Annotated in this window: 33 protein-coding genes and 1 riboswitch (1 of these 34 running past the window's edge); of the genes, 17 read left to right on the top strand and 16 right to left on the bottom strand. The window is 73.0% G+C overall.

What is annotated here, in order from left to right:
- Positions 1-834, top strand: partial view of a DUF8744 domain-containing protein gene (locus tag AR3_RS13875; RefSeq protein ID WP_067914128.1) — the 3' portion only. It extends 315 nt beyond the left edge of the window; the window shows 834 of its 1,149 coding nt (coding positions 316-1,149); the start codon falls outside the window, past its left edge; the stop codon is at positions 832-834.
- Positions 835-1,387: 553 nt separating this feature from the next.
- Here AR3_RS13875 and AR3_RS13870 read toward each other — a convergent pair.
- The 4 genes from AR3_RS13870 to AR3_RS31725 form a co-directional block, all read right to left on the bottom strand.
- Positions 1,388-1,912: a MarR family winged helix-turn-helix transcriptional regulator gene (locus AR3_RS13870; protein ID WP_227023091.1), complete on the bottom strand. Its 525-nt coding sequence runs from the start codon at positions 1,910-1,912 to the stop codon at positions 1,388-1,390.
- A 523-nt stretch (positions 1,913-2,435) separates the two neighbouring features.
- Positions 2,436-2,819 carry a VOC family protein gene (locus tag AR3_RS13865; protein ID WP_067914116.1) on the bottom strand — a complete coding sequence of 128 codons (384 nt, stop codon included), beginning with the start codon at positions 2,817-2,819 and terminating at the stop codon, positions 2,436-2,438.
- Positions 2,820-3,019: 200 nt separating this feature from the next.
- Positions 3,020-3,688: a shikimate kinase gene (locus AR3_RS13860; protein WP_067914114.1), complete on the bottom strand. Its 669-nt coding sequence runs from the start codon at positions 3,686-3,688 to the stop codon at positions 3,020-3,022.
- Between the two features lie 155 nt (positions 3,689-3,843).
- Complete coding sequence (locus AR3_RS31725; RefSeq protein WP_083951479.1) at positions 3,844-7,389, bottom strand: serine/threonine-protein kinase; 3,546 nt, start codon at positions 7,387-7,389, stop codon at positions 3,844-3,846.
- A 358-nt stretch (positions 7,390-7,747) separates the two neighbouring features.
- Between AR3_RS31725 and AR3_RS13850 the strand changes: the two genes are divergently transcribed.
- The 7 genes from AR3_RS13850 to AR3_RS13820 all read left to right on the top strand — a co-directional run bounded on the left by AR3_RS13850 (position 7,748) and on the right by AR3_RS13820 (position 13,431).
- The gene (locus tag AR3_RS13850; RefSeq protein WP_067914110.1) at positions 7,748-8,221 is read left to right on the top strand and encodes a carboxymuconolactone decarboxylase family protein; all 474 of its coding nucleotides are present in this window, start codon (positions 7,748-7,750) and stop codon (positions 8,219-8,221) included.
- A 221-nt stretch (positions 8,222-8,442) separates the two neighbouring features.
- Positions 8,443-8,889, top strand: coding sequence for a helix-turn-helix transcriptional regulator (locus AR3_RS13845; RefSeq protein ID WP_067914138.1), 447 nt, complete (start codon positions 8,443-8,445; stop codon positions 8,887-8,889).
- A 5-nt stretch (positions 8,890-8,894) separates the two neighbouring features.
- Complete coding sequence (locus tag AR3_RS13840) at positions 8,895-9,305, top strand: VOC family protein (protein WP_067914109.1); 411 nt, start codon at positions 8,895-8,897, stop codon at positions 9,303-9,305.
- Between the two features lie 100 nt (positions 9,306-9,405).
- Positions 9,406-9,858, top strand: coding sequence for a pyridoxamine 5'-phosphate oxidase family protein (locus tag AR3_RS13835; protein WP_067914108.1), 453 nt, complete (start codon positions 9,406-9,408; stop codon positions 9,856-9,858).
- Positions 9,859-9,993: 135 nt separating this feature from the next.
- The gene (locus AR3_RS13830) at positions 9,994-12,372 is read left to right on the top strand and encodes an ATP-binding cassette domain-containing protein (protein WP_067914107.1); all 2,379 of its coding nucleotides are present in this window, start codon (positions 9,994-9,996) and stop codon (positions 12,370-12,372) included.
- A gap of 84 nt (positions 12,373-12,456) precedes the next feature.
- The gene (locus AR3_RS13825; RefSeq protein ID WP_067914105.1) at positions 12,457-12,843 is read left to right on the top strand and encodes a hypothetical protein; all 387 of its coding nucleotides are present in this window, start codon (positions 12,457-12,459) and stop codon (positions 12,841-12,843) included.
- Between the two features lie 69 nt (positions 12,844-12,912).
- The gene (locus AR3_RS13820) at positions 12,913-13,431 is read left to right on the top strand and encodes a DUF4396 domain-containing protein (RefSeq protein WP_067914102.1); all 519 of its coding nucleotides are present in this window, start codon (positions 12,913-12,915) and stop codon (positions 13,429-13,431) included.
- 94 nt (positions 13,432-13,525) lie between these two features.
- On the opposite strand, the gene AR3_RS13815 is transcribed toward AR3_RS13820, so the two are convergent.
- Complete coding sequence (locus AR3_RS13815; protein ID WP_067914101.1) at positions 13,526-15,457, bottom strand: flavin-containing monooxygenase; 1,932 nt, start codon at positions 15,455-15,457, stop codon at positions 13,526-13,528.
- 233 nt (positions 15,458-15,690) lie between these two features.
- A complete protein-coding gene (locus tag AR3_RS13810) occupies positions 15,691-16,881 on the bottom strand; it encodes an ROK family transcriptional regulator (RefSeq protein WP_067914098.1) in 1,191 nt (396 codons plus the stop codon).
- Positions 16,882-17,050: 169 nt separating this feature from the next.
- Between AR3_RS13810 and AR3_RS13805 the strand changes: the two genes are divergently transcribed.
- From AR3_RS13805 to AR3_RS13770, 8 genes are all read left to right on the top strand, one after another.
- Positions 17,051-18,358 carry an ABC transporter substrate-binding protein gene (locus tag AR3_RS13805; protein ID WP_067914095.1) on the top strand — a complete coding sequence of 436 codons (1,308 nt, stop codon included), beginning with the start codon at positions 17,051-17,053 and terminating at the stop codon, positions 18,356-18,358.
- Positions 18,359-18,362: 4 nt separating this feature from the next.
- A complete protein-coding gene (locus AR3_RS13800) occupies positions 18,363-19,334 on the top strand; it encodes a carbohydrate ABC transporter permease (RefSeq protein WP_067914092.1) in 972 nt (323 codons plus the stop codon).
- The gene (locus AR3_RS13795) at positions 19,327-20,166 is read left to right on the top strand and encodes a carbohydrate ABC transporter permease (protein ID WP_067914090.1); all 840 of its coding nucleotides are present in this window, start codon (positions 19,327-19,329) and stop codon (positions 20,164-20,166) included. The genes AR3_RS13800 and AR3_RS13795 overlap by 8 nt, the downstream gene beginning before the upstream one ends.
- Before the next feature lie 36 nt (positions 20,167-20,202).
- On the top strand, positions 20,203-21,546 hold the full coding sequence (locus AR3_RS13790; RefSeq protein WP_067914089.1) for a GH1 family beta-glucosidase: 1,344 nt from the start codon (positions 20,203-20,205) through the stop codon (positions 21,544-21,546).
- The gene (locus tag AR3_RS13785; protein WP_067914088.1) at positions 21,543-23,696 is read left to right on the top strand and encodes a discoidin domain-containing protein; all 2,154 of its coding nucleotides are present in this window, start codon (positions 21,543-21,545) and stop codon (positions 23,694-23,696) included. Before AR3_RS13790 ends, AR3_RS13785 begins: the two co-directional genes overlap by 4 nt.
- 89 nt (positions 23,697-23,785) lie before the next feature.
- Positions 23,786-25,111: a beta-1,3-glucanase family protein gene (locus tag AR3_RS13780; protein ID WP_067914087.1), complete on the top strand. Its 1,326-nt coding sequence runs from the start codon at positions 23,786-23,788 to the stop codon at positions 25,109-25,111.
- A 16-nt stretch (positions 25,112-25,127) separates the two neighbouring features.
- Positions 25,128-26,507 carry a discoidin domain-containing protein gene (locus AR3_RS13775; protein WP_067914085.1) on the top strand — a complete coding sequence of 460 codons (1,380 nt, stop codon included), beginning with the start codon at positions 25,128-25,130 and terminating at the stop codon, positions 26,505-26,507.
- Entirely contained in the window at positions 26,399-27,463 is a 1,065-nt protein-coding gene (locus tag AR3_RS13770) for an ABC transporter permease (protein WP_067914083.1), read from the top strand. The genes AR3_RS13775 and AR3_RS13770 overlap by 109 nt, the downstream gene beginning before the upstream one ends.
- A 64-nt stretch (positions 27,464-27,527) precedes the next feature.
- Here AR3_RS13770 and AR3_RS13765 read toward each other — a convergent pair whose 3' ends face one another.
- From AR3_RS13765 to AR3_RS30550, 4 genes are all read right to left on the bottom strand, one after another.
- On the bottom strand, positions 27,528-27,812 hold the full coding sequence (locus AR3_RS13765; protein ID WP_067914081.1) for a hypothetical protein: 285 nt from the start codon (positions 27,810-27,812) through the stop codon (positions 27,528-27,530).
- Positions 27,813-27,876: 64 nt separating this feature from the next.
- On the bottom strand, positions 27,877-28,893 hold the full coding sequence (locus AR3_RS13760; RefSeq protein ID WP_067914078.1) for a cytochrome d ubiquinol oxidase subunit II: 1,017 nt from the start codon (positions 28,891-28,893) through the stop codon (positions 27,877-27,879).
- On the bottom strand, positions 28,890-30,242 hold the full coding sequence (locus AR3_RS13755; protein ID WP_067914075.1) for a cytochrome ubiquinol oxidase subunit I: 1,353 nt from the start codon (positions 30,240-30,242) through the stop codon (positions 28,890-28,892). Before AR3_RS13755 ends, AR3_RS13760 begins: the two co-directional genes overlap by 4 nt.
- 38 nt (positions 30,243-30,280) lie before the next feature.
- Complete coding sequence (locus tag AR3_RS30550; RefSeq protein ID WP_157406670.1) at positions 30,281-30,421, bottom strand: hypothetical protein; 141 nt, start codon at positions 30,419-30,421, stop codon at positions 30,281-30,283.
- Between the two features lie 203 nt (positions 30,422-30,624).
- A riboswitch (cyclic di-AMP (ydaO/yuaA leader) is annotated at positions 30,625-30,772 on the top strand.
- A gap of 350 nt (positions 30,773-31,122) precedes the next feature.
- On the opposite strand from AR3_RS30550, the gene AR3_RS13750 reads away from it, so the two are divergent.
- Positions 31,123-31,902, top strand: a complete 780-nt coding sequence (locus AR3_RS13750; protein WP_083951476.1) for a peptidoglycan recognition protein family protein — start codon at positions 31,123-31,125, stop codon at positions 31,900-31,902.
- A gap of 33 nt (positions 31,903-31,935) precedes the next feature.
- Here AR3_RS13750 and AR3_RS13745 read toward each other — a convergent pair whose 3' ends face one another.
- From AR3_RS13745 to AR3_RS13720, 6 genes are all read right to left on the bottom strand, one after another.
- Positions 31,936-32,718 carry a thioesterase II family protein gene (locus AR3_RS13745; protein ID WP_067914069.1) on the bottom strand — a complete coding sequence of 261 codons (783 nt, stop codon included), beginning with the start codon at positions 32,716-32,718 and terminating at the stop codon, positions 31,936-31,938.
- 127 nt (positions 32,719-32,845) lie between these two features.
- A complete protein-coding gene (locus AR3_RS13740; RefSeq protein ID WP_067914068.1) occupies positions 32,846-40,678 on the bottom strand; it encodes a non-ribosomal peptide synthetase in 7,833 nt (2,610 codons plus the stop codon).
- Positions 40,675-46,350 (bottom strand): type I polyketide synthase, encoded by a 5,676-nt coding sequence (locus AR3_RS13735; RefSeq protein ID WP_067914067.1) that lies wholly within the window; start codon positions 46,348-46,350, stop codon positions 40,675-40,677. The genes AR3_RS13740 and AR3_RS13735 overlap by 4 nt, the downstream gene beginning before the upstream one ends.
- Before the next feature lie 5 nt (positions 46,351-46,355).
- Entirely contained in the window at positions 46,356-49,697 is a 3,342-nt protein-coding gene (locus AR3_RS13730) for a non-ribosomal peptide synthetase (RefSeq protein WP_067914066.1), read from the bottom strand.
- Between the two features lie 23 nt (positions 49,698-49,720).
- Positions 49,721-54,535 (bottom strand): type I polyketide synthase, encoded by a 4,815-nt coding sequence (locus AR3_RS13725; RefSeq protein ID WP_067914065.1) that lies wholly within the window; start codon positions 54,533-54,535, stop codon positions 49,721-49,723.
- Between the two features lies 1 nt (position 54,536).
- Positions 54,537-57,671, bottom strand: a 3,135-nt coding sequence (locus tag AR3_RS13720; RefSeq protein WP_157406668.1) for an SDR family NAD(P)-dependent oxidoreductase, incomplete at its 5' end; no start/stop codon positions are given.

Genomic DNA, 57,671 nt, shown 5'->3' with positions numbered 1-57,671 from the left:
GGCCGTCCGCTGCTGACGGCGGCGGCCGGCTGGCTCGTCGGGGTCTACGTCGCCCTGTCCGGCCGACGGCGGGGTCGCCGCCCCGGTCGCGAGCTCCTCCTCCAGACGTCCGGCGCGGTCGCCTGGTACGTCGCGGGCACCCTGTGGATCCGAGACGCCCCGACCGGCGACCTGGTGCCCTGGCTGACGGCGTTCCTCGTGCTGACGATCGCCGGGGAACGGCTGGAGCTCGCGCACGTGGCGTTCCTGCGGCGCCGGGCCGGGGACGGCCTGATCGCGGCCTGCGCGCTGATCGGCGCCGGCGCCGCCGTGTCCGTCGCGGCACCGGAGGCGGGCTGGCGCCTGGCCGGCCTGGGCATGCTCGCGCTGGCCGCCTGGCTGGCCGTGTACGACATCGCCCGCCGGACCGTCCGCGGCACCGGCCTGCCGCGTTACGCCGCCGCGTGCCTGCTGACCGGATACGCCTGGCTCGCGGTGGCCGGGACGCTGTGGACCGTCGCCGGTCGCCCCGAGGACCAAGGGATGTACGACGCGGCCCTGCACGCGGTGTTCCTCGGGTTCGTCATATCCATGGTGTTCGGGCACGCTCCGGTGATCCTGCCCGCCGTCCTGCGCATCCGGCTCCCCTACCACCCGCTGCTGTACGGGCCGCTCGCCCTGCTGCACGCCGCGGTGCTGATCCGCGTCGCGGGCGACCTCGCCGACGCGGGACCCGTGCGCGCGGCGGGCGGCGTGCTCGGCGAGGTGGCGCTGATGGGTTTCGCCTGCTGCGCCGTTGCCGCCTCGCGCCTGTCCCGTTCCTCCCCAGCCGACCCCAGGACGGGGCCTGGGTGACATCGGTCGACGTGAAGGTCGAGCGCCACCGAAGCCGCCGCGCAGTCCGCGTGCCGGCCGGCACGCCGTCTCCAACGCGATGGTGCCGACCTGGCTCGCGGTGACCGTGAAGTTCGCGCGGGACCGTCTTCCCGGCGCCGACCAGGTGCCGGTGCGCATTCTCCTGCTGGGCGCGGTCACCAACGCCATCGTCACCTGGACCGAGCACTTCAGCACCGCGCTGCTGCGGCGGCCGTCGCCCGGGCGGTGTGGCAGGTGTTCCGGCCTCGCCGTGCTGGAAGTGGCCGTGCTGCACGGTTCCAGTGGCGGCGGCGCCGTACTGGGGACCGCAGGGGCCGTCCTGATCTGCGGCGACATCATCGTCCACGTCGGCACGCTGATCGCACGGTCGCGGCGATCGCCCGGCGGCCGGTCCGCCCACGTGGCCGCCCGTCCGGCGCGCTCAGACGCCCGAGGACAGCGGCAGCTCGCCTGTCACTCCCTCGTGCCGGTCGTGACCGGCCTCGTCGTCACCGGTCCATCGTCGACGGCGACGCGTCCAGAGGGCCTCGGCTCACAGGTCGCCCGGTGCGCGGGGCGCGTCCGCCTCGTCGCCGAGGCTGAGGAGCAGAGTGCGCAGGGCCGCGGCGAGGGCGTCCTGCTGGTCCCGGTCGAGCGCGGCGAGGATGCGTCGCTCGTTGTCGATGTGGGCGGCGACGGCGCGGTCGATGAGCTCGCGGCCGGCGGGTGTGAGCGCGACGACGACGGTGCGGCGGTCGGCGGGATCGACGTCGCGCGTGATGTAGCCCTTGGCGACGAGCCGGTCGAGCCGGTTGGTGACGGCGCCGGAGGTCACCATGGAGGAGCGGGCCAGCATGCCCGCGGTCATGCCGTCGGGGAGACCGGCGCGCCGGAGGGTGGCCAGGACGTCGAACTCGCCCTTCTCCAACCCGAACTCGTTGAACAGCGCCTTGAGCTCGCGCTCGATGAGCCGGGTCGCCCGAGAGAGACGGCCGAGCACTCGCATGGGGGACGCGTCGAGGTCAGGGCGGGCGCGGGCCCACTGCTCCACGATGAGGTCAACGGCGTCACGCTCCACGGCCACTCCTCAGCGTTGCACTGTCCGCCATCACGCTCACCGCCCCACCGGCGTCGGCGCTGAACGTTCAGCGTTGGAAGGTTATTCGCGGGCCGCCGCCTCCTGCCTGCCGCGCCGACGTTCCCCTTGAAGACCTTGTCCCCGACAGCCACAGAGAACGTGGCGGTCCAGCGGGCGCCCGGCGGGCAGGGCGGGAGGCGGCCGCGCCCAGCACGATCACGGCGAGCCGCACCAAATCGACCCCGGCGTCCAGCAGGCGCCGCAGCTGGACCGGTTCGGGCTCCATGACGCACAGGTCGGCGCGACGAACCACTCACTGTCGCGGGCCGCCGCGGTCAGGTTGGGGCACAGCCCGTAGCCGGTGAACAGCACCGGCTTCGCTAGGCGCGTGACGCAGAGGTCACGTTGGATGCAGCGTGGCAGCAGTGGTCGGGCGGTGTTCCGCTCTTCACGCCGAATCAGTGATCAACGAGAGCGATGTCGACGCCTCGGGCGACCAAGTCCCGGCCAGGACGCGCGTTGGTCACACGGGGTCGAGCCGGGCGCGCAGGAGGCAGAACTCGTTGCCCTCGGGGTCGGCCAGGACGTGCCAGCTTTCGTTGCCGGTCTGTCCGATGTCGACGGGCTTGGCACCGAGAGCGAGCAGCCGTTCCAGCTCGGCGTCCTGGTCGCGGTCGGTGGCGTTGACGTCGAAATGCATGCGGAGCTTCGCCGGCCGGGGGTCGGTGGTCGGGCTGAGGACGATGGTGGGCTGCGGTCCTCCGAAACCGGTGTCGGGCGGACCGATCTCGATGCTGCCGTCCTCCTCGCGACCGAGCTCGACGTAGCCGAGGACCTCGCTCCAGAACGCGGCCAGCCGCTCGGGGTCAACCGCGTCGATGACCAGTTCACTGATCCGGCATGCCATGGCCGCCACTATACGGACCCGACGGTTTCGGCCGCGGACGCCCAACAACTCGTTACGCACGCTTCATAACCGTGCTCGGACGCCGCGCGGCCGTCGCCCGGGCGTCGCACATCCATGCGAGCCTGCGGCGGCCCGCGCCGCACAACGGCGCGTTCCTTGTGAAGTACAGACCGGGAGCAGCAGGACGGGGCCCACGACAGCTAGTCAAGGCCGAACACCGCGGAGACGCGGCGCGTGAGTTCCTCCTCGGTCTCACCGAAATCCACACTGAGCCCGTGAAGGCCCAGTTCCCGGAGCTGCTCGGTCAGCCGGTCGGTGAACAAGGCGTCGCGCTGGAGAAGGTTGCGCAACGCACGCTGCGGGTCACTGGTCTTGGCGAGGAACGCCCATGCCGGGCCGCCGCGACGGTCGAACACTTCCCGGCGGAACCGGGGGGTCGGCAGCAGCCACACGGCATGACGCGCATCGGCGAGCAGCGGCCGGACGAGACCTGGCAGGAGTCGAAACCCTTCGGCGACCACCGGCCGATCTGAAGGGAGGGCGAGAAGGTCCTGGACGATCAAGTGGAATCCCTCGCCGTGGAACCAGTGGAAGGTGTCGAGCATCTCGCGCGGACTTCTCGACACCCACCGTTCGTCCAGGTCCATGGCGGCGAACTCGGCCAGGTAGGGGGCTGTGTCCGCGGGCATGCGGCGGGTGTGGTCGGGCATGGCCGCGTCGGTGTCGTACAGGCGCATTCCATACCGGTCGGCGATACGCCGGGCGATCGTGGATTTCCCGGCCCCGCTGCCGCCGCCGATCCAGTAGACGTGGCGCAGCCGCTCCCGCCGAAGGTCGGGAGAAGGCGTTTCGTGCAGCGCAGGGTGCATTACCGGCTCCTGTCGAGTGCCTACCGGCTTGCGCGACGGCGTTATCGGCAAGCGATGCGACTCCGTCCACAACTACATCGCAGCGCTGCTCAGCACGACAGCCGGTCGGTTCCGGCCGCACCGCAAGCGCCGCACCGGACCGTCCGCGCCTCGGCTCAGCGGCAGATGTTCTGGTAGGGCAGCTCGACCACGTGGTGCCGCCACTCGGCCTTCGTAAGAGGACCGGCGATGCCGCACAGATGCGCTACGGCCTCCTTGGGGTCGAGGACGTGTTCGCGGAGGGTGAGGTCCCGGCCGACGCTGAGGAGCCGGCGGCCGTCGGGAGTGAAGGCCAGCTCGTCCACGGCGTCGCCGTGGCCGGTCAGCGGTCGGCTGATCTCCCTGCGTGTGGACAGGTCCCACAGGCGGATGTTGCCGGGCCGTCGGGGAAACGCCCGTTCTCCGATGGCCAGGTACCGGCCGTCCGGGGAGAAGGCGGCGGCGCCGATCTTCAGGCCCTGCCCGAGCGGGGGCAAGGGGGCGCCCAGACGGCGCTGAGTCCGGACGTCCCACAGGGAGATCTCGCCATAGACGCTCTCGGTCACCGCCGTGCGGCCGTCGGGGCTCAGGGCCTTGATGGTCTTGGTCTCGGGATGGGGCTCGGCGAGCGGACGCCCCGACGGGAACGCATAGGCGCCGATGCCGCCGCCCACCACCACGGCCGAGCCGTCGGGCGTGAACTCCACGCCCGGTATCCCGCGGCCCGGCGGCGTGCCGGTGACCTTGCGGATCGGCTTGCCGGACACGTCGGCGTAGTACAGGGACATCGCCTCGCCGTGGACGAGGACCAGGGCGAGGCCCGTACCGTCGGGCGATATCGCCATGCTGATCAGGCCGCCGGGTCCGATCGGGTCGAACCGCACCGTGCTGATCTTCCGACGTCGCCTGGTGTCCCAGACGTCCACGGCCCGTATGGGCTTGACGTCGGTGACCGGTATGGCGAGGAGCCCGCCGTTCGGGGTCATCGCCATCGGAACCTCGTCGCCGGAGGACCTGCCGGGCGCGTACCTGATCGTCCAGTGCGCGGCGTTCCGGCGGCGGACGTCCCACACGCGGATCTCGCCGCCGTCCCGAACGGCCAGGGTGCCGCCGTCGTCGCTGATCGTGACGGGGTCCTGGTCCGAGGTCGCGAAGGTCGAGAGGCCGTCGGGACCTCCCGTGTCCAGGATCAGCCGCGGCCGGGTGTAGAAGCCGACGTCGAGGGACGTCACCGCGCCCAGGGAGTCGACGCACCGCAGCGTCCTGTCGTCCGGGCCGAACCGTACGTCCGTGCAGTCCCCCGCCTTCCGGTCGGTCCGCATGACCGGCGGGCCGGTCCTCCTCGGCTGGTCCAGCCGGTACAGGGCGAGTCCGGTGGCGATGTACCGGCCGTCGTCGCTGAAGGCGAGCTGGTCGGAGGAGACCCTGTCGAACGAGGCCCGCTCCAGCCCGGTGGCGACGTCCAGGACTTTGATGAGGTCCCCCACCTCGACCGCGAGGAGCGAGCCGTCCGGGCTGAACGTCGTGAACCGCGGCCGCTCCTTCTCCGACCCCGTGGGCAGCCACGGGGCGGACAGTTTCCGGCGGGTCGCGACGTCCCACATCTCCACCCGACCGCCGATGGCCACGACGGCCCGCCGGTCGCCCGCGGCGACGTCGAACCCCGAGGCCACGCCGTCCCAGCGCAGGATCCGGACTCCCTTGTAGGGGTCCCACAGTTCGGTGCCGTCGCCCGTGCCGGCCAAAAGCAGCCCTCCGCTGCGGCTGAACCGGATCAGGTTCAGCTTCTCCCCGAACTCGGGGCCGATCGGCCGCCCGCCGTCCACGCTCCAGAGCCGCACCTTGCCGTTGACGCCCAGGACGGCGAGGGTCTTGTTGTCGCGGCTGAGCGCCACATCGACGTACCCCTCCCCCACGCCGGAGATCACCCGGGTGCGCCGCCGGGTCTTCATGTCCCAGAACCGGACGCTCCCCTTGTCCGCCGTGAGGACGGTGCGGCCGTCCTCGCTGAGCCTGACGCGGGTGTCGCCGCGACTGACGTCCGGCGGGGTGAACAGGTCGTCCTCCCACTGGTGAACCGCGCTCAGCACGGCTCGGCGGGTCTCCTGGTTGTCGGCCAGGGCCGCCGCCGCGGCGGCCAGACGGCGCCCCGTGCGGGGATCCGTGCCGCGCAGGTGCTCGGAGGTGAGGGCGAGCCGGCGGGCGATGGCCTCGTCACGCTGGCGGATGACGGTCTGCCGCTGCTCGGCGACGGCGCCGAGGGCGCCCAGCGAGACCATGAGCAGCACCGCCAGGGCGGCGCTGACGAGGGCGCGGCGCCTGGTCCGCCGCCTGCCGAGGCCGGTGCCGGCGTCCAGGAAGGCGCGTTCGACGTCGTTCAACGTCAGATATCGCCGGCCGGTCGCCGCCCACTGCAGGGCGCGCTGCAACGGCGTGCCCTGGTAGAGGTCGCTGTTCTTGCGGCCGTGCGCGTCCCACAGCAGCGCGGCGTCGGCGAGGTCGTGGTGCACGGCCAGGCCGTCGCGTTCGCTGTCGATCCAGGCGCGCAGCCGCGGCCAGGCCCGCAGCAGCGCGACGTTCGCGATCGCCACGGTGTCGCCGTCGCGGACCAGCAGCCCGGCCGAGGCGAACCGTTCGACCACCTGCCGGGCCGCCGGGATGCCGGAGAACTCGGCGACCCCGGCCCGGCGCAGCGTGTCGTCCGCGCCGTCGCCCGGCAGCACCATCCGCAGCAGCACGTGCGGGACGGCCTCCTGCCCGGCTCGGTCCAGCCGCTCGAACACGGCTTCGGCGGCGTCGGCGAGCGAAGGGGCGGGCGACCACGACCGCGGCCGCACCGCCGCGGCGGCCCGGCCTCCCTCGGCGAGCAGCCGCCCGGTCTCGTCGGACCCGCCGACCAGGGCCAGCAGCACGTCGCGCGCGGCGGGCCGGGCGCCGGGGTCCTTGGCGAGCGCGGCGGCCGCCACCGACCGCAACCGGTCCGGAAGAACGCTCAGGTCGGGCGCCCCGTGCACGATCTCGTGCATCAGCTGCGGCAGGTCGCTCCCCTTGAACGGAGGCTCGCCGAGCGCCGCGAACAGCACCACCGCGCCCCACGCCCACACGTCCGAGGCGGTGCTCGCCCGCCCGCCCTGGAACAGCTCGGGGGCCATGTACCGCGGTGTGCCCTTGAGCCCGCCGACCGCGCTGCGCGTGCCCTCGGCCGTGCGGGCGATGCCGAAGTCGATGACCCGCGGTCCGTCCGGGCCGAGGAGGATGTTGGCGGGTTTCAGGTCGCGGTGCACCACCCCCGCCCCGTGGATGGCGGTCAGCGCCGTGGCGACTCCGATCGCGAGCCGGTGCAGCTCGTCGCCTCCGAACGGGCCGTTCGCCGCCACGGCGGCCTGCAGGTCCGGCCCGGACACGAACTCGCTCACCACGTACGCGGGCGTGGCGTCCAGGTCGGCGGCGAGGACCCGCGCGGTGCAGAACGAGGCCACCCGCCGCGCCGCGGCGACCTCCTTGGCGAGCATGTCCCGCTTCCCCTCGCCGACCAGCTCGCCGTGCAGCGCCTTGATCGCCACCCGGGTCCCGTCGGCCGCGTAGGCCTCGTAGACCACTCCCTGCCCTCCGGATCCCAGTCGGCCCGCCAGCCAGTACTCGCCGATCTGCCGAGGATCACCAGAGATCAGGGGCTCAGCCATGATCACCCTCCTTTCGCCTATAGAGACGGCGATCTCGTCGAGTCGGTTGGTCCCGTCCGATGTCGGTCACGCCGACCTGCCGGGATGGCCTTCGGCGGAGCGGCCGCGGCGGTCGTCGCTTTCCGGTGCGCATGCCTCGGAAAGGCGTCAGTGTGCGAGCGGGCGTAGCAGTGCGGAGGTTTTCCACTGCCTCGACGTTGGGCTTGGGATCTGGTCCCGGACGCGCCGTTCGCGGCGGTTCAGCGCGCTGCGGGCGCCGCTAGCACGAGGGCGGCGGCGGATTCGCCCGGGGGCGGTCACATCGTGCCGGGTCGATCCGTCAATGAGGTGCAACAGCCCCCTATGGCAGGGAGAACTCATGGAAGCCCGTCTCAACTTCTACGGCACCCCCGTCGGGGCCAAGTGCGTGAAGCACCTCCAGGCGGCGGCCAAGGTCATCATGGACTCGGCGCTGCCGGCCGCGACGCGGCACCTGGTGGAGATCCGCGCCAGCCAGATCAACGGCTGCGGTGTCTGCGTCGACATGCACACCAAGGACGCCGCGCACGCGGGGGAGAGCGCGACTCGCCTCAACCTGGTGGCGGTCTGGCGGGAGGCGACGGTTTTCACCGAGGCCGAGCGGGCCGCGCTGGAGCTCGTCGAGCAGGGCACTCGCATCGCCGACGCCGCCGGCGGTGTCAGCGACGACGCCTGGGCGAACGCGGCCAAGCACTACGACGAGGACCAGCTCGCCGCCCTGGTGGCCCTCATCGCACTCATCAACGCCTGGAACCGCCTGAACGTCATCACCCAGCAGCCCGCCGGCAACTACCAGCCCGGCCAGTGGGGATGACCGGCACCTCCTCGCGGGGCGGTCCGCAGACCGCCTCCCGGCCTCCCGCGAGCACCGCGAGGGGGTCGGCGTAGGGCGAGGATCGCCGCGAAACCCGCCCGATGACGCCGGGCGGGATCGCGGCGGGCCGACACGGCCCGCCGAACACCTCCCGGCGCTGGCCGGCGGGGGACGCGCGCGGGCCCTGGGCAACCGTGGCGCGCCGTGGCAGTATGGCCGAGATGGCCAGCAGAGCAACCGAGGAGCAGCGCCTGCGCGACCTCGCGCTGCTGCGGCGCGTCCGGGACCGGATCGACCGGGAGTACGCGCAGCCGCTGGACGTCGAGGCGCTCGCGCGCGGGGTGAACATGTCGGCGGGGCATCTCAGCCGCCAGTTCCGGCGCGCCTACGGCGAGTCGCCGTACTCCTATCTGATGACGCGCCGCATCGAGCGCGCGATGGCGCTGCTGCGGCGCGGAGACCTCAGCGTCACCGAGGTCTGCTTCGCTGTGGGCTGCTCGTCTCTGGGCACCTTCAGCACCCGTTTCACCGAGCTGGTCGGCGTGCCGCCCAGCGTCTACCGGCGCCAGGCGCGCACCACGGCGGGGATCCCCTCGTGCGTGGCGAAACAGGTCACCAGACCGATCAGGAATCGAGAAGCGCAGGTCGCAGAGCCGCAACTAGCCTGACGGCCATGGAACTCACCATTCACCACAGCTTCCTTCCGCACAGCGACCCGGAAGCCTCCCTGGCCTTCTACCGCGACACCCTCGGCTTCGAAGTCCGCAACGACGTCGGCTACGGCGGAATGCGGTGGATCACCGTCGGCCCCAAGGGGCAGCCGGACACGTCCATCGTCCTGCACCCGCCGGCCGCCGACCCCGGCGTCACCGAGGACGAGCGCCGCACCATCGCCGAGATGATGGCCAAGGGCACCTACGCGATGATCGTCCTGGCGACGAAGGACGTGGACGGCGTGTTCGAGCGGCTGCAGGCCGGCGACGCCGAGGTCGTCCAGGAGCCGATGGACCAGCCGTACGGGGTCCGCGACTGCGCCTTCCGCGACCCCGCGGGCAACCTGATCCGTATCCAGGAGCGACGCTGAACCGTCCGGCGGTCGCGGCGCCCCGCGCGGACGGCGCCGTGACGCGGCCGCGCGGCGGCCGCCGAGCGACCGCCCCCGACCGCACCGGAACCGGAGACCGATGAGTGCCGCCCCACGCCCTCGCGCGCAGCGCCGTCGCGACACCGAGCACCGCCTCGCCCACGACGTCGACGTCTGGGTGGCCAGCGCCTCGCCGGACGGCGCGCCGTACCTGGTGCCGCTGTCCTTCGACTGGGACGGCGAGTCGCTGCTGCTGGCCACGCCGGCGGACAGCCCGACCGGCCGGAACCTGGCCGCCACCCGGGTCGCCCGGCTGGCGCTCGGCCACACCCGCGACGTGACCATGATCGAGGGAGAGGTCGAGGTCCTCGAGATCGACGCGCTGCCGCGGGACCGCGGCGACCGGTTCGCCGCGCGCACCGGCTTCGACCCGCGCGCGCTGGCCACGCCGTACCGCTGGTTCCGCGTCGTCCCGCGCCGCATCCAGGCGTGGCGCGAGGAGAACGAGCTGGCCGGTCGGGAGCTGATGCGCGACGGCCGCTGGCTGGTGTGACGCCCGGGCCGGCCCCGCCGATCGCCCGGCCGGACCACGGCCGAGGAGCGTACATACTGCTCAGAGCCCGTCAAGGCACGCCCGGCCGCGCCGACGAAGATCACCAAGGCGGCCCGCCGCACGGATGGAGACACCATGAGCAAGGCCGAGAGCGGGGACGCGCAGCCGCACGTCGCCGACAGCCATGATCTGATCCGCGTGCACGGCGCGCGGGAGAACAACCTCAAGAACATCAGCGTCGAGATCCCCAAGCGCCGGCTGACGGTGTTCACCGGCGTGTCCGGTTCGGGGAAGAGCTCGCTGGTGTTCGGCACGATCGCGGCCGAGTCGCAGCGGCTGATCAACGAGACCTACAGCGCGTTCGTGCAGGGCTTCATGCCGTCGCTGTCGCGGCCCGAGGTCGACGTGCTCGACGGCCTGACCACGGCGATCATCGTGGACCAGGAGCGGATCGGCGCCAACGCCCGCTCCACGGTCGGCACCGTCACCGACGCCAACGCGCTGCTGCGCATCCTGTTCAGCCGGCTGGGGGAGCCGCACGTCGGCCCGCCCAACGCGTTCTCCTTCAACGTCCCCTCGGTCCAGGCCAAGGGCGCGATCACCGTGGAGCGCGGCAACCGCAAGGCCGAGAAGGTGACCTTCAGCCGGGCCGGCGGGATGTGCCCGCGGTGCGAGGGCATGGGCTCGGTCACCGACTTCGACCTGTCCCAGCTGTACGACGCCGACAAGTCGCTGAGCGAGGGCGCGCTCACGATCCCCGGCTACAGCATGGACGGCTGGTACGGCCGCATCTTCAAGGGCTGCGGGTTCTTCGACCCGGACAAGCCGATCCGGGAGTTCACCGAGGCCGAGCTGCACGACCTGCTCTACAAGGAGCCGACCAAGATCAAGGTCGACGGCATCAACGTGACGTACGAGGGGCTGATCCCGCGGATCCAGAAGTCCTTCCTGTCCAAGGACCGCGAGGCGATGCAGCCGCACGTCCGGGCGTTCGTGGACCGCGCGGTCACCTTCAAGCCCTGCCCCGAGTGCGACGGCACCCGGCTCAACGCGGCGGCCCGCTCCTCGAAGATCAAGGGGATGAGCATCGCCGACGTCTGCGCGATGCAGATCAGCGACCTGGCCGAGTGGATCCGCGGCGTCGACGACCCGTCGGTGGCGCCGCTGCTCGCCACGCTGCGGCGCACCCTGGACTCGTTCGTGGAGATCGGGCTGGGCTATCTGTCGCTGGACCGGCCGTCCGGCACGCTGTCGGGCGGCGAGGCGCAGCGCGTCAAGATGATCCGCCATCTCGGCTCCTCGCTGACCGACGTCACCTACGTCTTCGACGAGCCGACCGCGGGGCTGCACCCGCACGACGTCCAGCGGATGAACGACCTGCTGCTGCGGCTGCGGGACAAGGGCAACACGGTGCTCGTCGTGGAGCACGAGCCGGAGACGATCGCGATCGCCGACCACGTCGTCGACCTCGGCCCCGGCGCCGGCACGGAGGGCGGCACCGTCTGCTTCGAGGGCACCGTCGAGGGGCTGCGGGCCAGCGGCACCCTCACCGGCCGCCACCTCGACGACCGGGCCGCCCTCAAGGAGACGGTCCGCAAGCCCACCGGCGCGCTGGAGATCCGCGGGGCGACCGCGCACAACCTGCGGAACGTCGACGTCGACATCCCGCTCGGGGTGCTGGTCGTCGTCACCGGCGTGGCCGGCTCGGGCAAGAGCTCCCTGGTGCACGGGTCGATCCCGGCGGACGCGGGCGTGGTGGCGATCGACCAGAGCGCGATCAAGGGGTCGCGGCGGAGCAACCCGGCGACCTACACGGGGCTGCTGGACCCGATCCGCAAGGCGTTCGCCAAGGCGAACGGCGTGAAGCCGGCCCTGTTCAGCGCCAACTCCGAGGGCGCCTGCCCCGCCTGCAACGGCGTCGGCGTCATCTACACCGACCTGGCGATGATGGCGGGCGTCAGCACCACCTGCGAGGAGTGCGAGGGCAGGCGGTTCCAGGCCTCGGTGCTGGAGTACAAGCTCGGCGGCCGCAACATCAGCGAGGTCCTCGCGATGTCGGTGGCGGAGGCCGAGGAGTTCTTCGGCGCCGGGGAGGCGCGCACGCCGGCCGCGCACGCCGTCCTCGAGCGGCTCGCCGACGTCGGGCTCGGCTACCTCACCCTCGGCCAGCCGCTCACCACGCTGTCCGGCGGGGAGCGGCAGCGGCTCAAGCTGGCCGTCCACATGGGCGAGAAGGGCGGCGTCTACGTGCTGGACGAGCCCACCGCGGGCCTGCACATGGCGGATGTACAGCACCTGCTCGGCCTGCTCGACCGGCTCGTCGACTCCGGCAAGTCGGTCATCGTCATCGAGCACAACCAGGCGGTCATGGCGCACGCCGACTGGATCATCGACCTCGGTCCCGGCGCCGGCCACGACGGCGGCCGGATCGTGTTCGAGGGCACGCCCGCCGACCTCGTCGCCGCCCGCTCGACCCTCACCGGCCGGCACCTGGCGGCCTACGTCGGCGCCTGACACCGGCCGTCCTCCCGCGGCGATCATCGTCCGGGGGGCGGTGGGGGGTGTCCGGCGGGGAGGTGGCGCGACTAGCGTGAATCCGTGAGCGTCTACACCCCGGCGGGCAGGGAGCTGGCCACGTCCGTGCTGGCCGCGCTGGACGCCGCCGGGTTCAAGGGGCTGGACGTCGCCCAGGACCCGCGCTGGCCCGACAGCGTCGGCGACGGCGGCTTCCGCCTGCGCGGTCGCGGCGACAAGGTCGAGGTGTTCTATGCCGCCGACGCCGAATGGCCGGACGACGCGTACCTGCGTCACCGCATCGCGGCCATGATGCTCGGCGCCATTGCCGAGGTGCTCATCGCCTGGGGTTTTCCCTTTACCGTGCACCCCGCCTCCGGCGCGGGTTCCGGGATCCCCGCGGCCGCCGAGTCCGGTGCGACCCTCCTGGTGCACGCCCGGCCCGGGCAGCCCTACACCACGAGGTCCTAGCCGCCGACGGGCCGCCCCGCGGCCCGTCGGCGGCTGGAATCCGCGTCCGGCGGCGAGGATGATGGCCCGATGACGTCCCATGGCCGCGCGCCGCATCACGACGCAAGGGAGCACGGCGCCCGCGAAGGCGATGCGGGGCGCAGGGCCCGCTCGGCGACCTGGGGGACGGCGGCGCGGGCCACCGCGCACTGCCTCACCGGGTGCGCGATCGGCGAGGTGCTGGGCATGGTGCTCGGCACGGCGCTGGGCTGGCACGGCGCGGCGACCGTGGTGCTGTCGGTGGCCCTGGCGTTCGTGTTCGGATACGCGCTGACCATGCGCGGAGTGCTGCGCGCCGGCGTCGGCTTCCGCGCGGCCCTCGGCGTCGCGTTCGCCGCCGACACGGCGTCGATCGCCCTGATGGAGATCCTGGACAACGGGGTCATGGTTGTGGTGCCCGGCGCCTTGGACGCGGGGCTGGACAGCCCGCTGTTCTGGGGGTCGTTGGCGTTCTCGCTGCTGGTGGCGTTCCTGCTGACCACGCCGGTGAACAAGTGGATGATCGGCCGCGGCAAAGGCCACGCGGTCGTGCACCGGTACCACCATTGACCGTTCCTGCCGCCCCTGACCGTTCCTGCCGCCCCTGACCGTTCCTGCCGCCCCGTCCCCCTCCGCGGCGGAGCGGACGGGCTCGCCGCGGGGATCAGTCGAACACGAAGTCGGCCGGGTTCGGCTCGCGGGTGCGGCGCCAGTACTCCAGCAGCGAGAACGGCCAGTTCTGCGAGACACGGCCGTGCCGGTTCTTGTACCAGCTGCGGGCTTCCGGGGCGCCCCATGCCATCAGGGCGTTGCCCGCGTCGACCTCGTCGACGAACCGGGCGCAGACGTCGGGCCGCACTTCCATGGTCTTGTGCGGGCCCTTCAGGAGGGTCTTCACCGCCTCGAGGATGTAGCGGGCGGAGCATTCCGAGAAGAAGATGACGCTGCCGTTCACCACGATGTTGGTGTTGGGGCCGTACATGAGGAACAGGTTGGGGAAGCCGGGGACGGTCATGCCGAGGTAGGCCGTGGCGTCGCCGTCCCATCGGGCGCGCAGGTCCACGCCGCCCCTTCCGATGATCTTCATCGGGGCGAGGAAGTCGCCGGCCTGGAACCCGGTGGCGTAGACGATGACGTCGAACGGCATCTCGCCGCGGCCGGCGACCGCGATCCCGGTCGGCGTGATCCGCTCGATCGGTTCGGTGACGAGCTCGACGTGCGGGCGGCGCAGGGCCGCGATCCAGGCGCCGTTGTCGCGCAGCATGCGCTTCGACGCCGGAGGGTAATCCGGGATCACCTTCGCCCGCAGCTGCGGATCGTCCGGGATCTGCGCGCACAGGTAGCCGGTGAGGCGCGCGCGGAGCTCCTCGTTGGCGGCCGACGCGGCGCGCGGCGCTCCGGAGGCGTCCGGCCGCCAGTCGGGGTCGCGCCGGGCGTAGCGGAGCAGCCCTTCCGCGTACTGGTTGAACAGCCAGAACCGGTACCACTTGGCGTAGCCGGGCACCGCGTCCAGCAGCCAGCTCATCCCCTCGGGGAAGGGCTCGGTGAGCGTCGGGGCCGGGGCCAGCCAGGGCGCGCTGCGCTGGAACACGGCCATGCTCCCGACGGCGTCCACGATCGACGGCACGATCTGCAGGGCGCTGGCGCCGGTGCCGACGACCGCCACACGCTTGCCGCGCAGGTCGACCGAGTCGTCCCACCGGGCCGAATGGAAGGCGGGCCCGGCGAAGGAGTCGCGCCCTTCGATGGCGGGCAGCGCCGGCCGGTTCAGCTGGCCCACGGCGCTGATCACCACGTTGGCGCGCACCGTCTCCGCGGCGCCGTCGGCCGTGCGCAGCCGGACGTCCCAGACGCCGGCCTCCTCGTCGAAGGCCGCCTCGGTCACCTCGGTGCGGAACCGGATGGACGACCGGACGCCGGAGGAGTCGGCGAAGTCCCGCCAGTACTCCAGCAGCGTGTCGCGGTCGGAGTAGTGGTCCGGCCAGTCCGAGCGGGCGGCGAAGGAGTAGCTGTAGAGATGGCTGGGGACGTCGACCCGGCACCCGGGGTAGCGGTTCTCCAGCCAGGTCCCCCCGACGTCCTCGTTCTTCTCGATCACCACGTGGTCGACCCCGGCCTGGCGCAGGCGGTGGGCCGCGAGCAGGCCCGACATGCCGGCCCCGATGACCAGGACCCGGAAGTCCACGCCGGGCGCGAGGTCGTCCTTGCGCCAGTCCGGGGCGCCGGGATCGCCGGACAGCGCGAGCTCCTCGGCGAGGAACTCGGCCTGCTCGTCCGAGCCCTCCCCCGCCAGGTAGCGCATGACGGCCCGCAGCCGGGCCGGGTCGAGGTCCGCGACGGGTTCGATCTCGCCGTCGCGCAGCCGCAGCAGCGTGCGCGCGGCGACGTCGCGGGCGAGCGCGAGCCGTTCGGCGTCCAGGCCCGCGTCGACGGCCATCGGGGCCCGGTCGGGCGCGAACTCGGGCCGCAGCAGCGACACGTCGCCGGTCAGGGCGGCGAGCGCCGCCAGCAGCGACGGCACGTCCGCGACGGCCACGCTCTGCCTGATCTTCTCGTCGTCGGCCTTCCGCAGGGCCGTCAGCCCGTCGTCCCTCACGGCGATTCCTTCACAGCGATGGCTCCCCCGCAGCGCGCGCCGGTGACCGGAGCCCGTCGGCGCCCTTCGTCCGAGAGGCCGCCGCTCGGCGGCCCGTCGAGGCCGAGCGGTCTCCCGCGTCGGCGCCCGACTGCTCGTACCCTCGGCATCGCTCGGGGCGAGATCATGTGCGCAGCCGTTGACGAAGATCTGTCCCGCCTTGATCCGGCGCCGGATGCTCCGGCGCCCCGGCCTCATTCGCCGTTCAGGAACATCTCCAGGGGGAGCGTGGCGGCGCCCAAGGCGACCGCGTCGGGGCCGAGCGTGCACAGTTCGATGGACGTCGTGGCGAACGGGTGCCTCAAGGAGTGGCGGCGGGCGGCGTCGCGGATGGCGTCCAGGTAGGTCTCGCCGAGGAGCAGGCCGGCCCAGCCGCCGAGGATGACGCGTTCGGGGTTGAGCAGGTTGATGAGGCCGCCGATGGCCGCGCCGAGGTAGCGGATGGTCTCGTCGATGATCCGGGCTCCGACGGTGCCGGCGGTCCCGGCCTCCAGGATCAGGGCGGCCAGCGCCGACTCTTGGTCGGCGGCGGCCACCGCCCCGCCCGCCTCGGCGTAGCGTTCGAGCATGGCCTCGGCGCCGACGTACGCCTCCAGGCAGCCGACGTTGCCGCAGCGGCACGTGCGGCCGCACACGACGACCGGGGTGTGGCCCCACTCGCCGGCGGAGGCGGAGGAGCCCCGGTCGGCGGTGCCCTGCGAGATGATCGCGGCGCCGACGCCGGACCCGATCAGCCCGACCACGAGGTTCTGGGTGCCGCGGCCCGCGCCGAACCACAGCTCGGCCCGGCCCATGGTGTTGGCGCCGTTGTCGATGAGCAGCGGCAGGTCGGTGCCCGCGCGCAGCAGGCGTTCCAGCGGCACCCGGTCCCAGCCGAGGGTCTGGGCGTCCACGATCACCTCGGGTCGCTGCTCGACGACGCCGGGCACGCCGATGCCCACGCCGAGGACCGCCTCGCGCGGGACGCCGCCGTCGGCGAGGACCGCGTCGATGCCGGCCAGGATCGCCGCGACGACCTCCGGCGCCGGGTGCCGCGCCGGGTCCATCGGGTAGTCGGCCTTGGCCTGCTCGGTCATCGCCAGGTCGAACAGCTCGACCTGCACCCGCGTCTCCCCCACGTCGACGCCGACGACGTAGCCGTAGTCGGGATTCACCTGCAGCAGCACCCTGGGCCGCCCGACCTCGGAGTCCACCGAGCCGACCTCGGCGACGATCCCCTCGGAGATCAGCTCGCGCGTCACGTTGCTGACCGACGCCTGGCTCAACCCGGTCGCCGCGCTGAGCTCCTGCCTGCTGCGCGGGCCGCTGAAGTACAGCTCCCTGAGCAGGACCGCGCGGTTGCCCCGGCGCAGGTCGCGAACCGTGCCCCGCCTGCGCTGCGCCATGGTGCACCTCCCCCGCCTCGCTCCCATCTTCCTTCAAGCCGTGAAAAAAGTCATCCGGAGGTGTTGACGCCCCCGAGGGCCGGAGATTAAATCAAGGCGTGAAAAAAGGTGTGTTCCCCGTCACACACCGGTCACGCACCTTGTGTCCCCAACCCCCCGAGGACCCTGCATGGGCATCAGACAGATGGCGTCGGCCGCCGCGCTGACGCTGCTCGCCGCGACCACCGTCGCCGCCTGCGGAGGCGGCGGCTCGTCCTCCGCCGGTCCGAAGGAGCTCGTCTACTGGGCGTCCAACCAGGGCACCAGCCTCGACCACGACCGGCGGGTGCTCGAGCCCGAACTGGCCAAGTTCACCCAGCGGACCGGGATCAAGGTCAAGCTGGAGGTGATCGGCTGGCCCGACCTGCTGAACCGCATCCTGGCCGCCACCACGTCCGGCAAGGGCCCGGACGTCCTCAACATCGGCAACACCTGGTCGGCGTCCCTGCAGGCCACCGGGGCGCTGCTGCCGTTCGACGACGCGACGTTCGCCAAGATCGGCGGACGGGACCGGTTCCTCGGCCCCTGCCTGGCCGCCACCGGCGCCGAGGGCAAGCCGCCGACCGCGGTCCCGCTCTACGGCCAGGCCTACGGCCTGTACTACAACAAGAGGCTCTTCCGGGAGGCCGGCATCGACAAGCCTCCGGCGACCTGGAGCGAGCTGGTCGAGGTCGGCAAGAAGCTCACCAAGCCGGGCCAGTGGGGCCTCACGCTGCAGGCCGGGCAGGTCACCGAGAACGCCCACCACGCCGCGATCCTCGGCGCCCAGCACGGCGCCCGGTTCTTCAACGGCGACAAGCCCGCCCTCGCGTCCGACGCCGCTGCCGACGCGATCAAGCAGTACGTGGACCTCATGCAGGTCCACAAGATCGTGAACCCGAGCAACGCGGAGTACACCGACACCGCCAAGTCGCTCAAGGACCTCGCGGACGGCAAGGCCGCGATGTTCATGAACCAGGCGTCCGCGGGCTCGTTCCAGGCGGTCGGCATGAAGATGGAGGACCTCGGCGTGGCCCCCATCCCGATGCCCGACCAGTTCCCGCCCGGCGGCCGGCGGGTGAACAGCTTCGTGGCCGGCATCAACCTCGCGGTGTTCAAGAACACCCGCAACCTGGACGGCGCGCTGAAGTTCGTGCAGTTCATGACCAGCACCGAAGAGCAGGTGCTGCTCAACAAGACCTACGGCTCGCTGCCCACGGTCAAGGACGCCTACGGCGACCCGGCCTTCCAGACCGAGGACGTGAAGGTCTTCCAATACGTGCTGAGCACCACCGCCGAGCCGCTGCCGCAGGTGCCGCAGGAGAGCCAGTTCGAGACCCTGGTCGGCACCGCGATGAAGTCGATGTTCGCCGACGTCGCCGCCGGGCGGACGGTCGACGTCGCGGGCATCAAGGCCAAGCTCGCCCAGGCCGACCAGCAGCTGGCCGCCGGAAGCTGACCCGATGACGGCGCTGCTCGACCAGGCCCCGGCCGCCCCGGCGGCGGGGGACCGCCGCCCGCCGCGCCGCCGGCCGCGCCGCGGCCGCCGGGTCGCCCTGCCCTACCTGCTCCTGCTGCCCGCCCTCGTCCTGGAGCTGCTGGTCCACCTGGTCCCGATGGCGGTCGGCGTCTGGATGAGCTTCCGCAAGCTCACCCAGTTCTACATCCGCAACTGGTCCGCGGCGCCGCACGCCGGGTTCGACAACTACCGGGTGATGCTGGACTTCGACTCCGCGGTCGGCCGCAACCTGCTGCACTCGTTCGGGGTGACGGTGGCGTTCACGGTCCTGTCCGTCGGGGCGGCGTGGCTGCTCGGCACCGCGGCGGCCGTGCTGATGCAGTCCCGCTTCCGCGGCCGCGGCCCGCTGCGGGCATTCTTCCTGGTGCCGTACGCGCTGCCCATGTACGCGGCCGTGATCACCTGGGCGTTCATGCTGCAGCGCGACACCGGCATGGTCAACGGCCTGCTCGGCCGGGACGGGCCGGACGCGCCGTTCTGGCTGATCGGCGGCAACAGCTTCTGGTCGCTGGTCGTGGTGTCGGTGTGGCGGACCTGGCCGTTCGCGTTCCTGATCGTCATGGCCGGGCTGCAGAACATCCCCCGGGACCTCTACGAGGCCGCCGCGCTCGACGGCGCGGGCTGGTGGCGCCAGTTCCGGACGATCACCCAGCCGATGCTGCGCCCGGTCAACCAGGTGCTGCTGCTGGTGCTGTTCCTGTGGACGTTCAACGACTTCAACACGCCGTACGTGCTGTTCGGCGAGTCCGCCCCGCGCGAGGCGTCGTTGATCTCCATCCACATCTACCAGAGCTCGTTCGTGACCTGGAACTTCGGGCTCGGATCGGCGATGTCGGTGCTGTTGCTGCTGTTCCTGCTGCTGGTCACGGCCGCGTACCTGGCGGTGACGTCGCGAAGGAGGCGGATCCATGCGTGAGCCGCGCTGGGTGGGCTGGGCCCGCCGGCTGGTGCTGGGGGTGCTGGCGCTGTTCACCGGGCTGCCGCTGTACGCCATGGCCGCCTCGGCGGTCAAACCGCTGGGCGACGTGCAGCGCGACTGGCGCTGGATCCCCTCGACGATCACGTTCCGGCCGTTCGCCGACATCTGGACGACGATCCCGCTCGGCCGCTACTTCCTCAACAGCCTGGTGGTCTCGGGGGCGGCCACCGCGCTGTCGGTCGCCATCGCGATCCTCGCGGCCTACGCGATCAGCCGGTTCCGCTTCCCGGGCCGCCGGGTGTTCTCGATCACCGTGCTGTCCACCCAGATGTTCCCCGGCATCCTGTTCCTGCTCCCGCTCTTTCTCATCTTCGTGAACATCGGCAACGCCACCGGGGTCGCGCTGTACGGCTCGCGGCTCGGGCTCGTGCTGACCTACCTGACGTTCTCGCTGCCGTTCGCCATCTGGATGCTCGCCGGGTACTTCGACTCGATCCCGAAGGAGCTCGACGAGGCCGCGCTGGTCGACGGCACCGGCCCGGTCGGCGCGCTGCTGCGGGTCGTGGTGCCCGCCGCGACCCCCGGGATCGTCGCCGTCGCCATCTACTCGTTCATGACCGCCTGGGGAGAGGTGCTGTTCGCGTCCGTCATGACCGATTCCAACACCCGGACCCTCGCGGTCGGGCTGCAGGAGTATTCGACCGAGGTCCAGGTCTACTGGAACCAGGTCATGGCCGCCTCGCTCATCGTTTCGGTGCCGATCGTCGCCGGATTCCTGCTGCTGCAGCGCTTCCTCGTCGCCGGCCTCACCGCGGGCGCCGTCAAATGACCGGTCATCGAGCCGTTTTCTAGGAGAAGAACCGCCGTGAATTTTCCCGCCGACTTCCTTTTCGGTGCCGCGACCGCGGCCTACCAGATCGAGGGCGCGGTCACCGCGGACGGCCGGGGGCCGTCCATCTGGGATGACTTCTGCCGCGTCCCCGGCGCCATCGCGGGCGGCGACACCGCTGACACCGCCTGCGAGCACTACCACCGCTGGCGGGAGGACGTCGCGCTGATGCGGCGGCTGGGCCTGGACGCCTACCGGTTCTCCGTCGCCTGGCCCCGCGTCATCCCCGACGGCGCCGGCGCGGTCAACGGCCTGGGACTGGACTTCTACGACCGCCTCGTCGACGCGCTGCTCGACGCGGGCATCCGGCCGTTCGTCACCCTCTACCACTGGGACCTGCCGTCGGCGCTGCAGGCGCGGGGCGGCTGGCCCGCCCGGGACACCGCGGCGCGCTTCGCCGACTTCGCGGCGGTCGTCGCCGCCCGGCTGGGCGACCGCGTCACCGACTGGACGACCGTCAACGAGCCGCTGTGCACGGCCTGGATCGGGCACCTGGAGGGGCGCTTCGCCCCGGGCGTGCGCGACCTGCGCCAGGCGGTGCACGCCTCGCACCACCTGCTCCTCGCGCACGGCCTGGGCGCGGCGGCGGTACGGGCGCACGCCGCCGCCAAGCCCTCGATCGGCCTGGTCAACAACCTCAGCCCGATCGAGCCGGCGTCCGACCGCGACGAGGACGTGCGGGCCGCGGTCCGGGCCGACGGCCACGTCAACCGCTGGTGGCTGGACCCGGTCCACGGGCGCGGCTACCCCGCCGACATGATCGAGGTGTACGGGGTCGAGCCGCCGGTGCGGGCGGGCGACCTGGAGGCCATCGCGGCCCCCGTCGAGTACGACGGGCTCAACTACTACTTCCGGCAGATCGTCGAGGACGACCCGACCGGTCCCGTCCCGTACGCGCGGCAGGTGCCGGTGCCCGGAGCGCGCGTGACCGCCATGGGCTGGGAGGTCCACGCCCCGGGCCTCACCGAGCTGCTGCTGCGGCTGCGCGACGAGTACGGCGCCGCCCGGATCTACATCACCGAGAACGGCTCGGCGTGGGACGACAAGGTCGGCGCCGACGGCTCGATCAACGACGCGGACCGGATCGCCTTCCTCGAGGACCACCTCGACGCCGTCGCCCGCGCCCTCCGGCACGGCGTACCGGTCAAGGGCTACTTCGCCTGGTCGCTGCTGGACAACTTCGAATGGGCCGACGGCCTGGACAAGCGCTTCGGGCTCGTCCACGTCGACTACGCCACCCAGACCCGAACGATCAAGGCCAGCGGTCACCGCTACGCCGAGATCATCCGCAGTCGCCACCCCCGACGAGGAGCACCATGAGGAATCTGAGACGGGGGCCTGCCTGGACCGCCTCGGCGGTCCTGGCGGCCCTGCTCGTCGCCCCCGCCGCCCCCGCACACGCCGCCGCGTGCGGCTCCGCCAACGCCGCGCTGAACAGGCCGGCGACCGCCTCGTCCGTCGAGAGCGCCGCGTACCCCGCCTCGGCCGCCGTCGACGGCGACTCCGGCACCCGCTGGTCCAGCCAGTTCTCCGACCCGCAGTGGCTCCAGGTCGACCTCGGCTCCGTCCAGACCGTCTGCAAGGTGGACCTGAGCTGGGAGGCCGCCTACGGCAGGGACTTCAAGGTCCAGGCGTCGTCCGACGGCCAGTCCTGGACCGACCTGGTGTCCGTCACCGGCGGGACGGGCGGCACCGTGTCCTACAACGTGTCCGGCTCGGGGCGTTACGTCCGCGTGTACGGCACCGCGCGCGGCACCCCCTGGGGCTACTCGCTGTGGGAGTTCGGCGTCCACGTCGAAGGCGGCGAGGAGCCGCCGATCACCGGCGGCGGCGACCTCGGGCCCAACGTGCACGTCTTCGACCCGTCGATGCCGTCCTCGACCATCCAGGCCCAGCTGGACCAGATCTTCCAGCAGCAGGAGCGGGCCCAGTTCGGCACCGGACGGCACGCCGTCTTCTTCAAGCCCGGCCGCTACAGCGGACTGAACGCGCAGATCGGCTTCTACACGTCCGTGCACGGCCTCGGCCGCAACCCCGACGACGTGCACATCGACGGCGACATCACCGTCGACGCCGGATGGTTCAACGGGAACGCCACGCAGAACTTCTGGCGCTCCACCGAGAACCTGTCGCTCACCCCCGTGAACGGCACCGACCGGTGGGCCGTCTCCCAGGCCGCGCCGTTCCGCCGCATGCACATCCGCGGCGGCCTCAACCTGGCGCCGACCGGGTACGGCTGGGCCAGCGGCGGCTACATCGCCGACAGCAAGATCGACGGGACGGTGAGCCCGTACTCGCAGCAGCAGTGGTACACCCGCGACAGCTCCATCGGCGGCTGGCTCAACGGCGTGTGGAACATGGTGTTCTCCGGCGTCCAGGGCTCGCCCGGCGACACCTTCCCCGAACCGCCGTACACGGACCTGAGCACCACACCGATCAGCCGCGAGAAGCCCTACATCTACCTGGACGGCGATGACTACCGGGTGTTCGTCCCGGCCAAGCGCACCAACGCCCGCGGCACGAGCTGGGAAGGCGGCTCCACGCCCGGCACGTCCATCCCGCTGACGCAGTTCTACGTCGCCAAGCCCGGAGACAGCGCGGCGCGCATCAACGCCGCCCTCGCGCAGGGCCTGCACCTGCTGCTGACGCCCGGCATCTACCACCTGGAGCAGCCGATCCAGGTGAACCGCGCGGGCACCGTCGTGCTGGGCCTCGGCCTGGCGACGCTCATCCCCGACAACGGCGTCACCGCGGTGAAGGTGGCCGACGTGAACGGGGTGCGCCTCGCCGGGTTCCTGGTGGACGCCGGGCCGGTCAACTCGGCCACGCTCGTCGAGATCGGCCCGTCCGGAGCCTCCGCCGACCACGCCGCCGACCCGACGACCGTGCAGGACGTGTTCATCCGCATCGGCGGCGCCGGGGTCGGCAAGGCCACCACGAGCATGGTCGTCAACAGCGACGACGTGATCATCGACCACACCTGGATCTGGCGCGCCGACCACGGCGACGGCGTCGGCTGGGAGACCAACCGCGCCGACTACGGGCTGGTCGTCAACGGCGACGACGTGCTCGCCACCGGCCTGTTCGTCGAGCACTTCAACAAGTACGACGTCCAGTGGTTCGGCGAGCGCGGCCGCACGATCTTCTTCCAGAACGAGAAGGCCTACGACGCGCCCGACCAGGCGGCGATCCAGAACGGGTCGATCCAGGGCTACGCCGCCTACAAGGTCGCCGACTCGGTGAACACGCACGAGGCGTGGGGCCTCGGCTCGTACTGCTACTACAACGTCGATCCCACGATCCGGCAGCACCACGGGTTCCAGACCCCGGTCAAGCCCGGCATCAAGTTCCACCACCTCCTGGTGGTGTCGCTGGGCGGCTACGGCCAGTACAACCACGTGATCAATGACACCGGGGCGCCGACCTCCGGCTCCTCCACCATCCCGTCCGTGGTCGTGTCCTTCCCGTGACGGCCATCCTCCTGGGCCCCGGCGCCGCGTCGGGGCCCAGGAGCCCCTCGCCTTGGGCCCTCGCCTCCCCTTCCTGGAGGAACGCTCACATGAAGCACCGCCCCCGTGCCCTGTCCGTGACACTGACCGCGCTGTCGCTGCTGGCCTCGTTCACCGTGGCCGGCGCGACCCGTCCGGCGTCGGCCGCCGCCTGCGGCACCGCGAACGCCGCATTGAACCGACCGGCCACCGCCTCGTCGGTCGAAAACGACGCTTTTCCCGCCTCCGCCGCCGTCGACGGCAATTCCGCCACCCGTTGGTCCAGCGCTTTCTCCGATCCGCAATGGATCCGAATCGACCTCGGATCGACGCGATCGATTTGCGAAGTCGTCCTCACCTGGGAGGCCGCCTACGCCAGGGCGTTCCACCTGCAGGTCTCCACTGACGGATCGACCTGGACGCCCATCTACACCACCGCCGCCGGCACCGGCGGCACCCAGACGCTCGATGTCACCGGCACCGGCCGCTACGTGCGCATGTACGGCACCGCCCGCGGCACCGGCTACGGCTACTCCCTGTGGGAGATCGCCGTCCACACCGCCGAGGACGACGCCTCCGCCCCGTTCTGGGGCGACGTCTCCACGATCCCGCCCGCGAAGAACGTGCTCATGGTCAAGATCCTCAACCGCACGAACGGCCGGTTCTCCGACGACGAGGTCTTCTGGAGCTACAACGGGGAGGTCCACTCGATCGCCGAGCAGCCGTACTTCGACATGCCGGTTAACACCGCCGGACGGATGTACTTCCATCTCGGCTCGCCCACCAGCGGGTACAGCGACTTCATCGAGTTCACGGTCGGGCCCGACGTGTTCAACGGCAACACCACCAGGGTCGACGGCTTCGGCCTCAAGCTCGCCATGCGGCTGCGCGCCCACGACGGCTACGACGTGTCCGTCGGGGAGGACCTGAGCATCTTCCAGGAGTCCCGCGAGGCCACCTTCCAGCGGTTCATCGACGAGGTGCCGGACGAGTTCGACCATCTCGCCCGGATCGAGGCGCCCTACCGGATCCCCTCGCCGGGCAACTCCCCCGAGTTCCGGCCGGGCGGCGCCTACGCGGACTACTTCACGTCCTACGCCGCGTCGGTCGGCGTCTCGGCCACCACCGCCGAGGTCACGGGGTGCGCCGGCCCGCTGGCCGCGCGCCCCGACATGTGCGCCGCGCTCAACCGGCACGTCGCGACGCTGCCCGAGTCCCAGTGGCGGGACCCGTCGCAGTTCTACAAGGCGGCGCCGGCGAACTACTACGCCAAGTTCTGGCACGACCACGCGATCAACAAGCTGGCGTACGGCTTCCCGTACGACGACTACGCCGACCAGTCCTCGTTCATCTCGCACCGCGACCCGCGGTTCCTGCTGGTCGCCGTCGGCTGGTGAGCCCTCCGGAAACGCCATGAACGCTCGCAGACTCACCTCGGCGCTGGGCGCGCTCCTCCTGATCGTCGCGCTCCCCCTCGTCGCCGTCCCCGCCGACGCGGCGCCCGCCCTGCTGTCGCAGGGCAGGACGGCCACGGCGTCGTCCACCGAGGACGGCGCCCACCCCGCCGCGGCCGCCGTCGACGGCGACACCGGCACCCGCTGGTCCAGTGCGCCCAGTGACCCGCAATGGATCCAGGTCGACCTCGGCGGCACGGCCGCGATCAGCCGTGTCGTGCTCCGCTGGGAGGCGGCCTACGGCAAGGCGTTCAAGATCCAGGTGTCGGCCGACGGATCCACCTGGACCGACGTCTACTCCACCACGTCCGGCACGGGCGGCACGCAGACCTTGGACGTCTCCGGCACCGGCCGCTACGTGCGCGTGTACGGCACCGCCCGCGGCACCGGCCACGGCTACTCGCTGTGGGAGTTCCAGGTCTACGGCGAGATGAGCGGCGCCGCGTGCGGCACCGCGAACGCCGCGCTGAACCGCCCGGCGACCGCCTCGTCGGTCGAAAGCGACGCCTACCCCGCCGCGGCCGCCGTCGACGGCGACACCGGCACCCGCTGGTCCAGCCAGTTCTCCGACCCGCAGTGGATCCAGGTGGACCTCGGGTCGACGCAGTCGATCTGCAAGGTCGTGCTCACCTGGGAGGCCGCCTACGCCACGGCGTTCCAGGTGCAGGTCTCCACCGACGGGTCGTCGTGGACGCCGATCTACTCGACCAGCACCGGCACCGGCGGCACCCAGACCTTGGACGTCTCCGGCACCGGCCGCTACCTGCGCGTCCACGGCACCGCCCGCGCCACCGGCTACGGCTACTCCCTGTGGGAGATCGCCGTCCACACCGGCGACGGCGCCGTTCCGTCGGACACGCCGATCTCCGCGTTCAAGAAGGTGTCGGCGTCGTCCTGGGAGGGCGGCAACGCCCCCGCCGCGGCGCTGGACGGCCGCCTGAACACCCGCTGGGCCAGCCTGCCCGGCGACGACCAGTGGCTGGAAGTCGACCTCGGCGGGACCGGCACGATCACCGCCCTGTCCCTGCACTGGGAGGCGGCCTACGCCACCGGCTACCGCGTCGAGGTGTCGGACGACGACTCCCGCTGGACCACGATCTACAGCACTTCTACCGGCAAGGGCGGCGTCGAGAACCTCGCCGTCTCCGGCAGGGGACGCTACGTCCGCGCCGCCCGGCGGCGGGCAAAGGCCACCGAGACTGCCCCGACCTGGTCTTTTAGGGTGGTGGAATGTCCCAGAGCCCGCACCACGGGGCGGCCAGCGGCCGACGCGCCCCGGCAGATCCGTGGACGGCGTTCAAGCGATCGCCGTACCTGCCGGCGACCGTCGTCACGCTGATCCTCACGACGGCCGCCGCCCTGTTCGCGGGCTCCTACACCTACTCCATGGCGAACCCCACCCCGCATTGGATCCCCGTCGCCGTCGTGGGCGATGACCGCGGGGCGCACGGCAGGGCCTTCATCGAGGGAATGGAGAAGGCGCTGGCGGCCTCCGTGAGAGTGCACCGGTACGGCGACCGCGCGGCCGCCCTGCGGGCGGTGAACGAGCAGAAGGTGTACGCGATCCTGCTGATCCGCGACTCGGGGACGAGGATCGACCTGGAGGCGGCCGGGGCCTCGGGCGCCACCGTCGCGCAGTTCCTGGAGCAGGCGGCGCCCCGGGTGGGCGAGGCGACAGGGGTCGCCGTCGCGGTCCGCGACATCAAGCCGCACCAGCGCGGCGACCCGCGCGGGCTGGCGGTCTTCTACATCACGCTCGCCGCCGTGATCGTCGGCCTCGTCGGGGCCGCCCAGCTCGGCGTGCACGCCAAGGCGCTGACCCCCGCGGGCCGGATCGCGTTCACGGCGGTGTACGCGCTGCTCGGCGGGTTCGCCATCGCCGCGGCGGTGGACTGGGTCCTCGGCGCGCTGCGGCTGCCCTTCGCCGAGTCCTGGGCGATCCTCGGCCTCACCATGTTCACCTCGGGGATGGTCTTCAACATGTTCAGCGTCCTCGTCGGCCGCTGGGCCCTCGTCCCGGCGTGGGGGTTGATGGTCGTGCTGGGCAACCCGTCCTCGGGCGGCGCGGTCTCCTGGGCGCTGCTGCCGTCCCCGCTCGCCTCCATCGGCCGGTGGCTGCCGCCGGGCGCCTCGGTGAACGCCCAGCACACCGCGATCTACTTCCGCGACCACCAGCACGCGTTCCCGTTCCTCGTCCTCGGCGGCTGGGCGCTGACGGCGGTGGTCGTCTTCTGGTTCCTGCGCCACCGCGCGTCGGGCGGGCGGGACGACCGGGCCGTCCGCGCGCCGGCCTGACAGCGCGGCGGCGCCCGGCCGGCCGGCGGTCCGGCGCGGTGCGGGGCGCCGGGCTGCGGTCCGCTCAGATCACCGGGTGCCGAGGAGGACCGACTCCGGCAGCGGCGCCGCCACCGGCGGGAGCCGCTTGCCCTCGCGGGCGGAGCCGTTCGGGGCGGCCAGGGCCGCGGCGCCCGCCGGGCTCCGCTCGGTGCGGGCCGAGGCGCGGGCGACGGTCCTGCGCCGACACCTCGTCGGCCGCCTTCTCGGCGGCCTCGTCCTGGCGCCCGACCTCGGCGCGCTGCGCCGCGATGCGGTCGGCCAGGGCCTTCTTCGCCGCCGCGGCCCGGTCCTCGGGCACGGACGGCATGACGCCCCCTTGAAGATCATCCTTAGGGGTGGCGACGCGGCGGCGGAAAGCGCCCCGACGGCCGTCACTCCTTGGTCGCGGCGCGGCGCGCGGGGCTGCGTTGGAAGATGGCGAACAGCCACAGCAGCGACGGGACGAGCAGGACCATCCCGAGAATGACGGTGACCAGGGTGGCGCGCAGGACGGCGGGATGGGCGGCGGCCTCGGACACCGTCACGTCCGGGGGGAGCATGACCGGGTACTGCGCCACGGCCCAGCCCCACAGGACCGCCGCGACGGCCAGTGCGGCGGTGCCCCTGGCCGGGACGTATCTGCGCGCGGCCAGCAGGGCCATGGAGGCGAGCCCGGCGACGCCCGAGACGAGCACGAGGGGAAGGGCGCGTCCGGTCAGCCCGGCGTAGAGGGCGGGCGCGTCGGCGCGCACCACGAACAGGCCGCCGAGCGCGATCGCGCCGGTGACCACCGCGGTGACGAGGCCGCGCAGGCGGAAGGCGCCGGCCAGCCGTTCGTCGCCGCCGCGGCGGGCGTCGCCGGTGAGGTAGACGGCCGCGAGGTAGGCGGTGGTGCCGACGGCCAGCGCGCCCGCCATCAGCGACGTGGGGTTCCACCAGCTCGACACCAGGTCGCCCGCGGCGAGCCCGTACGGGACGCGTCCGGACGCGACGCCGCCCGCGACGGCGCCGAGGAAGAACGGGGTGACGACCGACGACAGCGCGAACGCGCCCCCGAACAGCCGCAGCTGCCACAGCTCGGTGCTGGCCTTGCGGAACGCGAACGCGGCCCCGCGGGCGATGATCCCGATCGCGACGAGCGTCAGCGGGATGTACAGGGTGGAGGCGACCGACGCGAAGACGCCGGGGAAGCACGTCCAGAACATCACCAGGACGAAGATCAGCCAGACGTGGTTGGCCTCCCAGACGGGGCCGATCGAGTGCTCGATCAGCCGCCGCTGGGCGTAGCCGCGCCGGGCGCCGCCGGCCAGCGCGTCCCAGAAGCCGCCGCCGAAGTCGGCGCCGCCGAGCAGCGCGTACAGGGTGAGCCCCGACCACGCCAGGATCAGCAGCCACTGCGCGGCGGTCACGGCGCGAACTCCTCCGCCCAGCCCTCCTGGGGCGCGGTGACCCGCTGGGTGCGCAGCCGGTTCAGGACGTAGACGGTGGCGACGGTGAGCACGACGTACACCGCCAGCACCACGACCAGTCCCGCCCACAGGCCGGGCGCCGGGTTGACCGCGTCCGCGGTGCGCAGGTGCCGCCACACGACCCAGGGCTGGCGCCCCACCTCCGTGGTGATCCAGCCGGTTTCGAGCGCGACGACCGCGGCGGGGCCGGACAGCACCGTCAGCCGCAGGAACCAGCGGCTGCGCGGCAGGTCGCGGCGGCGCCACCACGTCAGCCCGAGCCAGAGGCCGAGCAGCAGCAGGCCGAGCCCGATCGCCACCATCACCTGGAAGCACAGGTGCACCGGGGTCACCGGCGGGCGGTCGGCGGCCGGGACCGCGTCCAGCCCTTGCACGACCGTGCTCGGCCGGAAGCCGACCAGGATCGACAGCGCGTCGGGGATGTGGAGGGCGTACCGCAGCCGCCCGTCCAGGTAGACGCCGCCCAGGGACAGGTCGACGTGCGAGGAGGTGCGGTTGAGGCCCTCCATGGCGGCGAGCTTGGTCGGCTGGTGGTGCGCGAGGAACCGGGCCAGGGAGTCCCCGATCACGATCTGCACGGGCGTGATGGCCGCCGCGGCGGTGAACGGCAGCAGGAGCCCGATCCGGTGGTAGCGGTCGCGCCGGCCGCGCAGCATCGCGGCGGCGTACACCGCGGCGATGCCGAACCCGGCGACCATGAACGCGGCGAGGATCATGTGGACGGTCTGCAGCGGCGTGGCCGGGTTGAACATCGCCTCCCAGGGGCGCACCCCGGTGACCGTGCCGTTCGTCAGGTCGAACCCGCGCGGCTGGTTCATCCAGGCGTTGACGCTCACCACGAAGAACGCCGAGGCGACGCCGGCCACGCACACCGGCAGGCCCGTCAGCAGGTGCAGGCGGGGCGGCAGCCGGTTCCAGGCGTACAGGTAGATGCCCAGGAAGACGGCCTCGATGAAGAACGCGAACCCTTCCAGCGCGAACGGCAGGCCGATCACCTGGCCGTAGGTCGCCATCAGCCCGGGCCACAGCAGGCCCATCTCGAAGGACAGGATCGTCCCCGACACCGCGCCCACGGCGAACAGCACGCCCATCGCCTTCGCCCAGCGGTGCGCGAGCCGCTCGTACGCCTCGTCGCCGGTGCGCAGGCCGCGCCACTGCGCGAACACCGTCAACGCCGGCATGCCCACGCCGAAGCAGGCCAGGATGATGTGCCAGCCGAGGGAGATCGCCATCTGCACGCGCGCCGCCACCAGGTCGGCCGGTGTCGCGGCGACGTCCGACAGCACCATGCGATCCCTCCTCGACGTGATCGGTCGATGACTGTCTGTTACATCACCAGGAACGGCGACTTCACTCGCCGCTCGGCTCCGGCGGCCTTGCGAACCTCGGCGACACGGGCGGCGGCGGGCCCGTGCATCACGTCCACGCGCTCGGCGACCACGGACTCCGCGACGGCGGAACGACGCACCGGCCGCCCCCGCCACGGCAAGGGGAACGGTGTCCTTGGTCACACGCTCCCCCAGACGGTCCGCGACTGGTGGAGCCGGTGTGAAAGGCGAGATTCCTGTGGTCGGCGACTTTACAGATTTTACCTTTTGCGGTTTGCGAATTCTTTGCCTCATCTCCTATGGTCCCTGGTATTCCGCAGCCGGTCCGCCGTGGCGCGGACCTGCCGGCGGGACGCCTAATCCCGGCGCTGGACGCCCGGGAACCGGGGACCCACCCGCCTTTCGGGGTGAATCCGCGACGCCGTCGCGGTAGGGCCGCTCCTTGGCCCGAACCCGTCAGCTAACCCGGTCGGCAGTCAAGGAGAGGAGAGATCATGCAGGAGTCGCCGAGGCCCGACACGCCCGCCGTCCTGGTCCGACGCCCCCGCCTTTCCATGAAGGCTCCGTCGCCCTGATGCATCGGGCGGCGCCGGCCCCGGCGCCCGCCGCGCCCCTCGATCCGCGCGTCCGCGGTCCGCGCCCTCATTCGTCCGGGACGGCGATTCCACCGCCGACTCCGACAGGGGCACGCATTTCTGACCCACGTCACCCCCGCGGGCGATAGAAGCCTTTCTCGGAATCGCCCGGTTTTCTCAAGCGCGCCCCGACTTCCCACCTCAGCAGGTCTTTTCCGCCTGCCCTGTTTCGGCTGCGCGCTGCACATTCGAAAGGAAGTCCCCCCATGACTTCGAGCGGTAGACACCGTCGCGTCGAGCCTTGGCCCCCTCAGCTGTCGCGCCGCGCGGTCCTGCTGGGCGGCGGCACCCTGGGGGGCGTCGCGGCCCTCGGTCTCGCCACGGCGATGGGCCCGCCTCCCGCGCACCAGGCGCAGACCATGGCGAGCGTCGCCGACCCGCAGACCGGAAGCGGCGGGAAATCCCGGACCCGCCGGTCGGCCGCCGGTCCCCCGCTGATCCACTCGACCGAGGACTGGGGGGCGCGCACCCCGTCCCGGCGGGCGACCGTGCTGTCCCGCGCCCCCCGGTACCTCGTGGTGCACCACACCTTCACGCCCAACGTCGGCGACTACTCGCTGCGGCAGGGCTTCCGGCTCGCCCGTTCGATCCAGGGCGCGCACATGGGCCAGGGCTGGGGCGACACCGGCCAGCACTTCACCGTCAGCCGCGGAGGCCACATCATGGAGGGCCGCAAGGGCAGCCTCGCCGCCGCGCGCCGGGGCAGGATGGTGATCGGCACGCACGTCGCCGGGGCGAACGGCTACACCGTCGGCATCGAATGCGAGGGGACCTACAACGCGACCCTGCCGCCCCGCCGTCTGCTGGACTCGCTCGCCGAACTGCTCGCCTGGCTGTGCGTCCAGTACCGCCTCGACCCGATGAAGGCGATCGTCCCGCACATGAAGTTCAACAGCACCGACTGCTGCGGATACGCCTTCGCCCCGACGCTGCCGCGCCTGCGCCGGGACGTCGCCAAGCGGCTGCGCACCGCGAAGCTCGCCTGACGACGCCGGCGTCGGGGCGGGCGCCGGCCGGTCTCACCGCCTGACCGCGTCCGGCACGGCCGGGCTCCGCGTGATCCTCCAGGCGGCCAGGACGTGCGCGATCTCCGCCGTGACGTCGGCCGCCGCGGAGTGCAGGAAGAAGTGGTCGCCGGGGAACACCCGCAGCCGGCAGCCGGCGGCGGCCTGCTCCCGCCATCGCTCCAGGGTCGACGGCGGCGCGACCTCGTCGGCGGCTCCCCCGAACACGGTGATGGGGGTCGCGAGGGGCGCCTGGCGCCGGTGCTCGTAGGTCTCGACGACGGAGAAGTCGGCCTTGAGTATGGGCACCATCAGCTCCATCAGCTCCGCGTTCTCCAGGATCACCTGGGGCGTCCCGCCCAGCCTCCGCAGATGCCGCACCACCTCCGCGTCGGTGGCCGAACGGATCGGCGGCAGGGTCGGCGGGACGCCGGGAGCGGTCTTCGCCGAGAGGAACAGGTGCACCGGTGCGGGGTTTCCCCGCGCGCGCAGGGCCCTGGCCAGCTCGAACGCGATCAGGGCGCCCATGCTGTGGCCGAACAGGGCGAACGGGCGGTCGAGGGCGGTCTGGAAGGCGTCCGCCAGGGCCTCGACCAGCGGCGGCAGCCGGGTGAACGGCGCCTCCCGCATCCGGCTGCCCCGGCCCGGCAGTTCCAGGGGGTACACGCTGATCCAATCGGGGAGCAGGTCCTGCCAGCCGCGATAGACCGCGGCGGCTCCGCCCGAGTAGGGCAGGCAGAAGAGCCGCAGCTCGTCGTCCGGGCGCAGCTCCCGGCCCACCAGCCAGCGTCTGTCCACAGCATCTCCTCCTGTCAGGGTCTCCGGCCGTGCCCGAGCCGGACGACCGGTCGGCCGTGTGAGCCGACGGCCGTCCGGCTCGTCGGTGATCCGCCGCGGATGCCCGGGCGGCGCCCGCCCCCGCCGGTCAGATGCGGGCGTCGTCGCCGAGCGGCATCTCCAGCACCCTGCGGCGGATCTCCGCCACCGTCCGATCGGGGTCGGCCGTCACGAGGTCGATGACGGTGGGCCACTGGCGCATCATGACCGCGATCACCCGGGCGTCGAACCGCTCCGGCGAGTGGAGCCACATGCCCCGCAGCTCCTCGCCGTCCTCGCGCATGATCAGCGCGAGGTCCACGGCGGACGCGTCCAGATTGATGACGACCTCGGAGAACACGTAGTCGTCGCCGATCTTCATGTCGAGCGGCGCGGCGGACAGGCCGTGCAGGTCGAGTGCGGGGACGTCCGCGTTGAGGAGGTTGAAGGAGATCGCGAACGGGTCGCGCCCCTCCTCCCGGGCCTCCTTCAGCGACCAGACCGGCACGTCCTGGTGGGCGTAGGCGCCGAGCGTCGCCTCCCGGACCTGCCGGACCAGCTCGCGGAAGGTCGGGTCGCCCGACAGGTCCGACCGGACGAGCAGGTGGTTGACGAAGAAGCCGATCATCTGCTCGGTCTCGGGCCGCTCCCGTCCGGCCACCGGGAAGGTCACGGTGACGTCGTCGCCGGAGTAGGCGGACAGCAGCACGTGGAAGGCCGCCATCAGCACCATGAACAGGGTCGCGTTCTCGTCCTGGGCGATCTCGCCGAGGCCCTTCGCCGCCGCCGAGCCGAGCACAAACCCCTGGGTGCATCCGGAGGGTGCGGGGGCGGTCTGGTGCTCGGGCGCGTCGAAGTCCGGCTTGGGCGGCAGGCCGGCCAGCCGCCGCCGCCAGTACTCCAGGTTCTCGTCGAGCGCGCCCGCGGCCAGCTGCCGCCGTTGCCAGACGGCGTAGTCCGGGTACTGGATCGGCAGCGCGGGCAGGTCGGGTTCGCGTCCCAGCACGTGCGCCTCGTACAGCTCGCGCAGGTCGCGCACGAGCACCCCGTACGACCAGTTGTCGGTGACGAGATGGTGGATCACCCAGATCAGCACGCTCTCGTCCGCGCTCAACAGGACGACGAATCCCCGGATCAGGGGTTCGTCGCCGACGCGGAAGCCCCGGCGCTCCTCGGTCTCGATCAGCCGGCGCAGCTCGGCGCCGCGGGCGTCCTCGTCGTGCGCCCGCAGGTCGACGACCTCCAGCGGCCATGACGCGTCGGCGGCGGTCGTCTGCACCCACCCCGAGGAGCGCTCGGCGACGCGGGCGCGCAGCGCCTCGTGCCGCCGCACGATGTCGTCGAGGCTGCGCCGCAGCGCGTCCACGTCGAGCCGGCCCCTGAGCACCACCGCCGTGAGGACGTTGTGGTACGGGTCCTCGGCCGGGACGGGATGGTCCGCGCACAGCCACTCCTGCGCGAAGGACAGCGGGGCGTCGTCGCCCCGGTCCGCGGCCGGGATGGCGCCGGCGGACGCGTCCCGCGCCGTCCGCGCGCCGATCCGCTCCGCCAGCGCGGCGACGGTCGGCTGGTCGAACAGCTCCCGGAGCGGCACCGGCAGGCCGTGGACCGACCGGAGCCGCGACACCAGCTGCGTCGCCATGAGCGAGTGCCCGCCGAGTTCGAAGAAGTTGTCGTGCACCCCCACCCGTTCGACCCCGAGAACGTCGGCGAACACCTCGCACAGCAGTTCCTCGAGCGGGGTGCGCGGCGCGTCCGATCCGGCGGCGGCCCCGTAGTCGGGGGCCGGCAGCGCCCGCCGGTCCAGCTTCCCGTTCGCGTTCAGCGGCAGCGCGTCCATGACCACCAGGGCCGCCGGGACCATGAACTGCGGCAGCCGTTCGGCGAGGTATCCGCGCACCTCGACCGGGTCGACGCCGTCGGGTCCCGCGGGGACGAGGTATCCGACCAGGCGCTTGTCGCCGGGGCGCTCCTCGCGGACCGTCACCGCGGCCTGCGCCACCGCCGGGTGCGCGGCCAGGGCCGCCTCGATCTCGCCCGGCTCGATGCGGAAGCCGCGGATCTTGACCTGGTCGTCGTTGCGGCCGAGGAACTCCAGGGTGCCGTCCGGGCGCCAGCGCACCAGGTCCCCGGTGCGGTACATCCGCGCGCCCGGCGGACCGTACGGATCGGGCACGAACCGCTGCTCGGTCAGCTCCGGACGTCCCAGGTAGCCCCGGGCGACGCCGAGGCCGCCGATGTACAGCTCGCCGGGGACGCCGACCGGGACCGGCTGCCGCGTCGCCTCGTCGAGGACGTACACCCGGGTGTTGTCCATCGGCCGGCCGATCGGCACGGTGCCGCGCACCGGCGGCGAGGCGCGGTGGAAGGTGGCGAACGTCGTGGTCTCGGTCGGGCCGTAGACGTGCACCATCGCGGTGTCCGGGCACGTCTCCATGGCCCGGGCGAAGGCGGCGGGGTTGACGGCCTCTCCGCCGGTCCACACCTGCTTGACCCGCGCGAGCGCGCCGGGGCGCTGCTCGACGACGAGGTTGAACAGGGCGGTCGTCAGGAACAGCGCGGTGACGCCGTGGTCGTTGATCGTCCGTTCCAGCGTCTCGGGCGAGAAGTCGCCGGGCGGGGCCACGACCACCCGTCCGCCCGACAGCAGCGGCACCCACATCTCGTAGGTCGAGGCGTCGAACGCGGTCGGAGAGTGCAGCAGCACCCGGGCGTGGTCGCCTCCCTGCCAGCACCGGTCGAAGGCCAGGGCGACCACGTTGCGGTGTGTGACGGCGACGCCCTTGGGCCTGCCGGTCGAACCGGAGGTGTACATCACGTAGACCAGGTCGTCGGGGGCGACCGCCGGCTCGGGGACGTCGACGCGCCCGCCCTCGTAGGAGATCTCCGCGCCCGCGTCGAGGACGGTCAGCTCCGCGCCGGCCGGGTGCTCGGCGGCTGTGCCGTCCACCAGCAGCACCGACGCGCCCGTCTCCTCGAGGATCATCTCCATGCGCGACAGCGGGAACCGGGCGTCCAGCGGCACGTACACGCCGCCGGCCTTGACCACCGCGAGGATCGCCACGATCAGCTCGGCCGAGCGCTCCAGCAGCATCGCCACCGCGTCGCCCGCGCCGACGCCCAGGTCCGCCAGGCGCCGCGCCAGACGGTCGGACGCGGCGTCCAGCTCGGCGTAGGTCAGCTCGCGCCGACCGCAGACCACCGCGACCTCGTCGGGGGTCCGCGCCGCCTGCGCGGCGAACAGCCGCGCCAGCGTCGCCTCGGGCACCTCGTGGGCCGTGTCGTTCCACTCCGTCACGATCCGGTGCCGCTCGTCGGGGTCGAGCAGGTCGATCTCGCCGACGGACCGGTCCGGGTCGTCGATCACCGCCCGCAGCAGGCGCCGCAGGCGCTCCAGGACGGTCGCGACGGTCCCGGCGTCGAAGACGTCGGTGTTGAACTCGACCGTCCCCTCGATCCCGTCCGGCGCGCCCTGCGGGCCGCGGCGCTCGACCAGCGACACGGCCAGGTCCATGCGCGCGGTGCCGGTGGCGACCGGCAGCGGCCGGACGGTCAGGCCGGGCAGGTCCAGCACCGCGTCGGGGGTGTTCTGCCAGGCGAGCATGACCTGGACGAGCGGGTGGTGGGCGAGCGAACGGCTGGGGTTCAGCGCGTCCACCACGTACTCGAACGGGACGTCCTGGTGGGCGTAGGCGTCGAGGCTGGTCTCCCGGACGCGGTCGACGAGCTGCCGGAAGGAGGGCCGGCCGGAGGTGTCCACGCGGATGACCAGAGTGTTGACGAACAGGCCGACGAGGTCCTCCGCGGCCTGGTCGGTGCGTCCGGCGATGGCGGCGCCGAGGGGGATGTCCTCGCCCGCGCCGAGCCGGGTGAACAGCGCGGCCAGGGCGGCCTGGACGACCATGAACGGGCTCGCGTCGCAGGCGCGGGCCAGGCGGGCCAGTCCTTGATGCAGCTCGGCGTCCCAGGCGAAGGCGAGGGTGCTTCCTTCGAACGACGCCCGTGGCGGGTGCGGGCGGTCGGTGGGCAGGGCGATCCGTTCCGGGAGCCCGTCGAGGGCCTGCCGCCAGTAGGAGAGCTGGCCGGACCACAGGCTGTCGGGGTCGTCCGGGTCGCCGAGCAGGTCCCGCTGCCACAGGGTGTAGTCGGCGTACTGCACGGGCAGCGGCTTCCAGTCCGGGCTACGGCCGTCGCGGCGGGCGGCGTAGGCGACGGCGAGGTCGCGTGCCAGCGGCGCCATGGACCAGTCGTCGGCGGCGATGTGGTGCACCACCACGACCAGCACGTGCTCGTCGGGTCCGAGGGCGAACAGCCGGGCGTGCGTGGGCGCCTGCGTGGCCAGGTCGAACTCGTGCCGGGCCGCGGCGGCCACCGCCTCCTCCACGGCGTCCTCCGCGACGGGGGTCGCCACCAGCTTCGGGCAGGCGTCTTCCGGGGCGAGCACATGCTGGTACGGCATGCCGTCCCGCTCGGGGAAGACGGTCCGCAGCGCCTCGTGCCGGGTCACGACGTCCAGCAGCGCGGCCTGCAGCGCCTCGACGTCCAGGCGTCCGGACAGCCGCAGCGCCACCGGCATGTTGTACGTGGGTGAGGGCCCTTCCAGGCGGTGCAGGAACCACAGACGCCGCTGGGCGAACGACGGGGGCAGGACGTCCGGCCGCCGCTCCACAGGCCGCAGCGGGGGCCGTGCGGGCGCGGCCCGCCGCAGCCGCGCGGCCAGGCCGCTGACGGTGGGCGCCTCGAACAGGGCGCGCACCTGCAGTTCCACGCCGAACGCCGTGCGGATCTGCGCGATCAGGCGGGTGGCCAGCAGGGAGTGCCCGCCGAGTTCGAAGAAGTCGTCGTCGATCCCGACCTCGGGCACGCCCAGCACCTGTGCGAACAGCGCGCACAGCCGCTCTTCCGCCTCGTCGCGCGGCGCGACGCGGGCCTTCCGGGTCGCGTCGGCGCCGGGCGCGGGCAGCGCCTTGCGGTCGATCTTGCCGTTCGGGGTGAGGGGGAGCGCGTCGAGGAACACGAAGGACGACGGCACCATGTAGCCGGGGAGCTTCTCGGCCAGCGCCTCGCGCAGCGCCCGGCGGTACCGGTCGTGCCGCGCGGACGGGTCGTCCGGCTGCTCGCCGTCGTCGGGGGCGTCCGCGGCGGGCACGACGTAGGCCACCAGCCGCTGGTCGCCGGGCGCGTCCTCGCGGACGATCGCGACCGACTGCTCGACGACGTCCTGCTGGGCCAGCACCGACTCGATCTCGCCGAGTTCGATCCGGAAGCCGCGCAGCTTCACCTGGTGGTCCAGGCGGCCGAGGAACTCCAGGGCGCCGTCGGCGCGGCGGCGCACCAGGTCGCCGGTCCGGTACAGGCGGCCGTCGCCGCCGCCGAACGGGTCCGGGACGAACCGTTCGGCGGTGAGCTCGGGCCGGTCCAGGTACCCCCGGGCCAGTCCGGCGCCGCCGATGCACAGTTCGCCGGGCACCCCCGGCGGGACGAGCCCGCCCGCGGGGTCGAGGACGTACAGCCGGGTGTTGGCGATCGGCTCGCCGAGCGTGACGGGCCCCTCGCCGACATGGGCGACCGACGACCAGATGGTGGTCTCGGTGGGCCCGTACATGTTCCACAGGTCCACGCCGGTGGCCAGCAGCCGCCGGGCCAGGTCGTCCGGCAGCGCCTCGCCTCCGGCCAGGGCCCGCAGGCCCGCGCCGTCCCGCCAGCCGGCGTCGAGCAGCATGCGCCACGTGGACGGCGTGGCCTGCATCATCGTGGCCCCGGACGTGCTCAGCGCCCGCGCCAGGCGCACGCCGTCGGCGGCGACCTCGCGGGACGCCAGAACCACCCGGGCGCCCTCCACCAGCGGCAGCAGCAGCTCCAGCATCGCGATGTCGAACGACAGGGTGGTGACGGCGAGCAGGGTGTCGCCCGCGTCGATGCCCGGGCGCTCCTTCATCGCCCGCAGGAAGTTGTCCAGCGCGCGGTGCGGGATCTGCACGCCCTTCGGGCGCCCGGTCGAACCGGAGGTGTAGATGACGTAGGCGAGGTCGCCGGGGTCCACCTCCTCGCCGAGGTCGGTGTCGAGGTCGTCGCCGGGCTCGGCGGCGAGGTCGTCCTGCGGTTCGTCCAGGCAGAGCGTGCGTTCCGGGGTCGCGGGCAGGCGGTCCCGGACGGACCGCTGCGTCAGCAGCACCGGCAGCCGGGAGTCCTCCAGCATGAACGCGATGCGGTCGGCCGGGAAGCCCGGGTCCAGCGGCACGTACGCCCCGCCGGCCTTCAGTACCGCGAGAAGGGCGACCACCATCTCCGGTGAGCGTTCCATGCAGATGCCCACCAGCACGTCCCGGCCGACGCCGAGGCTCTTCAGCCGGCGCGCGAGCCGGTTCGCCCGCCGGTTCAGCTCGCCGTAGGTGAGCGCCTCGTCCGCGAAGCGCAGCGCCTCCGCGTCCGGTGTCCGCGCGGCCTGCCGCTCGAACCTCTGGTGCGTGAGCAGGCGGTCGGGCCACGTGCGGTCCGTGGCGTTCCACTCGTGGCGGAGCCGCCGCTCCTCCTGCCCGGTGAGCATCGGGACTTCGGTGACGGGGCGGTCGGGGTCGGCGACGAGGGCGCCGACCAGCAGCTCCAGGTGCCGCGACATGCGCTCGACGGTGTCGGCGTCGAACAGGTCGCTGTTGTATTCGAACGACCCGCTCAGCCCGTCGGGCCGGTCGAAGACCTCGAGGGTCAGGTCGAAGCGGGCGGTGGAGCTCTCCACCTCGACCGGCTCCATCCGCAGCCCCACCTCGTCGAACTCGGGGATGGGGATGTTCTGGTAGATGAAGCAGACCTGGAAGATCGGCGAGCGCGACAGGTCCCGCCGCGGCTGCAGCTCCTCCACCAGCCGTTCGAACGGCAGCTCCTGGTGCGCGAAGGCGCCCAGGCACGTCTGACGCACCCGGGAGACCAGCTCCCGGAAGGTCGGGGCGCCCGACAGGTCCGTCCGCAGCGGGAGCATGTTGACGAACAGCCCGATCAGCCGCTCGATCTCGGGCCGCTGCCGGCCCGCGACCGGCACCCCGACGACGATCTCCTCTTCGCGGGTGTAGCGGTGCAGCAGCACGAGGTACGCCGCCAGCAGGGTCATGAAGGAGGTGGCGCCCTCCTGCCGGCTCAGGTCGCGTACCGCGTCCATCACCTCGGCGGACAGCCGGAAGGGACGCGATCCTCCCCGGGTGCTCTGCACGGCGGGACGGGGACGGTCGGTGGGCAGCTCCAGCACGGGCGGGGCGCCCCGCAGCGCCTGCTTCCAGTACTCCAGGTCGCCCGCCAGGGCATCGCCTTCCAGCCGTCCGCGCTGCCACGCCGCGTAGTCGGCGTACTGGATCGGCAGGGGCGGCAGCGGAGAGTCCTTGCCGGCGGCGAAGGCTCCGTACAGCGACGCGACCTCATTGAAGGCGACGGACGTCGACCACAGGTCCCCGACGATGTGGTGCATCGTCAGCAGCATGATGTGGTCGTCCGGGGCGAACCGCAGGAACTTCACCCGCAGCAGCGGGCCGCGGGTGAGGTCGAACGGGCGGGTGAACTCCTCGCGGGCGAGGGCCTGGATCTCCCGCTCGCCTTCGGGGCCGCGCAGGTGGCCGCACTCGACGACGGTGAACTCCGGCTCGCCGCGCTCGGCCACCACCTGCATCGGCTCCCCGTCGACCTCTTCGAACGTGGTGCGCAGGGTCTCGTGGCGCCGGGCGAGCTCGGCCAGGCAGCGCCGCCACACGTCCAGGTCGAGCGGGCCGCGGACCCGCATCGCCCCGGGGATGTTGTAGGCCGCGTTGCCGGGCGTCAGCTGTTCCAGGAACCACATGCGCTGCTGCGCGAACGACGCGGGGAACCTGCGTCGCCGCTTCTTGCGCTCGCGCAGGCGCTCGGCCAGCAGGGCGCGCTTCTCCTCCGCCGAAAGACGCCCCAGGTCGGTGATGCTCATGCGGTTTCTCCCCGCTCCTCGGTCTCTTCAGCGAGCAGCTCCCGGAGCCTCGCTTCCACTTCCTCGTCGGACAGTTCGTCGAGCCGGTCCAGATCCGGGTCGTCGCCGGGTTCGTCCCGGGCGAGGGCCGGGATGGCGTCCTCGGTCCGCGCGCGCCCGCCCGCCGTCGCCGCGGTCAGCGCGGCGACGGTGCCGGCCACGGTCGGCCGGTCGAAGAAGTCCCGCATCTCCAGGTCGACGCCGAAGCGGCCGCGGATCTTCGCGCCGATCTGGACGGCGGCCAGGGAGTGGCCGCCGAGCTCGAAGAAGTCGTCGTCGACGCCGACCCGGTCGACGCCGAGGACCTCCTGCCAGATCGCGGCGACGGCCCGCTCCTCCTCCGTGGCCGGGGCGACGTACGGCGTGGCGAGGTCGGGGCGCGGGTGGGCGACGGCGGGCGGCGCGATCTGCTCGGCCTCGCTGGCCAGCAGCGCCGGGGTGATCGACCGGGCGAGGCGCCGCAGCGCCGTCAGGTCCCGGCGGGTGACGACGAGCTGCCGGGGCACCTCCGGGGCGGCGAGGATGCGGGCGAACGCCGCCACGCCCTCCTGTTCGCTCATCCCCTCGCCGAGCGTCCGCAGCACGCCGGCGGGCGTCCCATCCGCCTCGCCGCCGCCGTCCGCCTGCGCCGAGGCCCGCTCGACCTGCGCGACCAGCCCGTCGACGTCGTTGATCCGCTTGATGGTGAAGCCGACGATCCGGGCCAGCAGGCGGCCGTCCGGGTCGAAGATGTCGGTGTCGCAGGTCAGGGTCTCCCCCGAGGAGTCCGGGGACTCCACCAGCCTGACGTGGCAGTGGATCGTGCCGGTCAGGCCCGACCAGACCTGCAGCCGCCGGTAGGTGAACGGCAGGTAGTAGACGTCGCGGGCGTGGATGCGGGCGGACGCGCCGGCCACGTCCAGCAGCGCCGGGTGCAGGGCGTAGCCGTCGAGGTCGCCGAGGAAGGCGTCGTCGAGCCGGAGCGTGACCAGCAGCCGGCCCTCGCCGACCCGGATGCGGCGCAGGCAGCGCCAGCGCGGGCCGAACGCGAACTCGATGCGCCCGCCCTTTTCCACCAGGTCCAGCTTGAACCGGCGCTTGATCTCCTCCTCGGTCTCGATGACCTCGGCGTCGCATTCGCGCGCAAGCTCGTCCAGGTCGCGCATGATCGGGGTGCCGAGTTCGCCGTCGGCGTCGTGGAAGCAGATCCGGCCGCTCGCGTGCTCCTGCCAGACCGCGTCCGCTCCCATGCCGGACCGGCTGCGCACCGTGAAGTGCAGCTCGCCGTCGCGCGGGCCGACCGTGACGTAGACGTCGCGGGTCTGCCCGTCCGCGACGATGAGGGGGAGCGCGAACACCACGTCCCGCAGTTCGATCATGCGGCCGCCGGCCTGCTCGGCCACCGCCGCGCGGGCCAGCTCCAGGTAGGTCGTGCCGGGGACGAGGCCGCGTCCCATGATCCGGTGGTCGTCGAGGATCCAGTGGTCCGTGCCGAGGGAGGCGGCGTAGGTGCGCGTCTCCCCCTCCGTCCGGACCAGGCGCAGCAGCGGGTGGCCGGTCGGCTCGCCGGCGGGCCCGCCGCCGACGAGCGCGGCCAGGTCCGCGGCCATGCCGACGCCCCGCCAGGTGTCCCAGGCGACCGCCGCCACCGGCGCCCCGGCGCGGTGCCGTTTCCACTGCGCGAACGCGTCGAGGAAGGCGTTGGCGGCGCAGTAGTCGCTCTGGCCGGGGCCGCCCAGCACCGAGGTCAGGGACGAGCACAGCAGCAGGAAGTCGTAGTCGTCGTCCAGGACCCGGTCGAGCACCAGCGTGCCGCGCGTCTTGGCCGCCATGACCTCGTCGGCGTCCTCCCGGGACTTGCCCGCGATCATTCCGCGCGAGGGCAGCCCGGCCGCGTGCACGACGCCGTTGATCGCGCCGTGTCGGGCGCGCAGCTCTCCCACCGCGCGCGCCATCTGCTCTTCGTCGGTGACGTCCGCCTGGAGGACGACGACCCGGGCGCCCAGCTCCCGCAGCCGCCGCAGCCGGAGGATCCGCCCGCTGGCGGGGTCCTCCTCGCCGTGCTCGGCGAGCCACTGCGACCAGGCGTCCTCGGCGGGGAACGGAGACCGGCCGATGAGGCCGAGCACGGGCTCGGCGACGCTGCGCGCGATGTGCTCGGCGAGCGCGAGGCCGACGCCGCCCAGGCCGCCGGTGATGAGGTAGACGCCGCCGTCCCGCAGCCTCGTCCGGTCGGCCGTGTCCGGCCCCAGCCGCACGGCGTCGAAGTCGCGGACCCACCAGTGCCGGCCTCGCAACGCCAGCTCGCGTTCCTCGGTGTCGCGGCCGAGGACGGCCAGCACCGCGCGCAGCGCGTCGTCCCCGGGGTCGGCGGGGGCGACGCCGGTCACGTCCAGGGTGCGGCAGGTGACGTCCGGGACCTCCTGCGGGATCACCGTGCAGACGCCGAGCAGGGGCGCGTTCTCCGGCTGCAGGGCCTCCTCGCCGGTGACGGCGTGCAGGCCGCGGCACAGCACGTCGATCGCGATCGGGGCCCGCGGAGCCGCGTCGCCGATGCCCTGGGCCAGCGCGAGGAGGGTGTCGAACCCCAGCCGGCGGCCCAGGGCGAGCCGCTCCTCGTCCAGCCGGTCCGCCGGGTCGCAGCCGAGGCTCCACAGGTGCACGACGCGGACGGCCTTCGGCTCGGCGTCGGCGACGGCCTCGAGCACGGCGGCGTAGTGCTTGCGGTGCGCCGGGTCGATCGTCCATGACCGGTCGCCGGTCTCGCGCAGTTCGTCGCCGGCGCTCACCCGGACGACGTCCGCGCCCTCGTCCGCCAGGCGCCGCGCCAGGTCCCGCCCGAAGGGCAGCTCGGCGCCGAGCACGATCCACAGGGCGTCGGCGACCCGCGCGTCCGGCTCCGCGTGCGGGGCCAGGCGCCTCCAGCCGGGGGTGTGGAACCACGCGTCGATCGACGCGGCCTCGGCGACCTGGCGCGGCTCCCGCTCCCGAGCCGAGCCGTCCGGCTCCACCCAGTACCGCTGCCGCTGGAAGGCGTACCCGGGGAGCGCGAGCACGCGGCGGTCCTCATCGGCGTAGAAGGCGTCCCAGTCGACCGTGCCTCCGGCGCGCCACAGCGCGCCGAGGCCGCTCAACAGGTATTCGCGGTCGTCCCGCCGTTCCTTCGGGTGCCGCAGGGACCCGAGCACCGTCCTGGAGCCGCACGACGGGTGCCGCCGCACGAAGTCGCCGAGCGCATGGCCCGGCCCGACCTCCAGCATCACCAGGGACGGGTCGGCCAGGAGCGCGTCGAGGGCGTCGCCGAACCGCACGGTCCGGCGCAGGTGCTCGCCCCAGTACTCGGGGCTGGTCGCCTGCTCGTCGGTGATCCACGTCCCGGTCACGTTGGAGCAGAACGGGATCTCGGGGGCGTTCAGGGTGACCCGCCGGACCTCCTCGACGAACGGCGCGACGGCGGCCTGCATGCTCGGCGAGTGGAACGCGTGCGAGGTGTGCAGCCGCCGGCAGGCGACGCCGGCGTCCGCGAGCCGCCGTTCCAGATCCTCGATCGCCTCGGTGGGGCCGGACACCACGCTGAGCGCCGCCGAGTTCACCGCGGCCAGGGACAGCTCGGGCCCGAGCAGGTCCAGGACCTCCTTCTCGGGCAGGAGCACGGTGAGCATGGCGCCCGGAGGCATCGCCTGGACGAGACGTCCGCGGGCCGCCACGAGGCGCACCGCGTCCTCCAGTGAGAACACCCCGGCCAGGCAGGCGGCGACGTACTCGCCGATGCTGTGGCCGACCATCGCCCGCGGTCGCACGCCCCAGCTCTCCCAGAGCCGCGCCAGCGCGTACTCCACCATGAACAGCGCGGGCTGGGCGATCGCCGTCTGCCGCAGCCGCTCCGCGGCGCCGGCGTCCTGCGGGTCCTCGGCGAAGAGCAACGCGCGCAGGTCCTCCCCCAGGTGTTCGGCGAACAGGTCGGCGCACCGGTCGATCTCCGCGGCGAACAGCGGCTCGTGGAGGTACAGGTCGCGGGCCATGCCGACGTACTGCGCGCCCTGCCCGGGGAACATGAACGCGACCGGGGCGGGGGTGCCGGCCTCCGCCGGACCGGCCGGTTCCTCCTGCCGGCGCAGCGCCGCCACGGCCTCCTCCCGGTTCCGGCAGACGACGGTGCGGCGGTATTCGAAGGCCCTTCTGCGGCACGACAGGGTGTAGGCGACGTCGCCGAGGTCCACGTCCTCGTGCCGGTCGAGGTGGTCGGCGAGCCGCCGCGCGTTCTCCGCCAGCGCCTGCGGCGTCCGGCCGGACAGCGTGAGCAGCCGGACCGGCTTGCCGGGCCCGCTCGGTTCGGGCGACGGCGCCTCCTCCAGCACGACGTGCACGTTGGTGCCGCCGATGCCGAACGAGCTCACCCCGGCGCGGCGCGGGCGGTCCGGCCGCCGCGGCCAGGGCCGCAGCTCGGTGTTGACGAAGAACGGGCTGTCGTCCAGGCCGAGCTGGGGGTTCGGCCGCGTGAAGTTGAGGGACGGCGGGATGGCCTCGCGGCTCAGCGCGAGGGCCGCCTTGATGAGGGCGGTGACGCCCGCGGCGGCGTCGAGGTGCCCGACGTTGGTCTTGACCGACCCGATCGCGCAGTAGCCGGTCTCGCTCGTGTGCTCGCGGAACGCCCGGGTCAGCGCCGCGATCTCGATGGGGTCGCCGAGGGGGGTTCCGGTGCCGTGGGTCTCGACGTACCCGACGGTGGCGGCGTCCACGTCGGCCACCGCCAGCGCCTCGGCGATCACTTCGGTCTGGCCGTCGACGCTCGGCGCGGTGTACCCGGCCTTGAGCGACCCGTCGTTGTTGATCGCCGTGCCGCGGATGACCGCCCGGACGGCGTCGCCGGCGTCCAGGGCGTCGGTGAGCCGGCGCAGCACGACGATGCCCGCCCCGTTGCCCGCGACGGTGCCGGCCGCGTCGGCGTCGAACGCGCGGCAGTGCCCGTCCGGCGACAGGATGCCGCCCTGCTGGTACACGTAGCCGCCCTTCAGCGGCACGCTGACCGAGACGCCGCCGGCGAGGGCGATGTCGCACTCGCCGGACAGCAGGCTCTGGCAGGCCATGTGGACGGCGGTCAGCGACGTCGAGCAGGCCGTCTGCACGGTGACGGCGGGGCCTTTGAGGTCGAGCTTGTAGGACACGCGGGTGGCGAGGAAGTCCTTGTCGCTCGACAGCAGCGTCTGGTACGCGCCGGTCGCGTCGAACGCCGCCTTGTTCGCCATCACGTTGTACAGCAGGTAGGAGTTGAGGCTCGCTCCCGCGAACACGCCGATGCGCCCTTGGAAGGCGTGCGGATCGCATCCGGCCGACTCCAGGGCCTCCCACGCGCATTCCAGGAACACCCGGTGCTGCGGGTCCATGACCTCGGCCTCGCGGGGGCTGTAGCCGAAGAACCCCGCGTCGAACAGGTCGCCGCCTTCCAGCACCCCCTTGGCCTTGACGTAGTCGTCCCGACCGAGCAGGGCGGGGCTGACGCCGGACGCGCGCAGCTCGTCGTCGGACAGGCGGGTGATGCACTCGCGGCCCTGCGCGAGGTTCTCCCAGAAGGTGTCGACGTCGGGCGCTCCGGGGAACCGCCCGGCCATGCCGATGATCGCGATGTGGTTCGGATCCAGGGCCTGGTCTGCCATCTGCCTCACCTATCGTTCCGCGGGCGCCCCCGGCGGGCCTCCGCCCGCCGGCGCCGGTTCAGAGACTGACGGCGGCGCTCGGCGCGGTCGCGCGCCCCGAGCGTCGCCCGGTCGCGCGAGGCGCCGGGCCCGCCCTCCAGGTACTCGGCCAGCGCCCCGACCGTCGGGTGCTGGAACAGCTCGACCATCGACACCTCGCGCGACAGCTGCGCGGCCAGCCGCGTCCGCAGCTCGGCCATCAGCAGCGAGTGGCCGCCGAGGTCGAAGAAGTTGTCGTGCGCGCCGACCCGGTCCACGCCGAGCAGCTCGCACCACAGCGCGGCGATCGACCGCTCCAGGTCGTCCCGCGGCGCCACGAACGGCGCGCGCACCCGGTCCCGGTCGGGTTCCGGTTCGGGCAGGGCCGCCCGGTCGATCTTTCCGTTCGGCGTCAGCGGGAACTGCGGCAGGACGACGAAGGCGGACGGCACCATGTACTCCGGCAGCCGCTCCCGCAGGTGGGCGGCCAGTTCGTCGGTCCGCGGCCGCTCGTCGGCGGTCAGGTACGCCACCAGCCGCGTGTCGCCCGCGCCGTGCTCGCGCGCCACCACGACCGCCTCGCGCACCCGGTCGTGCCGGGTCAGGGCGAACTCGATCTCGCCCAGTTCGATGCGCAGGCCGCGCACCTTGACCTGGTGGTCCAGACGGCCGAGGTACTCGATGGCCCCGTCGTCGCGGAAGCGCGCCAGGTCGCCCGTCTTGTACAGCCGCGCACCCGGGGTGTCGTCGAACGGATGGTCGATGAACTTCTCCGCGGTGAGCTCGGGCTTGCCCAGATAGCCGCGGGCCAGGTTGCGTCCGCCGATGTGCAGCTCGCCCGGGACGCCGACGGGGACGGGCCGCAGCCGTTCGTCCAGCACGTAGATCTGGGTGTTGGCGATGGGGAACCCGATGGGGACGGTCCGCTCGTCGCCGTCGCGTTCGCAGGCCCAGGCGGTGACGTCGATCGCCGCCTCGGTCGGGCCGTACAGGTTGTGCAGCTCGGCCTTGGAGCGGGCGAAGAACCGCCGCTGCAGGTCGGGCGTCAGGGCCTCGCCGCTGCAGATGACCCGCCGCAGGCCGGTGCACTCCTCCACGCCGGGCTCTTTCAGGAACACCTGGAGCATCGACGGGACGAAGTGCACGGTGGTGATGCCCTGGTCGCGGATGGTCTCGACCAGGTAGCGGCCGTCCCGGTGCCCGTCCGGGCGGGCCACGACCAGGGTCGCCCCGGTCATCAGCGGCCAGAAGAACTCCCACACCGAGACGTCGAAGGAGAACGGGGTCTTCTGCAGGACCCGGTCGTCGGCGCCCAGCCGGTAGGCGTCCTGCATCCACAGCAGCCGGTTGCGGATGGCCGCGTGGACGTTCATGACGCCCTTGGGGGCGCCGGTGGAGCCCGAGGTGTAGATGACGTAGGCCAGGTCCTCGCCGTCGATCTCGACGTCCAGGTCGTCGCCGGGTTCGGCGTCGATCTCGGGATGCGGTTCGTCGAGGCACAGCACCTCGGCGTCGACTTCAGGCAGGCGCTCCGCCAGGCGGCGCTGGGTGAGCAGGACCGGGGCGTTCGCGTCCTTGAGCATGTACTCCAGACGCGCCTGCGGGTACCCGGGGTCCAGCGGCACGTAGGCGCCGCCCGCCTTCAGGACGGCCAGCAGGCTCGTCACCAGTTCCAGGGAGCGCTCCATGCAGACGCCGACGAGGACGTCCCGCCCCACGCCGAGCCGCCTGAGCCGCCGGGCCAGGCGGTTGGCCCCGGCGTTCAGCTCGGCGTACGACAGAGCGCGCCCCTCGAAGACCACCGCGGTCGCGTCCGGCGTCCGCCGGGCCTGCCGCTCGACGCACTGGTGGATCCAGCCGTCCTCGTCGGGCCACTGCCGTTCGGTGGCGTTGGCCTCGACCAGGAGGCGCCGCCGTTCGGCGTCGTCCAGCAGCTCGAACTCGCCGATGGGCGTCCGCGGCCGGGCGGCCGCCTGCTCCGCGAGCCGGCGCAGGTGACCGGCCAGCCGGGCGATGGTCGACTCCTCGAACAGGTCGCGGTCGTACTCGAACCAGCCGGTGAGGGCGCCGTCGTCGTCGAACGCCTGCAGCTCCAGGTCGAACCGCGCGCCTTCGGCGCGCAGCGGCAGCCGGCGCAGCTCCAGGTCCGCCATGGCGAACCGGGGCAGCGGGTCGCTCTGGTACGACAGGCACACCTGGAAGATCGGCGGCCGGCTCAGATCGCGGGACGGCCGCAGCTCCTCCACGATCTTTTCGAAGGGGACGCCCTGGTGGGCGTACAGGCCGAGGCAGGCGTCCCGGACCCGCGCCAGCACCTCGGTGAACGGCGGGTCGCCGCTCAGGTCGGTCCGGACCGGCAGGGTGTTGACGAAGAACCCGATCAGCGGTTCGAGCTCCGCGCGCTCCCGGTTCGCCGTCGGCACCCCGACCACCACGTCGTCCTGGCCGCTGTAGCGGTGCAGCAGGACCTGCAGCACCGCCAGCAGCACCATGTAGGTGGTGGCGCCGTGCTCGCGGCCGAGCGCGGCGAGCTCGCGCATCAACGACGCGGGCAGCTCGACGGGCACCGAGCCGCCGTTGAAGCCCTGGACGGCGGGCCGCGGCCGGTCGGTCGGCAGGGCGAGATGGGGCGGCGCGCCGGACAGATGCTCGCGCCAGTACGCCAGGTCCTCGCGCAGCTCGTCCTCACGCGACCGCCGCTGCTGCCAGGTCGCGAAATCCCCGTACTGGATCCGCAGCGCGGGCAGGGGCGACGGCCGGCCCTCGGAGAACGCCTGGTAGAGGGCGGACAGCTCCGACAGCAGCACCCCGACCGACCAGCCGTCGGAGATGAGGTGGTGCATCACGACGCCCAGCACCCACTCCTGGGCGCCGAGGCGCAGCAGCTTCACGCGCAGCAGCGGCCCGGCGGCCAGGTCGAACGGCTCCCGCAGCTCGTCGGCGACCCGACGGCCGAGGTCCGCGCCGCGCGGCGGATCGTCCCGCAGGTCCACCTCGGGCAGGTCGATCGTCTGCTCGGGCAGCACGACCTGCTCGGGTCTGCCGTCGCGCACCCGGAAGACCGTGCGCAGGCTCTCGTGCCTGCGCACGATCTCGTTCACCGCGTCGCGCAGCACACGGGTGTCCAGCGGGCCGCGGATGTGCGCGGCGGCGGGCACGACGTAGGCGGGGTTGCCCGGCCGCAGTTGCTCGAGGAACCAGATCCCCTGCTGGGCCACCGAGAGGGGGAAGGTGTTCTCCGCCCGCCCGGTCTGCTCCCGCAGCAGCTTCTCGAACAGCGCCCGCTTCTCGGGCGACAGAGCGGCCAGGCGCTCGCTGAGATCGGTCACTTGTGCGCCTTCCCGCGGTGGAGTCATGCCGGCTCCCTCGATCCGTCCTCGGCGTCGGGCAGCGCCTCGATCTGGTCCAGCAGCCGCTGCGCGACGTCCTCGACGCGCTCCACCCGCTGGATCTCGTCGTCGGCCGCGGCGGTCAGGCGTTCGACGACCTCGTCGGCGATGACCCGCACGGTCGCCTCCTTCAGCAGGACGGAGATCGGGATCGAGACGCCGAGCCGGTTCTCCACCTCGTTCCTCAGCTCGACGGCCATCAGGGAGTCGAGCCCGAGCTCGACCAGCGGCCGGTCCAGCCCGACCGACGACGGGTCGGCGCGCAGCGTGTCCGCCGCGGCGAGCGCGAGCCGTTCGGCCAGCGCGCCGGACCGTTCGTCCGCCGGCAGGTCGAGCAGTTCCTCGCGCGAGGGCAGCCGGCTGGACCGCGCGGCCTTCGGCGCGGCGGGCGCGGCGCCGTCCCCGTCGATCAGGTCGGCGACCAGGGCCGACCCGGACGCGTCCTGGTAGCGCCGTCCCCACTGCGACCAGTCGACGGGCATCACCGCGATCTGGGGCGCGTCCTGCCACAGCAGGCGGTGCAGGACGCGGAGCGCCTGGCCGTGCCCGAGGGCGGCCATGCCGGGGCTGGAGCCGGGCGTGATGTCGTCCTCCCGGTCGGCCATGCCGGTCTGCGCCCAGATGCCCCAGTTGATGCTCAGGGCGGGCTTGCCCGCGTCGCGGCGCGCCCAGGCCAGGCCGTCCAGGTAGGCGTTCGCCGCCGCGTAGCCGGCCGCGAACGGCGAGCTGAGGATGGAGCCCGCCGAGGAGAACAGCACGAAGAAGTCCAGCGGCCGGTCCTCGAACAGCCGGTGCAGCACGCGGGCGCCCATCGCCTTCGGGCGCAGGTCCCGCTCCAGGTCGGCGGGCCGCAGGTCGAGCAGCGGCGTGACCTCGCCGACCCCCGCCGCGTGCACGACGCCGCGGATCGGCGGCCGGTCCTCCCGCTGCCAGCGGTCCAGGAAGGCGCGGACCGCGTCCTCGTCGGACACGTCGAGGGACTCCAGGAACACCGTCGCGCCGAGGTCCTCGATCTCCCGGACGGCCGCCAGGCGCGGCTTCATCGGGTGGTCGGCGTCGAGCCCGGCCCACTCGGCGCGCGGCGGAACCGGCGTGCGCCCGACGAGGATCAGCCGGCGCGCGCCGGCGCGCGCCATCGACCGCGCGACGGCCAGCCCCAGGCCGCCGAGGCCGCCGGTGATGAGGTACGCCGCGTCCGGCCGCCAGACGGGGCGGCGGGCCGGCGCGTCCGGCAGCCGGGTGCGCACCAGCCGCGCCACGTGGCGCCGCCCGTCCCGGAAGGCGATCTGGTCCTCGCCGTCGTGGCGCTCGATCGCGTCGAGGAGCCGCGACGCCGACGACCGCGCCTCCTCGTCCGGGTCCAGGTCGATCAGGCCGCCCCACAGGCCGGCGTGCTCCTGCTGAATCGACCGGCCGAGGCCCCACAGCGTCGTCTGCCCGACGGCGAGGGGCGCGCGGTCCGCGCCGTCGGCCTCGGACCGCCCGGCGGGGACGGCGCCCGCCGTCACCAGCCACAGCCGGGTCGGCTTGGTGCTCCTGGCCGCGGCGAGGGCCTGCACGGCCCGGACCGCGCTCATGCAGCCGTCCTCCTGCTCGCGCAGCGCCTGCCCGACGGAGTCCGGTTCGCTCGCCGGGTCGCGCAGGCCCCACAGGTGGACGACCTGGAGCCGCTCGTCCGGTCCCAGCTCCAGCTCATTCACCAGCCGGACGAGGTCGTCGGGGCCGTCGAGCCGCACCCGGGCTTCCCGCCCGTCGCGGTGGTATGCCGTCCCCGGGACGACCCGGACGCATCGCGTCCCGCGCCGCGCGAGTTCGTCGGCGAGCTCGTCGCCGACGCCGAGGCCGTCGGCCAGCACCAGCCAGGTCGACGGCGCGGCGGGCGTCGATTCCGGCGACGCGGACGCGTCGGCGGGCCGCCACTCGACCTCGTACAGCAGGTCGTCGTCGGAGAAGTCGTCCTGCCCGGCGTCCTCGGCGGCGTCGCCGTCGTAGGCGGGCGCCGTGTCGGCGTCGTGGACGCGCAGGTCCCGCCAGCAGGGGGTCTTGTCGAACGCGTAGGTGGGGAGCGGCACCCGGGTGCGCCGGTAGTCGCGGTCGAAGCCGTTCCAGTCGATGTCGACGCCGTTCGCGTAGAGCCGCGCGACGCTGGACAGCAGGACCCGCCAGTCGTCGTGCTTGGGCCGCAGGCTGGGCAGCAGCCGCGTGTCCGGGCCGGTCGGCACGCCGTCGCCGATCAGGCCGAGCAGGATCGGCGCCGGGCCCATCTCCACGAAGTTGCGGTAGCCCATCGCGAGCAGGCCGCCGATCCCGGCGGCGAACCGCACCGGCTGCCGGGCGTGCCGGCACCAGTAGTCGGCGTCGGGCGCCTCGTCCCACGGCCACAGCTGCCCGGTGAGATTGGACATCAGGGGGACGCGGGGCGGCCGGAACGCGACCTTCTCCGCCGCCCGGCGCAGCGGCTCCAGGATGGGTTCGATCAGCGGGGAGTGCGACGAGGTGGTGATGCGCAGCCGCTTGGTCTGCACGCCGTCGCGTTCGAAGGCGGCGCAGAGCTCGTCGACGATCTCCCGTTCGCCGGAGATGACGGTGTGCGCCGGACCGTTGACGGCCGCGACCGACACCCGGTCCTCGTAGTCGGCGATCTCCATCGCGACGTCCAGCTCCGGCGCGAACACCGCGGCCATCGCCCCGGTGTCGGCGAGCGAGTTCATCAGCCGGGCGCGTTCGACGACCAGCGTCACGGCGTCCTCCAGCGACATGGCGCCCGCCGCGCACGCCGCGACGTACTCCCCGAAGCTGTGGCCGAGCACCGCGGCCGGTTCCACGCCCCACGACCGCCACATCTCCGCCATGGCGTACTGGACGGCGAACATCGCCGGCTGGGCGTAGGTCGTCTCGTTGATCAGCGTCGACGCCGGGTCCTCGGGGTAGAGCACCGACAGCAGCGGCACCTCCAGCAGCGGGCGCATCAGCTCGTCGCACCGCTCGAGCGCCCGGCGGAACGTGGGCTGCGCCTCGTACAGGCTCCGCGCCATGCCGACGCGCTGCGGGCCCTGCCCGGTGAACAGGAAGACGACGGAGCCGTCGCCGGCCGCCTCGCCCGCGGCGACCGCCTCGCCGGGCACGCCCTTGACGAAACCGGCCAGCGCCTCGGAGATCTCCTGGTTCGTGCCTCCCACGACCGCCAGGCGGTGCCGGAAGTGGGACCGGCCGGTGCCGGCCGAGAAGCAGATGTCGGCCGGGGAGGCGTCCGCGTCGGCGCCGGTCAGGTCCCGGTACCTGGCCGCGAGGTTGACCAGCGCGGTCTCGCTCTTGGCGGACAGCGCCAGCACCGACAGGGGACGGCGGGTGTCGGGCGGGGGCGCCTCGGGGCGTTCCGGCGCCTCGGCGAGGATCACGTGCGCGTTGGTGCCGCTGAAGCCGAAGCTGCTCACGCCCGCGAAGCGCCGGCCGGGCGGCACCGGCCATTCGGTCAGCTCCGTCGGCACGGCGAAGGTCGTCCCGGCGAACGACAGGTGCGGGTTCAGGCGGGTGAAGTGGACGTTCGGCGGGATGGCCCCCCGGTTCAGGCAGAGCACCGCCTTGATCAGTCCGGCGACGCCCGCCGCCGCCTCGGCGTGCCCGATGTTCGTCTTCGACGAGCCGAGGTAGACCGGCGGGCCCTCCTCGCGGCCGTAGACGTCGGCCAGCGCCTCGACCTCGATCGGGTCGCCGAGCCGCGTCCCGGTGCCGTGCGCCTCGATGAGGGAGACCTCGTCCGGTGCGACGCCGGCGGCCCGCAGCGCCCGGCGGAGCACGTCGCGCTGCGCGTCGCCGTTGGGCGCGGTGACCCCGGTGCTGCGGCCGTCCTGGTTCACCGCTCCCCCGCGGATCACGGCCAGCACCCGGTCGCCGTCCCGCTGGGCGTCCGACAGCCGCTTGAGGACGACCACGCCGCAGCCCTCGCTGCGCACGTACCCGTTGGCGGACTCGTCGAAGGTCTTGCACCGCCCGTCCACCGACACCATGCCGGGGAACTGGGAGAAGGCGATGCTCGGCAGCGGTGAGGCGATGACGTTGACCCCGCCGCTCAGCGCCAGGTCGCACTCCCCCGACCGCAGGCTCTGGCACGCCTGCAGCACCGCGACCAGGGAGGAGGAGCAGGCGGTGTCGATCGCCATGCTCGGCCCCTTGAGGTCGAGCACGTACGAGACGCGGCCGGTCAGCACGCTGTGCGCGGTGCCCGTGCTGGAGTAGGCGGTGACGTCGAGCGGGCGCCGGAGGGTCTGCGTCGCGAAGTCGCTGCTGCAGACCCCCATGAAGACGCCGGTCCGGCTGCCCGCGAGGCTCGCCGGGGCCACCCCCGCGTCCTCCAGCGCCTCCCAGACCACTTCGAGGGTCAGCCGCTGCTGCGGGTCCATGTGGAGGGCCTCGCGCCGCGCGATCCCGAAGAAGTCGTAGTCGAAGTGGTCGATGCGGTCGAGGAAGCCGCCGTACCGGGTGGCCATCTTCCCCGGCTGGCCGTGCCGGTCGGTGGAGAACTCGTCGGCGTCCCACCGGTCCGCGGGGATCTCCCGGACGGCGTCGACGCCGCTGCTGAGGACCTCCCAGTACGTCTCGGCGTCGGTGATCCCGCCGGGGAAGCGGCATCCGATGCCCACGATCGCGATGGGCTCGGTGCGGGCCCGCTCGTGCTCTTCGATCGTGCGCTGCATCCGCTCGATCGTCTGGTACGCGCGCTTGAGCGTGGCCGCCGATGTCCCGGTTCCGCCCGGCGCCGTCGTCTGCAGCGAAGCCATGTCAACGTCCTTCGTCGATCTGTTGGATCTTGGCGAGCAGCAGCGCCTCGATGTCGCTGTCGGGGATGTCGTCGAGTTCGGCGCCGTCGAGTTCGGCGCCGTCGAGCCCGGCGCCGTCGGGCGGAGCGCCGTCGTGCCCGGCGGCCGGTCGGACGCCGTCGTCGGCGGGTTCCGATGCGTCGGCGGCCGGTTCGGCCTCGAGCGCGATCTGCATGCGCTCGGCGAGGAAGGGGACCAGCGCCTCGAGGGTCGGGAAGCGCCACGCGATGGTGGCGGGCAGCTCGACGTGCAGCGTCGTCTCCAGCCGCTTGCGCAGCTCGAGCGCCATCAGGGAGTCGAAGCCCATGCTCGCCAGCGGCGCCGTCTCGTCGATCTTCGACGGGTCGAGCTTGAGCACCTGGGCGGCCACCGTCCGGCAGTGCTCGACGAGGACGGCCCGGCGGCGACGGCCGGGTTCGACGGCCAGCAGCCGCCGGTGAATCCGTCCTTGCGACGGGGCGTCCGACGCCCGCGCGGGCGAGGGGGCCACGAGATCGGTGAGCAGGGCGGGCAGCAGGCCGTCGGCGGCGGCGGCCCGCAGCTTCTCCCGGTCCAGCGGCAGCACGCACGCCTGGGGCGTCGGTGCGCGCAGCAGCCGGTCCAGGGTCGCGACGCCCTGGTCCGGCGACAGGCTGACGATGCCCTGGGCCGCCAGCGCCCCGCCCCGGTCGGGGGTCGCCGCCAGTCCGATCTGCGACCACGGCCCCCAGTTGATGCTCATGGCGGGCAGCCCTCGGCCGCGGCGCAGCTGCGCCAGCGCGTCCATGAAGGCGTTGGCCGCGGCATAGTTGCCCTGGCTCGGGGAGCCGAGCACCGCCGCCGCGGAGGAGAAGAGGACGAAGAAGTCCAGGTCCCGGTCGACGGTGGCGCGGTGCAGGTTCCAGGCGCCGGCGACCTTCGGCGCCGCCACCGAGCGGAACCGGTCCCGGTCGAGCTGGAGCAGCAGGCCGTCGTCGAGCAGGCCCGCGGCGTGCACGACGCCGGCCAGCGGCGGCATCGCGGCGTCGATCTCCTTCATGACCTTGGCGACGTCGTCGGGGCACGCGACGTCGGCGTTGCGGACCTCGATCCGCGCGCCCCGGTCGGCGAGCTCGGCGATCGTCCGCCGCGCCTCGTCCGAGGGGCCGCGGCGTCCGAGCAGCACCAGATGGCGGGCGCCCTCGCCCACCAGGTACCTGGCGGTCTCCAGGCCGAGCGCGCCGAGCCCGCCGGTGATCAGGTAGGTCCCCGAGCTCCGGACCGGGGCGTCGCCGGGGCGCACCGCGACGGTCTCCTCGCCGGTGGGCCGCAGCACCACCTTGCCGATGTGCCGCGCCTGCGCCATGTGCGCGAAGGCGTCGGGCGCCTCGGAGTAGGTGAAGCCGGTCACCGGGAGGGCGGTGAAGTCGCCGCTGTCGAACCCGCGGACGACCTCGGCGAACAGTTCGGCGATCAGCGGGCGCCGCTCGGCGAGGGTCCGTTCCAGGTCGACGGCGAAGAAGGTGCGGTCGTGCCGCAGGAGCCCCAGGCCGAGGTTGCTTCCGGCGTAGATGTCCTGCTTGCCGATCTCGACGAACCGGCCGCCCGGCGCCAGCAGCCCCACGCCGCGGACCAGCGCCTCGCCGGTGAGCGAGTTGAGCACCACGTCGACGCCCCGGCCGCCGGTCAGCTCCCGCACCTCGTCGGCGAACCGCAGGGACCGGGAGTCCATCACGTGCCGGACGCCGAGGGAGCGCAGCAGCTCCCGCTTCTCTTCCGTGCCCGCGGTCGCGTAGACCTCCGCGCCGTTGCGGCGCGCCACCTGAAGGGCGGCCAGGCCCACGCCGCCGGTCGCCGAGTGGATGAGGACCGTCTCGCCCTCGCGCAGGCGCGCCAGGTACTCCAGCCCGTAGACGGCGGTGAGGAACGCGATCGGGGTCGCCGCGGCCTCCTCGGCGCTCAGGCCGCGCGGCATGGGCGCCACCAGCTCCGCCGCGGTCGTCGCGTAGGCGGCCATGCTGGACGGCGCGACCGCCATCACCCGGTCCCCGACGGCGCAGGTGTCGACCCCGTCGCCGACGGCGACCACGGTGCCCGCGCACTCGCCGCCCAGGGGGACGATCCCCGGCGGCACTCCGGGACAGATGTCCATGGCCTTGAGGACGTCGTTGAAGTTCAGGCCCGCCGCGGCGACCTCGATCTCCACCTCGCCCGGGCCGGGCGGCGTCCGCTTCCACAGCGTCGGGGTCAGGCTGCCCAGGATTCCGGGCCGGGTCGCGAGGATGCGGTGGTTTTCGTCCACGGCAGGGTCGAACGGGCGCCGCGGCCACTCCACGTCGGTCTCGGCCGGTGCGCTCCAGCGTTCCAGCCGCGGCGCGAGCAGCCTGCCGCCGCGCAGCGCGAGCTGGCCCTCGTCCCGGGGCCGCAGCACCGCGTCGAGCAGCGCGGCCGGCTCCTCGTCGCCGCCGCCGTCGGGGTCCAGATCGATGATCAGGGGGCGCAGCTCGCGGTGCTCCAGCATGATCACCCTGGCCAGGCCCCACAGCTGGGCCTGCTCGGGGTCGGGCGGGGCCGTCTCGCCGCCCGCGGGCTGGGCGCCGCGGGTCACCATGACGAGCCGGGGCGGCGCGTCGCGGTCCCCCGCCGCGAGTTCCTGGACGAGGTGGAGGACCGAGACGCAGCCGGTGTCCCGCGGCGCGTCCTCCGCGTCGGTCTCTTCGCGGAGTCCTCCGTCCAGGCTCCAGGCGTGCACGACGCCGGCGCAGGCGGGCATCGTCGCGCGCAGATCCGCCAGGAGGGTCGCGAGCTGGTCCCGGCTCGAGGGGTCGATCTCGTACCGGTCGGCGGCGAGCCGCCGGTAGCCGTCGCCGGCCCGCACCGTCACGCAGGCGCCGCCGCGCTCGGCGATCCCCGCCGCCAGCCGGTCCGCCACGCCGCCGGCGTCGGCGAACAGCAGCCACGAGCCGGGGGCGGCGTCCGCGGCGTCGGCCCGGTCGGGTTCGGCCGCCTCCCGCCAGCGCAGGTCGAACAGCGCGTCGGCGATCGGATCGGGGGCGCCGGCCCCGTCGAGGCGCCGCAGCGTGATCCCGCCGACCTCGCCGACCCGCTCGCCGTCCTCGTCGAACAGCACGACGCGGCC

Origin of the sequence: Actinomadura rubrobrunea NBRC 15275, assembly GCF_001552235.1 — a bacterium.
GTDB lineage: Bacteria > Actinomycetota > Actinomycetes > Streptosporangiales > Streptosporangiaceae > Spirillospora > Spirillospora viridilutea.
The sequence above is the reverse complement of the archived record's forward strand: the minus strand, read 5'-3'. Positions and strand labels throughout refer to the sequence as shown.

What these genes read in the sequence shown, in the direction of transcription:
- AR3_RS13865 (WP_067914116.1), bottom strand. Translation starts at nt 2,819, where the DNA reads ATGGCATGCCGGATCAGTGAACTGGTCATCGACGCGGTTGACCCCGAG.
- AR3_RS13860 (WP_067914114.1), bottom strand. Translation starts at nt 3,688, where the DNA reads ATGCACCCTGCGCTGCACGAAACGCCTTCTCCCGACCTTCGGCGGGAG.
- AR3_RS31725 (WP_083951479.1), bottom strand. Translation starts at nt 7,389, where the DNA reads ATGGCTGAGCCCCTGATCTCTGGTGATCCTCGGCAGATCGGCGAGTAC.
- AR3_RS13850 (WP_067914110.1), top strand. Translation starts at nt 7,748, where the DNA reads ATGGAAGCCCGTCTCAACTTCTACGGCACCCCCGTCGGGGCCAAGTGC.
- AR3_RS13845 (WP_067914138.1), top strand. Translation starts at nt 8,443, where the DNA reads ATGGCCAGCAGAGCAACCGAGGAGCAGCGCCTGCGCGACCTCGCGCTG.
- AR3_RS13840 (WP_067914109.1), top strand. Translation starts at nt 8,895, where the DNA reads ATGGAACTCACCATTCACCACAGCTTCCTTCCGCACAGCGACCCGGAA.
- AR3_RS13835 (WP_067914108.1), top strand. Translation starts at nt 9,406, where the DNA reads ATGAGTGCCGCCCCACGCCCTCGCGCGCAGCGCCGTCGCGACACCGAG.
- AR3_RS13830 (WP_067914107.1), top strand. Translation starts at nt 9,994, where the DNA reads ATGAGCAAGGCCGAGAGCGGGGACGCGCAGCCGCACGTCGCCGACAGC.
- AR3_RS13820 (WP_067914102.1), top strand. Translation starts at nt 12,913, where the DNA reads ATGACGTCCCATGGCCGCGCGCCGCATCACGACGCAAGGGAGCACGGC.
- AR3_RS13810 (WP_067914098.1), bottom strand. Translation starts at nt 16,881, where the DNA reads ATGGCGCAGCGCAGGCGGGGCACGGTTCGCGACCTGCGCCGGGGCAAC.
- AR3_RS13805 (WP_067914095.1), top strand. Translation starts at nt 17,051, where the DNA reads ATGGGCATCAGACAGATGGCGTCGGCCGCCGCGCTGACGCTGCTCGCC.
- AR3_RS13800 (WP_067914092.1), top strand. Translation starts at nt 18,363, where the DNA reads ATGACGGCGCTGCTCGACCAGGCCCCGGCCGCCCCGGCGGCGGGGGAC.
- AR3_RS13795 (WP_067914090.1), top strand. Translation starts at nt 19,327, where the DNA reads ATGCGTGAGCCGCGCTGGGTGGGCTGGGCCCGCCGGCTGGTGCTGGGG.
- AR3_RS13785 (WP_067914088.1), top strand. Translation starts at nt 21,543, where the DNA reads ATGAGGAATCTGAGACGGGGGCCTGCCTGGACCGCCTCGGCGGTCCTG.
- AR3_RS13780 (WP_067914087.1), top strand. Translation starts at nt 23,786, where the DNA reads ATGAAGCACCGCCCCCGTGCCCTGTCCGTGACACTGACCGCGCTGTCG.
- AR3_RS13775 (WP_067914085.1), top strand. Translation starts at nt 25,128, where the DNA reads ATGAACGCTCGCAGACTCACCTCGGCGCTGGGCGCGCTCCTCCTGATC.
- AR3_RS13770 (WP_067914083.1), top strand. Translation starts at nt 26,399, where the DNA reads ATGTCCCAGAGCCCGCACCACGGGGCGGCCAGCGGCCGACGCGCCCCG.
- AR3_RS13765 (WP_067914081.1), bottom strand. Translation starts at nt 27,812, where the DNA reads ATGCCGTCCGTGCCCGAGGACCGGGCCGCGGCGGCGAAGAAGGCCCTG.
- AR3_RS13755 (WP_067914075.1), bottom strand. Translation starts at nt 30,242, where the DNA reads ATGGTGCTGTCGGACGTCGCCGCGACACCGGCCGACCTGGTGGCGGCG.
- AR3_RS13750 (WP_083951476.1), top strand. Translation starts at nt 31,123, where the DNA reads ATGACTTCGAGCGGTAGACACCGTCGCGTCGAGCCTTGGCCCCCTCAG.
- AR3_RS13740 (WP_067914068.1), bottom strand. Translation starts at nt 40,678, where the DNA reads ATGAGCATCACCGACCTGGGGCGTCTTTCGGCGGAGGAGAAGCGCGCC.
- AR3_RS13735 (WP_067914067.1), bottom strand. Translation starts at nt 46,350, where the DNA reads ATGGCAGACCAGGCCCTGGATCCGAACCACATCGCGATCATCGGCATG.
- AR3_RS13725 (WP_067914065.1), bottom strand. Translation starts at nt 54,535, where the DNA reads ATGGCTTCGCTGCAGACGACGGCGCCGGGCGGAACCGGGACATCGGCG.